59 protein-coding genes and 1 pseudogene (2 of these 60 running past the window's edge) are annotated in these 54,691 nt (G+C 61.3%); 49 read left to right on the top strand and 11 right to left on the bottom strand.

What is annotated here, in order from left to right; all coding sequences use genetic code 11:
* The 3 genes from PAN31108_RS19085 to PAN31108_RS19075 all read right to left on the bottom strand — a co-directional run.
* On the bottom strand, positions 1-63 hold the 5' end (the start) of the coding sequence (locus PAN31108_RS19085) for an HAD family hydrolase (RefSeq protein ID WP_150670358.1). It extends 660 nt beyond the left edge of the window; only the first 63 of its 723 coding nucleotides appear in the window; it begins with the start codon at positions 61-63; the stop codon falls past the left edge of the window.
* A 230-nt stretch (positions 64-293) separates the two neighbouring features.
* On the bottom strand, positions 294-1,565 hold the full coding sequence (locus PAN31108_RS19080) for a hypothetical protein (RefSeq protein WP_150670357.1): 1,272 nt from the start codon (positions 1,563-1,565) through the stop codon (positions 294-296).
* 237 nt (positions 1,566-1,802) lie between these two features.
* On the bottom strand, positions 1,803-3,197 hold the full coding sequence (locus tag PAN31108_RS19075) for an aminotransferase-like domain-containing protein (RefSeq protein ID WP_306440161.1): 1,395 nt from the start codon (positions 3,195-3,197) through the stop codon (positions 1,803-1,805).
* 377 nt (positions 3,198-3,574) lie between these two features.
* Here PAN31108_RS19075 and rpsL point away from each other — a divergent pair, with 377 nt between their 5' ends.
* The 35 genes from rpsL (at position 3,575) to dsbD (ending at position 25,270) form a co-directional block, all read left to right on the top strand.
* The gene (gene rpsL, locus PAN31108_RS19070; protein ID WP_010804142.1) at positions 3,575-3,949 is read left to right on the top strand and encodes a 30S ribosomal protein S12; all 375 of its coding nucleotides are present in this window, start codon (positions 3,575-3,577) and stop codon (positions 3,947-3,949) included.
* A 126-nt stretch (positions 3,950-4,075) separates the two neighbouring features.
* Entirely contained in the window at positions 4,076-4,546 is a 471-nt protein-coding gene (gene rpsG, locus PAN31108_RS19065) for a 30S ribosomal protein S7 (protein WP_010804141.1), read from the top strand.
* A 117-nt stretch (positions 4,547-4,663) separates the two neighbouring features.
* Positions 4,664-6,766, top strand: coding sequence for an elongation factor G (gene fusA / locus PAN31108_RS19060; RefSeq protein ID WP_150670356.1), 2,103 nt, complete (start codon positions 4,664-4,666; stop codon positions 6,764-6,766).
* 81 nt (positions 6,767-6,847) lie between these two features.
* Complete coding sequence (gene tuf / locus PAN31108_RS19055) at positions 6,848-8,056, top strand: elongation factor Tu (protein ID WP_150670355.1); 1,209 nt, start codon at positions 6,848-6,850, stop codon at positions 8,054-8,056.
* Positions 8,057-8,175: 119 nt separating this feature from the next.
* Positions 8,176-8,487, top strand: a complete 312-nt coding sequence (gene rpsJ, locus PAN31108_RS19050) for a 30S ribosomal protein S10 (protein WP_010804138.1) — start codon at positions 8,176-8,178, stop codon at positions 8,485-8,487.
* A 206-nt stretch (positions 8,488-8,693) separates the two neighbouring features.
* Positions 8,694-9,350: a 50S ribosomal protein L3 gene (gene rplC / locus PAN31108_RS19045; RefSeq protein WP_174995051.1), complete on the top strand. Its 657-nt coding sequence runs from the start codon at positions 8,694-8,696 to the stop codon at positions 9,348-9,350.
* Positions 9,351-9,352: 2 nt separating this feature from the next.
* On the top strand, positions 9,353-9,973 hold the full coding sequence (rplD, locus tag PAN31108_RS19040) for a 50S ribosomal protein L4 (RefSeq protein ID WP_010804136.1): 621 nt from the start codon (positions 9,353-9,355) through the stop codon (positions 9,971-9,973).
* Positions 9,970-10,284, top strand: a complete 315-nt coding sequence (gene rplW, locus PAN31108_RS19035; protein ID WP_010804135.1) for a 50S ribosomal protein L23 — start codon at positions 9,970-9,972, stop codon at positions 10,282-10,284. Before rplD ends, rplW begins: the two co-directional genes overlap by 4 nt.
* Positions 10,285-10,286: 2 nt before the next feature.
* Positions 10,287-11,114, top strand: a complete 828-nt coding sequence (gene rplB / locus PAN31108_RS19030) for a 50S ribosomal protein L2 (RefSeq protein ID WP_044457326.1) — start codon at positions 10,287-10,289, stop codon at positions 11,112-11,114.
* 13 nt (positions 11,115-11,127) lie between these two features.
* Entirely contained in the window at positions 11,128-11,403 is a 276-nt protein-coding gene (gene rpsS, locus PAN31108_RS19025) for a 30S ribosomal protein S19 (RefSeq protein WP_010804133.1), read from the top strand.
* 10 nt (positions 11,404-11,413) lie between these two features.
* Complete coding sequence (gene rplV, locus PAN31108_RS19020; protein ID WP_023593826.1) at positions 11,414-11,743, top strand: 50S ribosomal protein L22; 330 nt, start codon at positions 11,414-11,416, stop codon at positions 11,741-11,743.
* Between the two features lie 9 nt (positions 11,744-11,752).
* A complete protein-coding gene (gene rpsC / locus PAN31108_RS19015) occupies positions 11,753-12,556 on the top strand; it encodes a 30S ribosomal protein S3 (RefSeq protein WP_039393724.1) in 804 nt (267 codons plus the stop codon).
* Positions 12,557-12,558: 2 nt separating this feature from the next.
* On the top strand, positions 12,559-12,975 hold the full coding sequence (gene rplP / locus PAN31108_RS19010) for a 50S ribosomal protein L16 (RefSeq protein ID WP_010804130.1): 417 nt from the start codon (positions 12,559-12,561) through the stop codon (positions 12,973-12,975).
* Between the two features lie 14 nt (positions 12,976-12,989).
* Complete coding sequence (gene rpmC, locus PAN31108_RS19005) at positions 12,990-13,184, top strand: 50S ribosomal protein L29 (RefSeq protein WP_010804129.1); 195 nt, start codon at positions 12,990-12,992, stop codon at positions 13,182-13,184.
* The gene (rpsQ, locus tag PAN31108_RS19000) at positions 13,181-13,453 is read left to right on the top strand and encodes a 30S ribosomal protein S17 (RefSeq protein WP_039393722.1); all 273 of its coding nucleotides are present in this window, start codon (positions 13,181-13,183) and stop codon (positions 13,451-13,453) included. The genes rpmC and rpsQ overlap by 4 nt, the downstream gene beginning before the upstream one ends.
* A 265-nt stretch (positions 13,454-13,718) precedes the next feature.
* Positions 13,719-14,087: a 50S ribosomal protein L14 gene (rplN, locus tag PAN31108_RS18995; RefSeq protein WP_010804127.1), complete on the top strand. Its 369-nt coding sequence runs from the start codon at positions 13,719-13,721 to the stop codon at positions 14,085-14,087.
* Between the two features lie 11 nt (positions 14,088-14,098).
* On the top strand, positions 14,099-14,407 hold the full coding sequence (rplX, locus tag PAN31108_RS18990; protein ID WP_023593828.1) for a 50S ribosomal protein L24: 309 nt from the start codon (positions 14,099-14,101) through the stop codon (positions 14,405-14,407).
* Positions 14,408-14,426: 19 nt separating this feature from the next.
* On the top strand, positions 14,427-14,966 hold the full coding sequence (gene rplE, locus PAN31108_RS18985) for a 50S ribosomal protein L5 (protein ID WP_023593829.1): 540 nt from the start codon (positions 14,427-14,429) through the stop codon (positions 14,964-14,966).
* Positions 14,967-14,973: 7 nt separating this feature from the next.
* Complete coding sequence (gene rpsN / locus PAN31108_RS18980; protein ID WP_039393717.1) at positions 14,974-15,279, top strand: 30S ribosomal protein S14; 306 nt, start codon at positions 14,974-14,976, stop codon at positions 15,277-15,279.
* 13 nt (positions 15,280-15,292) lie between these two features.
* Positions 15,293-15,688 carry a 30S ribosomal protein S8 gene (gene rpsH, locus PAN31108_RS18975; RefSeq protein ID WP_010804123.1) on the top strand — a complete coding sequence of 132 codons (396 nt, stop codon included), beginning with the start codon at positions 15,293-15,295 and terminating at the stop codon, positions 15,686-15,688.
* Positions 15,689-15,703: 15 nt separating this feature from the next.
* Positions 15,704-16,237, top strand: coding sequence for a 50S ribosomal protein L6 (gene rplF / locus PAN31108_RS18970; protein ID WP_069342362.1), 534 nt, complete (start codon positions 15,704-15,706; stop codon positions 16,235-16,237).
* A gap of 11 nt (positions 16,238-16,248) precedes the next feature.
* Entirely contained in the window at positions 16,249-16,614 is a 366-nt protein-coding gene (rplR, locus tag PAN31108_RS18965) for a 50S ribosomal protein L18 (protein ID WP_010804121.1), read from the top strand.
* A gap of 13 nt (positions 16,615-16,627) precedes the next feature.
* The gene (gene rpsE, locus PAN31108_RS18960) at positions 16,628-17,146 is read left to right on the top strand and encodes a 30S ribosomal protein S5 (protein ID WP_010804120.1); all 519 of its coding nucleotides are present in this window, start codon (positions 16,628-16,630) and stop codon (positions 17,144-17,146) included.
* A gap of 11 nt (positions 17,147-17,157) precedes the next feature.
* Positions 17,158-17,340, top strand: a complete 183-nt coding sequence (gene rpmD, locus PAN31108_RS18955; RefSeq protein WP_023593832.1) for a 50S ribosomal protein L30 — start codon at positions 17,158-17,160, stop codon at positions 17,338-17,340.
* 11 nt (positions 17,341-17,351) lie between these two features.
* Entirely contained in the window at positions 17,352-17,786 is a 435-nt protein-coding gene (rplO, locus tag PAN31108_RS18950; RefSeq protein WP_039406343.1) for a 50S ribosomal protein L15, read from the top strand.
* Between the two features lie 23 nt (positions 17,787-17,809).
* Complete coding sequence (secY, locus tag PAN31108_RS18945) at positions 17,810-19,147, top strand: preprotein translocase subunit SecY (RefSeq protein ID WP_010804117.1); 1,338 nt, start codon at positions 17,810-17,812, stop codon at positions 19,145-19,147.
* 9 nt (positions 19,148-19,156) lie between these two features.
* A complete protein-coding gene (infA, locus tag PAN31108_RS18940; protein ID WP_010804116.1) occupies positions 19,157-19,375 on the top strand; it encodes a translation initiation factor IF-1 in 219 nt (72 codons plus the stop codon).
* Positions 19,376-19,394: 19 nt separating this feature from the next.
* A complete protein-coding gene (gene rpmJ, locus PAN31108_RS18935) occupies positions 19,395-19,511 on the top strand; it encodes a 50S ribosomal protein L36 (protein ID WP_010804115.1) in 117 nt (38 codons plus the stop codon).
* 35 nt (positions 19,512-19,546) lie between these two features.
* Positions 19,547-19,912: a 30S ribosomal protein S13 gene (gene rpsM / locus PAN31108_RS18930; protein ID WP_150670353.1), complete on the top strand. Its 366-nt coding sequence runs from the start codon at positions 19,547-19,549 to the stop codon at positions 19,910-19,912.
* A gap of 17 nt (positions 19,913-19,929) precedes the next feature.
* Positions 19,930-20,334, top strand: a complete 405-nt coding sequence (gene rpsK / locus PAN31108_RS18925) for a 30S ribosomal protein S11 (RefSeq protein ID WP_010804113.1) — start codon at positions 19,930-19,932, stop codon at positions 20,332-20,334.
* Between the two features lie 152 nt (positions 20,335-20,486).
* Positions 20,487-21,110 (top strand): 30S ribosomal protein S4, encoded by a 624-nt coding sequence (gene rpsD / locus PAN31108_RS18920; protein WP_044457324.1) that lies wholly within the window; start codon positions 20,487-20,489, stop codon positions 21,108-21,110.
* A gap of 106 nt (positions 21,111-21,216) precedes the next feature.
* The gene (locus tag PAN31108_RS18915) at positions 21,217-22,194 is read left to right on the top strand and encodes a DNA-directed RNA polymerase subunit alpha (RefSeq protein WP_047906203.1); all 978 of its coding nucleotides are present in this window, start codon (positions 21,217-21,219) and stop codon (positions 22,192-22,194) included.
* 154 nt (positions 22,195-22,348) lie between these two features.
* Positions 22,349-22,741 carry a 50S ribosomal protein L17 gene (gene rplQ / locus PAN31108_RS18910; protein WP_039393695.1) on the top strand — a complete coding sequence of 131 codons (393 nt, stop codon included), beginning with the start codon at positions 22,349-22,351 and terminating at the stop codon, positions 22,739-22,741.
* A gap of 194 nt (positions 22,742-22,935) precedes the next feature.
* A complete protein-coding gene (gene cutA, locus PAN31108_RS18905; RefSeq protein ID WP_150670352.1) occupies positions 22,936-23,268 on the top strand; it encodes a divalent-cation tolerance protein CutA in 333 nt (110 codons plus the stop codon).
* Positions 23,261-25,270, top strand: coding sequence for a protein-disulfide reductase DsbD (dsbD, locus tag PAN31108_RS18900; protein ID WP_246184044.1), 2,010 nt, complete (start codon positions 23,261-23,263; stop codon positions 25,268-25,270). The genes cutA and dsbD overlap by 8 nt, the downstream gene beginning before the upstream one ends.
* A gap of 124 nt (positions 25,271-25,394) precedes the next feature.
* Here the strand turns inward: dsbD and hemB are convergent, their stop codons facing one another.
* Both hemB and yihA read right to left on the bottom strand, forming a co-directional pair.
* Positions 25,395-26,393 (bottom strand): porphobilinogen synthase, encoded by a 999-nt coding sequence (gene hemB, locus PAN31108_RS18895; RefSeq protein WP_150670351.1) that lies wholly within the window; start codon positions 26,391-26,393, stop codon positions 25,395-25,397.
* A gap of 664 nt (positions 26,394-27,057) precedes the next feature.
* The gene (gene yihA / locus PAN31108_RS18890; protein ID WP_150670350.1) at positions 27,058-27,726 is read right to left on the bottom strand and encodes a ribosome biogenesis GTP-binding protein YihA/YsxC; all 669 of its coding nucleotides are present in this window, start codon (positions 27,724-27,726) and stop codon (positions 27,058-27,060) included.
* A gap of 298 nt (positions 27,727-28,024) precedes the next feature.
* Here yihA and PAN31108_RS18885 point away from each other — a divergent pair, with 298 nt between their 5' ends.
* From PAN31108_RS18885 to msrQ, 5 genes are all read left to right on the top strand, one after another.
* Positions 28,025-28,681: a c-type cytochrome gene (locus tag PAN31108_RS18885; RefSeq protein ID WP_150670349.1), complete on the top strand. Its 657-nt coding sequence runs from the start codon at positions 28,025-28,027 to the stop codon at positions 28,679-28,681.
* Positions 28,682-28,856: 175 nt separating this feature from the next.
* Positions 28,857-30,992, top strand: coding sequence for a cytochrome c biogenesis protein ResB (locus tag PAN31108_RS18880; protein WP_246184043.1), 2,136 nt, complete (start codon positions 28,857-28,859; stop codon positions 30,990-30,992).
* Positions 30,993-31,003: 11 nt separating this feature from the next.
* On the top strand, positions 31,004-32,188 hold the full coding sequence (gene ccsB / locus PAN31108_RS18875; protein ID WP_150670348.1) for a c-type cytochrome biogenesis protein CcsB: 1,185 nt from the start codon (positions 31,004-31,006) through the stop codon (positions 32,186-32,188).
* Positions 32,189-32,378: 190 nt separating this feature from the next.
* Positions 32,379-33,374 (top strand): protein-methionine-sulfoxide reductase catalytic subunit MsrP, encoded by a 996-nt coding sequence (gene msrP / locus PAN31108_RS18870; protein ID WP_150670347.1) that lies wholly within the window; start codon positions 32,379-32,381, stop codon positions 33,372-33,374.
* Between the two features lie 20 nt (positions 33,375-33,394).
* A complete protein-coding gene (gene msrQ / locus PAN31108_RS18865; protein ID WP_174995050.1) occupies positions 33,395-34,123 on the top strand; it encodes a protein-methionine-sulfoxide reductase heme-binding subunit MsrQ in 729 nt (242 codons plus the stop codon).
* On the opposite strand, the gene lysA is transcribed toward msrQ, so the two are convergent.
* Both lysA and lptM read right to left on the bottom strand, forming a co-directional pair.
* Complete coding sequence (gene lysA, locus PAN31108_RS18860; protein WP_150670345.1) at positions 34,042-35,319, bottom strand: diaminopimelate decarboxylase; 1,278 nt, start codon at positions 35,317-35,319, stop codon at positions 34,042-34,044. The two genes, msrQ and lysA, sit on opposite strands and share 82 nt — an antisense overlap.
* A gap of 124 nt (positions 35,320-35,443) precedes the next feature.
* Positions 35,444-35,671, bottom strand: coding sequence for an LPS translocon maturation chaperone LptM (gene lptM, locus PAN31108_RS18855; RefSeq protein ID WP_150670344.1), 228 nt, complete (start codon positions 35,669-35,671; stop codon positions 35,444-35,446).
* A gap of 57 nt (positions 35,672-35,728) precedes the next feature.
* Between lptM and cyaY the strand changes: the two genes are divergently transcribed.
* Entirely contained in the window at positions 35,729-36,061 is a 333-nt protein-coding gene (gene cyaY, locus PAN31108_RS18850) for an iron donor protein CyaY (protein ID WP_150670343.1), read from the top strand.
* 68 nt (positions 36,062-36,129) lie between these two features.
* Here the strand turns inward: cyaY and PAN31108_RS18845 are convergent, their stop codons facing one another.
* Complete coding sequence (locus tag PAN31108_RS18845; protein ID WP_150670342.1) at positions 36,130-38,604, bottom strand: penicillin-binding protein 1A; 2,475 nt, start codon at positions 38,602-38,604, stop codon at positions 36,130-36,132.
* Between the two features lie 243 nt (positions 38,605-38,847).
* Between PAN31108_RS18845 and pilM the strand changes: the two genes are divergently transcribed.
* The 6 genes and pseudogenes from pilM to PAN31108_RS18815 all read left to right on the top strand — a co-directional run bounded on the left by pilM (position 38,848) and on the right by PAN31108_RS18815 (position 46,474).
* The gene (gene pilM / locus PAN31108_RS18840) at positions 38,848-39,939 is read left to right on the top strand and encodes a pilus assembly protein PilM (protein ID WP_150670341.1); all 1,092 of its coding nucleotides are present in this window, start codon (positions 38,848-38,850) and stop codon (positions 39,937-39,939) included.
* An 89-nt stretch (positions 39,940-40,028) separates the two neighbouring features.
* Positions 40,029-40,601 (top strand): PilN domain-containing protein, encoded by a 573-nt coding sequence (locus PAN31108_RS18835; RefSeq protein WP_150670340.1) that lies wholly within the window; start codon positions 40,029-40,031, stop codon positions 40,599-40,601.
* Positions 40,591-43,464, top strand: coding sequence for a type IV pilus secretin PilQ (locus tag PAN31108_RS18830; RefSeq protein WP_174995049.1), 2,874 nt, complete (start codon positions 40,591-40,593; stop codon positions 43,462-43,464). The genes PAN31108_RS18835 and PAN31108_RS18830 overlap by 11 nt, the downstream gene beginning before the upstream one ends.
* A pseudogene (locus PAN31108_RS18825) lies at positions 43,370-43,888 on the top strand (shikimate kinase); the annotation flags it as partial. The gene PAN31108_RS18830 and the pseudogene PAN31108_RS18825, both read left to right, overlap by 95 nt.
* Positions 43,889-44,244: 356 nt before the next feature.
* Positions 44,245-45,321, top strand: a complete 1,077-nt coding sequence (gene aroB, locus PAN31108_RS18820) for a 3-dehydroquinate synthase (protein ID WP_150670338.1) — start codon at positions 44,245-44,247, stop codon at positions 45,319-45,321.
* A gap of 16 nt (positions 45,322-45,337) precedes the next feature.
* Positions 45,338-46,474 carry a deoxyguanosinetriphosphate triphosphohydrolase gene (locus PAN31108_RS18815; protein ID WP_150670337.1) on the top strand — a complete coding sequence of 379 codons (1,137 nt, stop codon included), beginning with the start codon at positions 45,338-45,340 and terminating at the stop codon, positions 46,472-46,474.
* 127 nt (positions 46,475-46,601) lie between these two features.
* On the opposite strand, the gene PAN31108_RS18810 is transcribed toward PAN31108_RS18815, so the two are convergent.
* From PAN31108_RS18810 to PAN31108_RS18800, 3 genes are all read right to left on the bottom strand, one after another.
* A complete protein-coding gene (locus PAN31108_RS18810) occupies positions 46,602-46,979 on the bottom strand; it encodes an ElaB/YgaM/YqjD family protein (RefSeq protein ID WP_150670336.1) in 378 nt (125 codons plus the stop codon).
* A gap of 294 nt (positions 46,980-47,273) precedes the next feature.
* On the bottom strand, positions 47,274-48,023 hold the full coding sequence (locus tag PAN31108_RS18805; protein WP_150670335.1) for an OmpW/AlkL family protein: 750 nt from the start codon (positions 48,021-48,023) through the stop codon (positions 47,274-47,276).
* 281 nt (positions 48,024-48,304) lie between these two features.
* A complete protein-coding gene (locus PAN31108_RS18800) occupies positions 48,305-49,153 on the bottom strand; it encodes an OmpW/AlkL family protein (RefSeq protein ID WP_150670334.1) in 849 nt (282 codons plus the stop codon).
* Positions 49,154-49,350: 197 nt separating this feature from the next.
* On the opposite strand from PAN31108_RS18800, the gene PAN31108_RS18795 reads away from it, so the two are divergent.
* A complete protein-coding gene (locus tag PAN31108_RS18795; protein WP_150670333.1) occupies positions 49,351-50,052 on the top strand; it encodes a transposase in 702 nt (233 codons plus the stop codon).
* 392 nt (positions 50,053-50,444) lie between these two features.
* On the top strand, positions 50,445-54,691 hold the 5' portion of the coding sequence (locus PAN31108_RS18790; protein WP_370819694.1) for a glutamate synthase-related protein. 487 nt of this gene lie beyond the right edge of the window; only the first 4,247 of its 4,734 coding nucleotides appear in the window; its start codon is at positions 50,445-50,447; its stop codon lies beyond the right edge, outside the window.

The following is a 54,691-nucleotide window of genomic DNA, read 5'->3' as shown; positions in this document are numbered from 1 at the left end:
ATCGGTCAGCGTGCCGTCGACGTCGAGCACCAGAATACTGTCTTTCTCAAAACTTGCCTGCATGGCGAATGGGGACTTTTGTCGGGACTCGTGTCAGCGCGGGCGGCGCAAACGCGGCCGCCGAAATGTGGGAGTGTACGAATTCGTCGCGGTAAGTAAAACGTGGCGAGTGACAGTGGCTACGCGCGAGGCGACAGAAATGCCTGCGGGATTTGATAGCTTGACGTCCGGCGTGCGCTGCGCGGGAGGGGGCTTGCCGCGCGGTGCGCCATGGCCGGCGGAGTCGAGGGCCGTTATCTCCCGAAACGCGGGCGCGCCTGCGACTTGTACTGCTTGTCGAGCCTCTCGAGTTCGGCAATCGCCTGCGCCAACGCTTCCACCGAAAGCTTGTGCTGACGCGACAGCCGACGGCGGCGCGGCGCATCGGGGGCGGCGGGCGCGTTTTGCGCTGCGGACGCCGCCGTATCGGCATCGTTCGCCGCCGTGCTCTGCGGTGCCGGTGATTGCGCAGCCGTCGGCGCGGGCGACGGGCAAATTGGCTGCCGGACGTGCGCGTGCGACGTCGGGGCGAGCGCCTCGCGAGACGCGCCATACGCGAATTCGCCATAGCGCCGGTGCCCGTCGTGCAAATGTTCGGCGAGCGCGCGTGCAATGTCGCCGTCGTGCGCGAGGCGGCGCATTTTCAGATTCGTCGTCTGCAAATGCGCAGGGATGTCGCCGAACATCAGGTGCCGCTGCTCGCGAACGTGCGCACTCGGCGTCTGCCGGATCCACTCGATCGTGAGCGGGGACATCGGCGACACGAGCAACGTGTGCGTCTCGCCGTCGAGCGGAATCCGGACGTAGGCGCCGAGCATGGCGTCGTGCACGCTCGGCTCGCCCGAGGGAATGTGAAGCACCCGGTCGGTGAACGGGACCTGGATGCCGTGTCGACGGGCTTCCTGTGGGGTGGTGATGGTCCGCAGAAAGGTGAGTTGCGGGACTTCGATGTACGCGTCGGTGTGGTTCAGCAAGCGGAGCATGCCGGGGGCCATCTGGTTGAAGCGTTTGGTCAGACGACGCTCCAGCGTCGGAATGGCGTACGGTCCCCGGGACTCGGCGGCGCGCGCGTTCGCGAAGGCGCGGTCCAGCGCGCGGGCGCTGCGTCCTTCCTCCTCGAGAGACATGCGCAAATCGATGGGGAGCGACGCCTCGCAGCCCGCCAGCATGATGTGGCTCGCGCTGACGTCGAGGTGTACCCCGGGCGGAAGATCGAGCAGGCAATTCTCGCGGTCGTCGTGACGACCCACCACACACACCGGTCGCACGTCGGTCAGCCGCTCTGCGAACACCCGGGCGCGCGTGATGGGCGTGTGCGCAGCGTCGACGGACGAGGTGGCCGGCGTGGCCGATTGCATCGGACCGGACAGCGCTGCGGGGCTTGTACTGAAGGGGATCGGCGCGGCGGTTGCCCGCGTGAGCGTCGCGGGCAACTCATGGACGTGAGTCTGCTGAGACGACAATCCGTTCCATCCGTGGGTCAGGGCGAGTGCGCCTGTCACCCATTCGCCGAAAGCATAGAGCATCGTGGTAACTCCGGTTGAGGTCACGGGACCGTTCCCGTCCTGGCCGGAGTATTGCCGCTGCGCGGATTCGGGTTGTCGCGTCGGGACGCGTGCGTTTGCAATCCCGACGTCTGGCAGTGCCGACGATCGCGGTGACGACGATCATGCCGCCCTGCCGGCGGACGTGGTTGGAGGTGGCGGGACGTTGGCGCACATTAGCGCACGTTGTCCGGCGCCGCCGGAGGCGACCGGATCCTGTCAGACGATGGCGGCGCGCAGACTCGGCGGCGCTTCGCGCAACAACGACCGCAGGCGCTTGAGCGCGCTGGCGAGGCGCTCCGGATCGCGCACGCCGCCGAGCGAAACGCGGATGGCGTTGGGGGCGTCGGGCGTCAGGCAGAACGCATCCGCAGGCGTGACGGCCAGCCCTTCGGCGCGGGCGGCGATCGTCAGTTCGCGGGCCGTCCAGGGCGAAGGCAGTGCGTGCCACAGGTGGATGCCCGGCACCGGTGTCGTTTGACCGTCGCCCAGAATGTCGGCCGCGATGGCCTGACGTTGCGCGGCGGCTCGCTTGACGCCGTCCATGATGCGGTCCGCCGTGCCGTCGTGGATCCATTGTGTCGCCAGCCCCGCCATCAACGGAGGCGCCATCAGCGCGAAGGAGTGAAGCGTGCTCAGGAAGACGTCGCGCTGACGCCCGTCCGCCAGCCGGACATAGGCGGTGCGCAAACCCGGCGTGAGGCACTTCGAGAGCGTGGAGATATAGTGCACGCGATGCGGGGCCAGTCGCGCGAGCGGCGGGGGGGCGTCCGGCGTGAGGCGCCAGTACGGATCGTCTTCGATCAACGTCAGGTCGAGCGTGTCGGCGACCGCGATCAGCTCGCGGCGGCGGCGCTCCGGCATGGTGCGGGTCGTCGGATTCTGGAGTGTTGGATTCAGGTAGACGAGGCGTGCGCCGTGCTGGCGGGCCGCAGCCGCCAGCGCGTCGGGCAGCATGCCGTCGTCGTCCACGTCGACGCTCGCCAGCTGACGACCGAGCGAGCGCGTCGCGCTGCGCACCCCAGGGTAGATGATCGGTTCGCACAGGATAGTCTCGTCGCGGGCCGAGTCCATCAGCAGCAGCGCGGCGAGCGTGGCTTGCGCGCCGGGGCAGACGAGCACCTCCGCCGGATCGAGCTGACCGAGCATCGGGGCGAGCCAGAGCGCACCGGCCTGACGGTCCGCAACACCGCCGTCACCCAACTGGTATGCCATGAGCATCGAGGCGTCGGTGTGCCGCAGCACCTCGTCGACTCCCTTTTGCAGCAATTCGCCGAGAAACAGGCCTGCCGGCGCGGGCGGAATATTCATCCCCAGATCCAGCACCTGATCGAGCGCCACGCGCGGCGTGCTCACGAAGGTGCCGAGCGGGCCGCGGCCCTCGATGGCATGGCGATCGCGCGCCCGGTTGTAAGCCCGCGTGACCGTCGTGAAATCGATGCCCAGCCACGAGGCGAGTTCGCGTTGCGCAGGCAGCCGGTCGCCGGGACGCAGACGACCGTCGGAGACGGATTGCTCGATAAAGCTGGCCAAACGCAGATATCGCGGGCCCTTGCCCACGGTCAGAGCGGGTTTCCAGAACGTGGCGCGCAGCGTGTCGTGGGACATTTCCATAGCGATGTCGGGATTATGTATGGATATCTGAGTGAAAAAACACGGTGTATGCAGTGTAGTTTGCATACATATGCGTCGCAAGTCTTGAATTTGAGGGGGGCGCCGCATCTTGGGCGGGTGCCTGAATCGATGTTCAGACGTTAACAATCAACGACTTACGCGGGAAATTTGCGCGCAACCACGTTGACACTTGCGTAGGGTGCAGGTATAGTCGCAGGCTCCGGTTTTTCCGGCGGTATGCCCGTGCCTAATGCAAAATGCTTATGCATCAAGCGTTTAGATGCGGAGAATCCGCAAGGTCTGCTGGAGAGTACGCAGTAAAGTCGCATGTCGGCCCGCCTTGGCTTTCATGCTTTTGACACGTTTAGGAAATCACAATGCCAACGATTAACCAATTGGTCCGCAAGCCGCGCACCTCTGCTCAAATCAAGAGCAAGAGCCCGGCACTGCAGGACTGCCCGCAGCGTCGCGGCGTGTGCACCCGTGTGTACACCACGACGCCGAAGAAGCCGAACTCCGCTCTGCGTAAGGTTGCCAAGGTGCGCCTGACGAACGGTTTCGAAGTCATTTCGTACATCGGCGGTGAAGGCCACAACCTGCAGGAACACTCGGTCGTGCTGATTCGCGGCGGTCGTGTGAAGGACTTGCCGGGTGTGCGTTACCACATGGTGCGCGGTAGCCTCGACACGCAAGGCGTCAAGGACCGTAAGCAAGCCCGTTCGAAGTACGGCGCGAAGCGTCCGAAGGCCTAAGCGGCTTAGCGGATATACGTTCGGTGATGGTGGTACATCGTCACTGAGTAAGTGGTCACTCGGCCGAAAATCGGCTAGTAGGTGGCCTGGAGCCAGGCTCCGACTGAATTTATTAAGGAAGAAATCATGCCGCGTCGTCGCGAAGTCCCCAAGCGCGAAGTGTTGCCCGATCCGAAGTTCGGCAACGTTGATGTCGCTAAATTCATGAACGTGCTCATGCTTGCCGGCAAGAAGTCGGTGGCAGAGCGCATCGTTTATGGTGCTTTCGAGCAGATCCAAACCAAGGCGGGCAAGGATCCGCTGGAAGTCTTCAACACCGCTCTCGGTAACGTGAAGCCGGTGGTGGAAGTCAAGAGCCGCCGTGTTGGCGGTGCAAACTATCAGGTTCCGGTCGAAGTGCGTCCGTCGCGTCGTATGGCATTGGCGATGCGTTGGTTGCGTGAGGCCGCGAAAAAGCGTAGCGAGAAGTCGATGGCCCTGCGCCTCGCAGGCGAGCTGATCGAAGCCTCGGAAGGCCGTGGCGGCGCCATGAAGAAGCGTGACGAAGTTCACCGCATGGCCGAAGCCAACAAGGCATTCTCGCACTTCCGCTTCTGACGCTGGCAAGCAGTACCTAGAGCAGAAACCGGGGCGGGTGCGCATGAGAAATTGCGCCTCGCCCGTTTGTGTTAGTAGCCCCCTCAAAAATGGCGGCTACATTGAAAGAGGCTTAAAGTGGCTCGTACAACCCCTATCGAGCGCTACCGCAACATCGGTATTAGCGCTCACATCGACGCAGGTAAAACCACGACGACCGAGCGCATTTTGTTCTACACCGGTGTGAACCACAAAATCGGTGAAGTGCACGATGGCGCGGCGACGATGGACTGGATGGAGCAGGAACAAGAGCGTGGCATTACGATTACGTCGGCTGCCACGACCTGCTTCTGGTCCGGCATGGCGAACAACTATCAAAAGCACCGCATCAACATCATCGATACCCCGGGTCACGTCGACTTCACGATTGAAGTCGAGCGCTCGATGCGTGTTCTCGATGGCGCCTGCATGGTGTATTGCGCCGTGGGTGGCGTGCAGCCCCAGTCGGAAACCGTTTGGCGTCAGGCCAACAAGTACGGCGTGCCGCGTCTGGCGTTCGTCAACAAGATGGACCGTACCGGCGCGAACTTCTTCAAGGTCTACGACCAGCTGAAGACTCGCCTGAAGGCAAACCCGGTGCCGGTGGTGGTGCCGATCGGCGCCGAAGAAAACTTCAAGGGCGTGGTCGACCTCATCAAGATGAAGGCGATCATTTGGGACGAAGCTTCGCAAGGCATGAAGTTCGACTACGTCGACATTCCGGCCGAGCTGCAAGAAGAAGCCAAGAAGTGGCGCGAAGGCATGGTCGAGGCCGCTGCCGAGTCGAGCGAAGAGATGATGAACAAGTACCTGGAAGAGGGCGACCTCTCCGAGGCTGACATCATCGAAGGCATTCGCCTGCGTACCATCGCTTGCGAAATCCAGCCGATGCTGTGCGGTACCGCGTTCAAGAACAAGGGTGTGCAGCGTATGCTGGACGCCGTGATCGACTTCCTGCCGTCGCCGGTCGACATTCCGCCGGTCAAGGGTACGGACGAGAAGGAACAGCCGGCCGAGCGTAAGGCTTCGGACGACGAGAAGTTCTCGTCGCTGGCGTTCAAGATCATGACGGACCCGTTCGTCGGTCAGCTGATCTTCTTCCGCGTCTATTCGGGCGTCGTGAACAAGGGCGACACGCTGCTGAACTCGGTCAAGGGCAAGAAGGAACGCCTGGGCCGTATCGTGCAGATGCACGCGAACCAGCGTGAAGAAATCGAGGAAGTGCGCGCTGGTGACATCGCCGCTGCCGTCGGTCTGAAGGACGCCACCACGGGCGACACGCTGTGCGATCCGTCGGCACCGATCGTGCTCGAGCGCATGGTGTTCCCGGAGCCGGTGATTTCGCAGGCTGTCGAGCCGAAGACCAAGGCCGACCAGGAAAAGATGGGCCTCGCCCTGAACCGCCTGGCGCAGGAAGATCCGTCGTTCCGCGTGCATACCGATGAAGAATCGGGTCAGACCATCATTTCGGGTATGGGCGAGCTCCACCTCGAAATTCTGGTGGACCGTATGAAGCGCGAATTCGGCGTGGAAGCCAACATCGGCGCACCGCAGGTTGCCTACCGCGAAACCATTCGCAAGTCGGCAGCGGACGTCGAAGGCAAGTTCGTCAAGCAGTCGGGCGGTCGCGGCCAGTTCGGTCACGCTGTCATTACGCTTGAGCCGAGCGAGCAGGGCGCTGGCTACAAGTTCCTGGACGAGATCAAGGGTGGTGTGATTCCGCGTGAATTCATCCCGGCCGTCGACAAGGGTATTCAAGACACCCTCAAGAGCGGTGTTCTCGCCGGCTTCCCGGTGGTCGACGTCACGGTTCACCTGACGTTCGGTTCGTACCACGATGTGGACTCGAACGAAAACGCGTTCCGCATGGCCGGTTCGATGGCTTTCAAGGAAGCCATGCGCCGCGCAAGCCCGGTCATTCTCGAGCCGATGATGGCCGTGGAAGTGGAAACGCCGGAAGACTACATGGGTAACGTGATGGGCGACTTGTCGAGCCGTCGCGGTATCGTGCAGGGCATGGACGACATGGTCGGCGGCGGCAAGATCGTGCGCGCTGAAGTTCCGCTGTCGGAAATGTTCGGCTACTCGACGTCGCTGCGTTCGCTGACGCAAGGTCGCGCCACGTACTCGATGGAGTTCAAGCACTACGCTGAAGCTCCGAAGAACGTGAGCGAAGCCATCATCAGCAGCAAGAGCAAGTAATTGATTTGAAAGGTGCCGCATCGTTCGGTGCGGCGCCTAACTCACTGTTTAATCGTCTATTCAGTATCTGAGGATTCGGAAATGGCAAAGGAAAAATTCGAGCGGACCAAGCCGCACGTGAACGTCGGCACCATCGGTCACGTTGACCATGGCAAGACCACCCTGACGGCTGCTATCGCAACGGTTCTGTCGTCGAAGTTCGGCGGCGAAGCGAAGAAGTACGACGAAATCGACGCAGCGCCGGAAGAAAAGGCACGCGGTATTACCATCAACACCGCGCACATCGAGTACGAAACGGCAAACCGCCACTACGCACACGTTGACTGCCCGGGCCACGCCGACTACGTCAAGAACATGATTACCGGTGCTGCCCAGATGGACGGCGCGATTCTGGTTTGCTCGGCAGCCGACGGCCCGATGCCGCAAACGCGTGAGCACATCCTGCTGGCGCGTCAGGTCGGTGTGCCGTACATCATCGTGTTCCTGAACAAGTGCGACATGGTCGATGACGCCGAGCTGCTCGAGCTGGTCGAAATGGAAGTTCGCGAACTCCTGTCGAAGTACGACTTCCCGGGCGACGATCTGCCGATCGTCAAGGGTTCGGCCAAGCTGGCGCTGGAAGGCGACAAGGGCGAACTCGGCGAAGTGGCCATCATGGCCCTGGCTGAAGCCCTCGACACGTACATCCCGACGCCGGAGCGCGCCATCGACAAGCCGTTCCTGATGCCGGTCGAAGACGTGTTCTCGATCTCGGGCCGCGGTACGGTGGTGACGGGTCGCGTTGAATCGGGCGTGATCAAGGTCGGCGAAGAAATCGAAATCGTCGGTATCGCCATGGACGGCGACAAGCCGAAGATCGACAAGACGACCTGCACGGGCGTCGAAATGTTCCGCAAGCTGCTCGACCAGGGTCAGGCTGGCGACAACGTCGGTATTCTGCTGCGCGGCACGAAGCGTGAAGACGTTCAGCGTGGTCAGGTTCTGGCCAAGCCGGGCTCGATCAAGCCGCACCGCAAGTTCACGGGCGAAGTGTACGTGCTGTCGAAGGATGAAGGTGGTCGTCACACCCCGTTCTTCAACAACTACCGTCCGCAGTTCTACTTCCGTACGACGGACGTGACGGGCTCGATCAAGCTGCCGGCCGACAAGGAAATGGTCATGCCGGGCGACAACGTCTCGATCGAAGTCGAACTGATCCAGCCGATCGCTATGGATGACGGTCTGCGTTTCGCAATCCGCGAAGGTGGCCGTACCGTCGGCGCCGGCGTGGTTGCCAAGATCCTCGACTAATCGAGGATTCGACGAAACGGGATGCCGGTTCGCCGGCGCCCGTTTCCGACAGGTTTTTTCGCTCTTTGTGATTTACCCGGCGCCCGAACGAGGGTTGCCACGCTCTTTGGAGAATTTCCATGCAAAACCAAAAGATTCGCATCCGCCTGAAGGCTTTCGACTATCGCCTGATCGACCAGTCGGCAGCCGAAATCGTCGAAACCGCCAAGCGCACCGGCGCAATCGTCAAGGGCCCGGTGCCCCTGCCGACGCGCATCGAGCGTTTCGACATCCTGCGTTCGCCGCACGTGAACAAGACGTCGCGCGACCAGCTCGAAATCCGTACGCACCAGCGCCTGATGGACATCGTCGATCCGACGGACAAGACCGTCGACGCGCTGATGAAGCTGGACCTGCCGGCCGGCGTCGACGTTGAAATCAAGCTGCAGTAAGGCTTGCGAGCGGTTTCGCTCTCGAAAGCCCCGCCAATGCTGGACCCGGCGGGGCTTTTGTTATGTGATTTAGCAACACTTGTCAAGCGATAAAAGTCCGCCTATAATGGCGGGCTCAAGTGTAGTTTTGAAAAGATGGCCCACGTCCGTGGACCATCCTTTTGTCATTTAGCCCCGGCCAATCGCAGTCGGGAATGGAGAAAATCATGAGCCTTGGCCTTGTCGGTCGCAAGGTTGGCATGACGCGTATTTTCACGGATGACGGTGATTCGATTCCCGTCACCGTGCTCGACGTGTCTAACAACCGTGTGACGCAAATCAAGACGGATGAAACGGACGGCTACACCGCCGTTCAAGTCACTTTCGGCAATCGCCGCGCCACGCGCGTGGTCAAAGCCGCCGCCGGTCACTTCGCGAAAGCGGGTGTCGAAGCCGGTGAAATCCTCAAGGAATTCCGCGTTGACGCTGCTAAAGCTGCTGAACTGCAGCCGGGCGCAGTCGTTGGCGTCGATCTGTTCCAAGTGGGCCAGAAGGTCGACGTGCAAGGCATCTCGATCGGTAAGGGCTACGCCGGTACCATCAAGCGTTACAACTTCGCTTCGGGCCGCGCATCGCACGGTAACTCGCGTTCGCACAACGTGCCGGGTTCGATCGGTATGGCGCAGGATCCGGGCCGTGTGTTCCCGGGTAAGCGCATGACGGGTCACCTGGGTGATGTCACCACGACGGTGCAGAATCTCGAAATCGCGCGCATTGACGCTGAACGTGGCCTGATCTTCGTGAAGGGCGCCGTTCCGGGCGCTAACGAAGGCAAGGTTTTCGTGACCTCGGCCGTCAAAGCCAAACTCGCGAAGGGAGCGTAACAATGGAACTGAAGCTCCTGAATGAGCAAGGTCAGGAAGGCGCTGCTGTCAACGCGTCGGACGTCGTGTTCGGCCGTGACTACAACGAAGCGCTGATCCATCAGGTCGTGGTGGCTTATCAAGCCAACGCCCGCAGCGGCAACCGTGCGCAGAAGGACCGTGAACAGGTCAAGCACACGACGAAGAAGCCGTGGCGTCAGAAGGGTACGGGCCGCGCTCGTGCCGGTATGTCGTCGAGCCCGCTGTGGCGCGGCGGTGGCCGTATCTTCCCGAATTCGCCGGAAGAGAACTTCACCCACAAGGTCAACAAGAAGATGTACCGCGCCGGTGTGTGCTCGATTCTGTCGCAGCTCGCCCGTGAAGGTCGTCTGTCGGTCGTCGAAGACATCAAGCTTGATGCCCCGAAGACCAAACTGCTCGCTGAAAAGATCAAGGCCATGGGTCTTGAGTCGGTGCTGCTGATCACGGATAGCGTGGACGAGAACCTGTTCCTGGCCTCGCGCAATCTGGCTCACGTCGCCGTCACCGAGCCGCGTTTCGCCGACCCGCTGTCGCTCATCTACTTCAAGAAGGTGCTGCTGACGAAGGGCGCGATCGCCAAGATTGAGGAGATGCTGTCATGAGCGACGTGCGTAAAAACGACCATCGTCTGTACCAGGTCTTGCTCGCGCCGGTGATCTCTGAGAAGGCGACGCTGGTGGCTGACAAGAATGAACAAGTGGTGTTCCAAGTTGCACGCGACGCGAACAAGCAAGAAGTGAAGGCTGCGGTTGAGCTTCTCTTCAAGGTTGAAGTCGAGTCGGTGCAAATCCTGAACCGTAAGGGCAAGCAAAAGCGCTTTGGCCGCTTCATGGGTCGTCGCGACCACGAGAAGAAGGCTTACGTGAGCTTGAAGCCGGGTCAGGAAATCAATTTTGAAGCGGAGGCCAAGTAATCATGGCACTCGTCAAAACGAAACCGACGTCGCCGGGCCGCCGTTCGCTGGTCAAGGTCGTCAACAAGGATCTGCATAAGGGCAAGCCGTTCGCCCCGTTGCTCGATACCAAGAGCAAGACCGCTGGCCGTAACAACAACGGTCACATCACCACCCGTCACATGGGTGGCGGTCACAAGCAGCACTACCGTATCGTCGATTTCCGTCGTAACAAGGACGGCATCACGGCGAAGGTCGAGCGTCTTGAGTATGACCCGAACCGCAGCGCGAACATCGCCCTGCTGTGCTACGCCGACGGCGAGCGTCGTTACATCCTTGCACCGAAGGGCATGACCGTCGGCCAGCAAGTGGTGAGCGGCTCGGAAGCTCCGATCAAGGCTGGCAACACGCTGCCGATCCGTAACATTCCGGTCGGTACGACGATCCACGGCATCGAACTGCTGCCGGGCAAGGGCGCGCAAATCGCCCGCGCCGCCGGTACGTCGGCAATGCTGCTGGCACGCGAAGGCACGTACGCTCAAGTGCGTCTGCGTTCGGGTGAAGTGCGTCGTGTGCACATCGAGTGCCGCGCGACCATCGGTGAAGTCGGTAACGAAGAGCACAGCCTGCGCCAACTGGGCAAGGCCGGTGCGAAGCGTTGGCGCGGTATTCGCCCGACCGTTCGCGGTGTGGCGATGAACCCGGTGGATCACCCGCACGGTGGTGGTGAAGGTCGTACGGCTGCTGGTCGTCATCCGGTCAGCCCGTGGGGTCAGCATACCAAGGGTAAGCGTACCCGCTCGACCAAGCGCACCGACAGCATGATCGTTCAGCGTCGCAAGAAGCGTTAATTGGAGCTAGCAAATGACTCGTTCTGTTAAAAAAGGTCCGTTTTGCGACGCTCATCTGCTGAAGAAGGTGGAAGCAGCAGCCGCATCGCGTGACAAGAAGCCGATCAAGACCTGGTCGCGTCGTTCGACCGTCCTGCCCGATTTCATCGGCCTGACGATCGCCGTACACAATGGCCGTCAACACGTGCCGGTGTACGTGACGGAAAACATGGTCGGCCACAAGCTGGGTGAGTTCGCACTTACCCGTACCTTCAAGGGCCATGCGGCCGACAAGAAGGCGAAGAAATAAGGGGCCGATCATGGAAGTGAAAGCAATTCATCGCGGTGCTCGCATCTCGGCGCAAAAGACGCGTCTGGTCGCTGACCAGATCCGCGGCCTGCCGCTGGAGCGTGCACTCAATGTTCTGACCTTCTCGCCGAAGAAGGCCGCGGTCATCATCAAGAAGGTGCTCGAGTCGGCTATCGCCAACGCCGAGCACAACGAAGGTGCTGACATCGACGAGCTGCGCGTTAAGGGCATCTACGTTGACAAGGCGACCTCGCTCAAGCGTTTCACCGCGCGCGCCAAGGGCCGTGGTAACCGCATCGAGAAGCAAACCTGTCACATCACTGTGACGCTGGGCAACTAAGGGGTCACGATGGGACAGAAAATTCATCCGACTGGCTTCCGTCTGGCTGTCAGCCGTAACTGGGCTTCGCGTTGGTACGCGAACAACCAGGATTTCGCGAAAATGCTGCAGGAAGATATCGGCGTTCGCGATTACCTGAAGAAGAAGCTGAAGAACGCTTCGGTTGGCCGTGTGGTCATCGAGCGTCCGGCCAAGAATGCCCGTATCACGATTTTCAGCTCGCGTCCGGGCGTTGTGATCGGCAAGAAGGGCGAGGACATCGAAATCCTCAAGGCTGAGCTGCAAAAGCGCATGGGCGTGCCCGTGCACGTGAACATCGAAGAAATCCGCAAGCCGGAAACCGATGCGCAGCTGATCGCCGACTCGATCGCTCAGCAGCTCGAGCGCCGTATCATGTTCCGTCGCGCAATGAAGCGCGCGATGCAGAACGCGATGCGTCTGGGTGCCCAGGGCATCAAGATCATGAGCGCTGGCCGTCTGAACGGCATCGAAATCGCTCGTACCGAGTGGTACCGTGAAGGTCGTGTGCCTCTGCACACCCTGCGCGCTGACATCGACTACGCAACCTCGGAAGCGAAGACGACGTACGGCATCATCGGTATCAAGGTGTGGGTGTACAAGGGTGACACGCTGGGCCGCAACGACGCACCGGTGGCTGAAGAGCCGGCCGAAGAAAAGCGTCCGCGCCGCAACGCGCGTCCGGGCGACCGTCGCCCCCGTCGTGACGATGCTGGCGACAAGGCCGGTGCGAAGCGCGGTGGTGCACGCCGTCCGGCTGGCAAGCCTGAAGGCGACGCCAAGACTGGAGAATAATCATGCTGCAACCGAAACGCAGAAAGTATCGCAAAGAGCAGAAGGGCCGTAACACTGGCGTCGCCACCCGTGGCAACGAAGTGTCGTTCGGCGAATTCGGCCTGAAGGCGGTCGGTCGTGGTCGTCTGACGGCTCGTCAAATCGAAGCTGCTCGTCGTGCCATGACTCGCCACATCAAGCGTGGCGGCCGTATCTGGATCCGTATCTTCCCGGACAAGCCGATCTCGCAAAAGCCGGCAGAAGTGCGTATGGGTAACGGTAAGGGTAACCCGGAGTACTACGTCGCCGAGATTCAGCCGGGCAAGATGCTGTACGAAATGGACGGTGTGGATGAAGCGCTGGCGCGCGAGGCGTTCCGCCTGGCCGCAGCCAAGCTGCCGATTCAGACGACGTTCTTCGTACGTCGCCTTGGCGCCTGAAGGGAGAATTTGAAATGAAAGCATCCGAACTTCGTGCCAAGGATGTCGACGGCCTGAACAAGGAACTGTCGGATCTGTTGAAGGCCCAATTCGGTCTTCGCATGCAAGCGGGCACCCAACAGCTGAGCAACACCAGCCAGCTGAAGAAGGTGCGCAAGGACATCGCGCGTGTGCGTACCGTGTTGACTGAGAAGGCGAGCCAGAAATGAACGATACCGCTAAGACTTCGCTGAAGCGTACCCTCGTTGGTCGCGTCGTCAGCGATAAGATGGACAAGACGGTTACCGTGCTGATCGAGCGTCAAATGAAGCACCCGCTCTACGGCAAGTACATCGTGCGCTCGAAGAAGTATCACGCGCACGACGAAACCAACCAGTACAAGGAAGGCGACCTGGTCGAGATTCAAGAATCCCGTCCGCTGTCGAAGACCAAGGCCTGGACGGTTGCCCGTCTCGTGGAAGCTGCCCGTATCATCTAAGGCAGTCTGAAGCGAAGGCTTGACTTGCAAGTCCGGAATTATCATTGTATAATTCCGGACTTTCCGCTTCTTTCGCCAAAACCGGTCTTTGGTTTCGCAAGGGAGTGGATGGCTTCCGAAGCCGATTCGTATCCTCTACGGGTCTGGACGAGGTAGCAAGGTTGTCCACTTTTGAACGACTCAACCCAAACGGCACTATTCGGTGCTGACGGGGACCAAGACTGACCGACGCTTATGTGTCGGATTAAGTTGGGAAGATAACACCATGATTCAAACTGAAACCCGGCTCGAAGTAGCCGACAACACCGGTGCGCGCGAAGTGATGTGCATCAAGGTGCTGGGCGGCTCCAAGCGTCGCTACGCCGGCATTGGCGACATCATCAAGGTCAGCGTGAAGGATGCTGCCCCGCGTGGTCGCGTCAAGAAGGGCGAAATCTACAACGCAGTGGTCGTGCGCACCGCCAAGGGCGTGCGTCGCCAGGACGGCTCGCTGGTCAAATTCGACGGCAACGCCGCCGTGCTGCTTAACACCAAGCTCGAGCCGATCGGCACCCGTATCTTCGGGCCGGTTACGCGTGAACTGCGTACCGAACGCTTCATGAAGATCGTGTCGCTGGCCCCGGAAGTGCTGTAAGGAGCCGACACATGAACAAGATTCGCAAGGGTGACCAAGTCATCGTTCTGACGGGTAAGGACAAGGCCAAGCGTGGCACGGTTCTGGCCGTTGATGGTGACAAGCTGGTCGTCGAGGGCGTGAACGTTGCCAAGAAGCACGTGAAGCCGAACCCGATGAAGGGCACGCAAGGTGGCGTGGTCGACAAGACGATGCCGATCCACGTTTCGAACGTGGCGCTGGTGGATGCCAATGGCAAGCCGTCGCGCGTGGGCATCAAGGTCGAAGACGGCAAGAAGGTCCGCTTCCTCAAGACGACCGGTGCGGTCGTCGGTGCCTAAGTCGCAGGGAGTATAGATAATGGCCCGTTTGCAAGAATTCTATAAGGACAAGATTGTCGCCGAGCTCACGAAGCAGTTCGGTTACAAGTCCGTCATGGAAGTGCCGCGCATCACCAAGATCACCCTGAACATGGGCCTTGGTCAAGCCGTCGCTGACAAGAAGATCATTGAGCACGCCGTTGGCGACCTGACGAAGATCGCCGGCCAGAAGCCGGTGGTGACGAAGGCTCGCAAGGCTATCGCCGGTTTCAAGATCCGCGAAGGTTACCCGATCGGTACGATGGTGACGCTGCGCGGCGAGCGTATGTTCGAATTCCTGGATCGTTTCATCACCGTGGCTCTGCCGCGCGTGCGTGACTTCCGTGGTATTTCGGGTCGTGCGTTCGACGGTCGTGGCAACTACAACATCGGTGTGAAGGAACAGATCATCTTCCCCGAAATCGAGTACGACAAAATCGACGCACTGCGTGGTCTGAACATCAGCATCACCACGACTGCGAAGACTGACGAAGAAGCCAAGGCTCTTCTGTCGGCGTTCAAATTCCCGTTCCGTAACTGAGGTAATCGTGGCTAAACTGGCACTTATCGAACGCGAAAAGAAGCGCGCCCGTCTGGCGGCGAAGTACGCTGGCAAGCGTGCTGACCTCAAAGCGATCATCGAAGACACCAGCAAGTCGGAAGACGAGCGTTATGAAGCACGCCTGGCGCTGCAACAGCTGCCGCGTAACGCCAATCCGACGCGTCAACGCAATCGTTGCGAGCTGACCGGTCGTCCGCGCGGTACCTTCCGCAAATTCGGCCTGGCCCGTAACAAGATCCGTGAAATCGCCTTCCGTGGCGAAATCCCGGGCGTGACCAAAGCAAGCTGGTAATAGGAGAAGCACCATGAGCATGAGCGATCCTATCGCCGATATGCTGACTCGCATCCGCAACGCTCAGATGGTTGAGAAGGCATCGGTGAAGATGCCCTCGTCCAAGCTGAAGGTCTCGATCGCCAAGGTCCTGAAGGACGAAGGCTACATCGAAGATTTCGCGGTTGAAGCAGAAGAAACCAAGCCGGTGCTGAACATCGCACTGAAGTACTACGCTGGCCGTCCGGTGATCGAGCGCCTTGAGCGCGTCTCGCGCCCGGGTCTGCGTGTGTACAAGAGCCGCAACGACATCCCGCAGGTCATGAACGGCCTGGGCGTTGCAATCGTCTCGACCCCGAAGGGCGTGATGACGGATCGCAAGGCACGCGCCACCGGCGTGGGCGGCGAAGTCATCTGCTACGTGGCCTAACCGAGGAGAGTTGAAATGTCTCGAGTAGGTAAGAGTCCCATTGCACTGCCGAAGGGCGTTGAAGCAACGCTGGCTGGCAATGTGCTGACGATCAAGGGTGCCCTGGGTTCGCTGACCCGCGGCGTGAACGCCCTCGTGAACGTCAAGATCGAAGACGGCACCATCACCTTCGCCCCGGCTGACGAAAGCCGTGAAGCGAACGCGCTGTATGGTACGGAACGTGCACTGGTCAACAACATGGTGACCGGTGTGAGCAAGGGTTTCGAAAAGAAGCTGCAACTCGTTGGCGTGGGTTACCGTGCCAAGGCTGAAGGTAACAACCTGAAGCTCGAGCTGGGTTTCTCGCACGATGTCGTGCATGCCATGCCGGAAGGCGTGAAGGCAGAGACCCCGACGCAGACGGAGATCATCATCAAGGGCGTTGATAAGCAACGCATCGGACAAGTGGCTGCGGAAGTTCGCGGTTACCGTCCGCCCGAGCCCTACAAGGGCAAGGGCGTCCGCTATGCGGACGAGGTGGTGATCCTCAAGGAAACCAAGAAGAAGTAAGGGTGCGAAACATGGACAAGAAACAATCTCGTGTGCGCCGCGCTCGCCAGACTCGTATCAAGCTGGCAGCTCAAAAGGTGCATCGCCTTTCCGTGCATCGCACCAACGTGCACATTTACGCGCAAGTTTTCTCGGAAGACGGCACGCAAGTGTTGGCCAGCGCTTCGACGCTGGAAGCCGAAGTGCGCAAGGAACTGGGCGACAAGGAAGGCAAGGGTGGCAACGCCGCCGCTGCTGCGTTGATCGGTCGTCGTATCGCCGAAAAGGCGAAGGCTGCCGGCATCGAAAGCGTGGCTTTCGACCGCTCGGGCTTCCGCTATCACGGTCGCGTCAAGGCTCTGGCCGACGCTGCCCGTGAAGCCGGCCTCAAGTTCTAAGTAAGGATCCGTCATGGCAAAGATGCAAGCGAAAGTTCAGGCTGACGAACGCGACGACGGCCTTCGCGAGAAGATGATCGCGGTCAACCGTGTCACGAAGGTTGTGAAGGGTGGCCGTATTCTCGGTTTTGCCGCGTTGACCGTGGTTGGTGACGGCGATGGCCGCATCGGCATGGGCAAGGGCAAGGCGAAGGAAGTCCCGGTTGCCGTTCAAAAGGCAATGGAACAAGCCCGCCGCAACATGTTCAAGGTGCCCCTGAAGAACGGCACCCTGCAACACAACGTTCTCGGCCAGCATGGCGCCTCGCGCGTCCTGATGTCGCCGGCGAAGGACGGTACTGGCGTGATCGCCGGTGGCCCGATGCGCGCGGTGTTCGAGGTGATGGGCGTGACCAACGTGGTGACGAAGAGCCTTGGCTCGACGAACCCGTACAACCTGGTCCGCGCCACGCTCGACGGCCTGAAGAAACAATCGACTCCTGCTGACATCGCCGCGAAGCGTGGCAAGTCGGTGGAAGAGATCCTCGGCTAAGGGTGATCAATATGTCGCAGCAAACTGTGAAAGTTAAGCTGGTCAAGAGCCTGATCGGTACGCGTGAAGACCATCGCGCGACCGTCAAGGGTCTGGGCCTGCGTCGCCTCAATTCGGTCAGCGAGTTGCAGGATACGCCCGCTGTGCGGGGCATGATCAACAAGGTCTCGTACCTTGTGAAGATCGTCGACTGAGCGAGGGCAAAATGGAATTGAATTCGATTAAGCCGGCAGAAGGCGCCAAGCACGCCAAGCGCCGCGTTGGCCGTGGCATCGGTTCGGGTCTGGGTAAAACCGCCGGCCGTGGTCACAAGGGTCAAAAGTCGCGTTCGGGCGGCTTCCACAAGGTGGGCTTCGAAGGCGGTCAAATGCCGCTGCAACGTCGTCTGCCGAAGCGTGGCTTCAAGTCGCTGACGCGTCGTTTCGTGGGCGAAGTTCGTCTGTCCGATCTGAACAGCCTGCCGGTCGACGAGATCGATCTGCTGGTGCTGAAGCAGGCCGGTCTGGTGAGCGAGCTGTCGCTGTCGGCCAAGATCATCGCCTCGGGCGAGATCACCCGCAAGGTCGTTGTGAAGGGTCTGGGCGTCACCAAGGGTGCGCTCACGGCAATTCAGGCGGCTGGCGGTTCGGTCGCTGAGTAAGTTAGGACACCCCGGAGCCAGCATTGGCCAAGTCTCCTAATCTCGCTAAGCCTGGTACGCAGGGCCCGAAGTATGCGGATCTGCGCCGGCGGCTGGTTTTCCTGCTGCTGGCGTTGATCGTCTACCGTATTGGTGCGCATATCCCGGTGCCGGGCATCGACCCCGATCAGCTGGCGCAGTTGTTCCAGCGCCAGTCGGGCGGGATTCTGGGCATGTTCAACATGTTCTCTGGCGGAGCGTTGTCGCGGTTTACGATCTTCGCGCTGGGGATCATGCCGTACATTTCGGCGTCGATCATCATGCAGTTGCTGGCGATGGTTTCGCCGCAATTGGAAGCATTGCGTAAGGAAGGCCAGGCCGGACAGCGCAAGATCACGCAGTACACCCGGTATTTCACGGTGGTACTCGCGCTCTTCCAGGCAGCTGCAATCGCGGTGACGTTGGAGAGCGAGCCGGGGCTCGTCGTCGATCCGGGCATGCTGTTCCGCCTGACGACGGTGATCACGCTCGTGACCGGCACGATGTTCCTGATGTGGCTTGGTGAGCAGATCACCGAACGCGGCCTCGGTAACGGCATCTCGATCATCATCTTCGGTGGTATTGCGGCCGGTTTGCCGAACGCTGTGGGTGGTTTGTTCGAGCTCGTCGGTACCGGTTCGATCGGTCCGTTCTCGGCGATCGTGATCTGTGCCCTCGTGGTACTCGTGACGTTCTTCGTCGTGTTCGTCGAACGTGGTCAGCGCAAGATCCTTGTGAATTACGCCAAGCGTCAGGTCGGCAACAAGGTGTACGGTGGTCAGGCTTCGCACCTGCCGCTCAAGCTGAACATGGCAGGCGTGATTCCGCCGATCTTCGCATCGTCGATCATCCTGTTCCCGGCAACGATCGCGAACTGGTTCGGCGCAGGTGATAACGCGCGCTGGCTCAAGGACATCGCGGCGAAGCTGTCGCCGGGTCAGCCGATCTACGTGATGCTCTACGCACTGGCGATCGTGTTCTTCTGCTTCTTCTACACCGCTCTGGTGTTCAACAGCAAGGAGACCGCCGAGAACCTGAAGAAGAGCGGAGCGTTTGTCCCGGGGATTCGTCCGGGCGACCAGACGGCGCGGTATATCGACAAGATCCTGACGCGCCTGACACTGGCCGGCGCAGCTTACGTCACCCTGGTGTGTCTGCTGCCTGAGTTTCTGGTGTTGCGTTGGAATGTCCCGTTCTACTTCGGTGGAACCTCACTGCTGATTATCGTGGTGGTGACGATGGACTTCATGGCGCAAGTGCAGTCGTATGTGATGTCGCAACAGTATGAGTCGCTGCTCCGCAAGGCGAATTTCAAGGGCGGCAATAACATGACGCTTCGCTGATCCGGGATCATGTCGAAAGACGACGTTATTCAAATGCAGGGTGAGGTCCTTGAAAACCTCCCCAATGCCACCTTCCGGGTAAAGCTGGAAAATGGCCATGTAGTACTCGGACATATTTCCGGCAAGATGCGGATGCATTACATCCGCATCCTTCCTGGGGATAAGGTGACGGTAGAGTTGACGCCCTACGATCTGTCGCGTGCGCGGATCGTCTTCCGGGCGAAGTGATTAGAGAGAGGGAATTGTCATGAAAGTTTTGGCATCTGTTAAGTGCATCTGCCGCAATTGCAAGTTTGTGAAGCGCAAAGGCGTGCTGCGCGTGATCTGCAGCTCGGATCCGCGCCACAAGCAACGTCAGGGCTAATCGGCCTTTAACGCTATTTAGTTGGGGAATTACGAATGGCTCGTATCGCAGGGGTTAACATCCCGAACCACCAGCACACCGCTATCGGCCTGACGGCTATTTACGGTGTCGGTCGCACGCGCGCTCGTCAGATTTGCGACGCCGCAGGCGTGGCGTACTCGAAGAAGGTCAAGGACCTCGACGACGCCGATCTCGAAAAGCTGCGTGACCAGGTTGGTCAATTCACGGTCGAAGGCGACCTGCGTCGTGAAGTGACCATGAGCATCAAGCGCCTGATGGATCTGGGCTGCTATCGCGGTATGCGTCACCGCAAGGGCCTGCCGCTCCGCGGTCAGCGCACCCGTACCAATGCGCGTACCCGTAAGGGCCCGCGTAAGGCCGGCGTCTCGCTGAAGAAGTAACCAGAGGATAGGAACTCATGGCTAAGCAACAGAACAACGCCGCTTCGCAGCGCGTTCGCAAGAAGGTCAAGAAGAGCGTTGCCGAAGGCGTCGTGCACGTCCACGCTTCGTTCAACAACACCATCATCACGATCACCGATCGTCAGGGCAATGCGCTGGCATGGGCGACGTCGGGTGGCCAGGGCTTTAAGGGTTCGCGTAAGTCGACCCCGTTTGCTGCCCAGGTTGCTGCTGAGTCGGCTGGCCGCGTGGCACTGGAATACGGCGTCAAGAACCTCGAAGTTCGCATCAAGGGCCCGGGCCCGGGTCGCGAATCGGCGGTTCGTGCGCTGAATGCGCTGGGCATCAAGATCACGGCCATCTCGGACGTGACGCCGGTCCCGCACAACGGCTGCCGCCCGCCGAAGCGTCGTCGTATCTAAGACGCTTCAGAAAATCCTGCTATAATCGCGGGTTCGCGCACGGTCTCGGCCGTGCGCGTAGTAATTTCTAAGACCACCGTCCGGTACATTGGTACCGGACTTGCGTAGTGGACAAGGTCCGCTACGTCAAATTTTGAGATAAAGGAACAACCGTGGCACGTTATATCGGCCCGAAGGCCAAACTCTCCCGTCGTGAAGGTACTGACCTTTTCCTGAAGAGCGCACGTCGCTCGCTCGCCGACAAGTGCAAGCTGGATAGCAAGCCGGGTCAGCATGGCCGCACGTCGGGTGCTCGTACGTCGGACTACGGCAACCAGCTGCGCGAAAAGCAGAAGGTCAAGCGTATTTACGGCGTGCTTGAGCGTCAGTTCCGTCGTTATTTCGCGGAAGCCGACCGCGTCAAGGGCAACACGGGTGAGAACCTGCTGCAATTGCTCGAGTCGCGCCTGGACAACGTCGTGTACCGCATGGGCTTCGGCTCGACGCGCGCTGAAGCGCGCCAACTCGTTGGCCACAAGGCAATCGTGGTGAACGGTGTCGTGTCGAACATCCCGTCGATCAAGGTCAAGGCCGGCGACGTGATCGCCGTGCGTGAAAAGGCCAAGAAGCAAGTGCGTATTCAAGAAGCACTGACGCTGGCTGAGCAAGTCGGTTTCCCGATCTGGGTTTCGGTTGACGCCAAGAAGATGGAAGGCACTTTCAAGGCACTGCCGGAACGTAGCGATATCGCGGGCGACATCAACGAAAGCCTGATCGTCGAATTGTATTCGCGTTAATCCGTATGATGCTTGACGCGCCTCACGGCGCGTTTTGCGTTCCGTGCAGGTTGTCACCCATCAGCCTTATCGGTGTAACGAGCCGAGGGTATTGAAAAGGAAACCTATGCAAACCAGTTTGTTGAAGCCCAAGATCATTGCGGTTGAGCCGGTCGGTGAGCATCACGCCAAAGTCGTGATGGAGCCGTTCGAACGTGGCTACGGCCACACCTTGGGCAACGCGCTTCGCCGCGTGCTGTTGTCGTCGATGGTGGGTTATGCCCCGACCGAAGTGACGATCGCCGGCGTTGTGCATGAATATTCCACCATCGATGGTGTCCAGGAAGATGTCGTCAACTTCCTGTTGAACCTCAAGGGTGTGGTGTTCAAGCTGCATAACCGTGACGAAGTCACCGTTACGCTGCGCAAGGATGGTGAAGGTGTGGTGCGCGCTTCGGATATCGAAGTGCCGCACGATGTGGAACTGATCAACCCCGATCACGTGATCGCGCATCTGGCCAAGGGCGGCAAGCTCGACGTTCAGATCAAGATCGAAAAGGGTCGTGGTTATGTCCCGGGTAACGTGCGCCGTTACGGCGATGAATCGGCCAAGGTGATCGGTCGTATCGTCCTCGACGCGTCGTTCTCGCCGGTCAAGCGTGTGAGCTATGCGGTCGAATCGGCCCGTGTGGAACAGCGTACGGACCTGGACAAGCTCGTGATGAACATCGAAACCAACGGTGTGGTGTCGCCGGAAGAAGCGATCCGTCAATCGGCTCGCATCCTCGTCGACCAGCTGTCGGTGTTCGCTGCGCTGGAAGGCACGGAAGCCACCAGCGAAGCGCCGTCGCGTGCGCCGCAGATCGATCCGATCCTGCTGCGTCCGGTGGACGATCTCGAGCTGACGGTGCGTTCGGCCAACTGCTTGAAGGCCGAAAACATCTACTACATCGGCGATCTGATCCAGCGTACCGAGAACGAATTGCTCAAGACCCCGAACCTGGGTCGCAAGTCGCTCAACGAGATCAAGGAAGTGCTTGCCTCGCGTGGTCTCACGCTCGGCATGAAGCTCGAAAACTGGCCGCCGGCTGGTCTCGAGAAGTAAAGTGTAATGACATGGCCGCCCTCGGGCGGCCGTGTTGCTACGTAAGTGCGGCGCGTCGGTAAATCCGATACGGCCGAATGCGAAGGTACCGGCCCGCGGTGTTCGTCACCGATAGAAGAGCTTGGTCGAAAACTCTGTTTAAAGGAAAGTTGAAATGCGTCACCGTCATGGTTTGCGTAAACTGAATCGTACCAGCAGCCACCGTCTGGCTATGCTGCGTAACATGTCGAACTCGCTGCTCCAGCACGAAGCCATCAAGACCACGCTGCCGAAGGCCAAGGAACTGCGTAAGGTCGTGGAGCCCCTCATCACGCTGGGCAAGAAGGACTCCGTGGCTAACCGTCGTCTGGCTTTCAACCGCCTGCGCGATCGCGAAATGGTCACGAAGCTGTTCAACGAACTCGGCCCGCGTTTTGCCAACCGTCCGGGTGGCTACCTGCGTATCCTGAAGATGGGTTTCCGCGTGGGTGACAATGCGCCGATGGCTTTCGTCGAACTGCTGGATCGTCCGGAAGTTGACACGGAAGCGCCCGAAGTCGCTGAATAAGCGATTCACGCAACGGCCTGTTCAAGGTCGTCAGCCGTAAAGAGAAGCCAGGTCATCGACCTGGCTTTTTTCGTTTTCGAGGTGTTGTCCGAAGGAAGGATCGGACGCTTCCGTAAATCATGGGGCAAGCACACACGTTTCGCAGTGTCGGTGTACAGTGAACAACCTTACGCCTGAACGGTCTACCGCACATCATGGATGCCCTTCTTATCGTCATGACGACCTTCCCCGATGAAGCCAGCGCAGAAGCCGCCACCGATGGCATGCTGGCCGGACGACTGGCGGCGTGTGTGCAGCAGTTGGCGCCAGTGCGCTCAAGTTACCGCTGGCAAGGTCGGCGAGAGACGAGTATCGAGGTGCCGCTCATGATCAAGACAACTGCTGCGCGTTACGGCGCGTTGGAACAGTTCATCAAGGAACATCATCCCTACGACGTGCCGGAAATCGTCGCGTGGCCGGCGAGTGCGGCGTTGCCCGCCTACGTGCGCTGGGTCGAGGGAGAGACACGGGGGGAACTGCATGTTTGACATGAAGACGGTGGAAGCGCCGGGGATCGCGCGAGTCCATAGCGTTGCCGGTGAGACGATGGGACGTCGCGCTCTGCGGCTGTGGTCCCTGATGCTCATCGGACTGGCGATTACGCTGACGCTCGGGTTTGGGCGTGCAAATGCCGCTAATGATTTTCTGGATCCGGACGTCGCCTTCAAGGTGTCGAAGACGGAACAACCGGGTGCGGTACTGCTCCATTTCGAAGTGGCAAAGGGCTATTACCTGTATCGCGAGCGATTTGCGTTTGCTGCGGATAATCCTGCGGTAACGCTTGGTGCACCGGAATTTCCGAAAGGCGAAATCAAGCACGACGAAACCTTCGGGAAGGATATGGAGGTGTACCGCGCGCCCATCGACGTGCGTATTCCGGTCAGCAAGGCAAGCGGCCCGTTCGTGTTGAACGTCACGATGCAGGGCTGCGCGGATAAAGGGCTGTGTTATCCGCCCATGGACAAACCGCTGAAGATCTCGGCGGCGGTCGGTGGTGCAGGAGGTGCCAGCATGGTGCTGGGTGCGGGCGCCGCGACTCAGGCGTTGTTGGGCGGTAACCCGCAAGCGGCGAAGGGCACGAATCTAACGAATGGTGCGAATGATGGTGCGAATGGCGTAACGGCGGCTGTGCCGGCAGCGCCGTCCAACCCGTCAGGCGGATGGTTATCGGCCCGCGACGATTACAGCGAGGCGGAACGCATTCTTTCCGGAGGCAGCTTCGCGCTGGCGTTGGGCATCTTTTTTGCGCTCGGCGTCGGGCTGGCCTTTACCCCTTGTGTCTTGCCGATGGTGCCGATTCTGTTGTCGATTGTGGCCGGGCAAGAGGCCAGTCGAGGCAAGGCGGTGCGTCTGGCCGTCGCCTACGTGCTCGGTATGGCCATGGTGAACACCGCCATTGGGGTGGCGGCTGGCTTGCTGGGCCAGGGTCTCATTGCGTTCCTGCAAGCGCCGTGGGTCCTCGCGATGTTTGCGTTGCTGATGGTAGTTCTCTCGCTGTCGATGTTCGGCATGTATGAAATTCAGTTGCCTGCCGCATTGCGCGAGCGCATCGATAACGCCGCGCGTCAGCAAAAATCCGGTCAGTGGCTCGGCGCTGCGATGATGGGTGTGCTCTCGGGGCTGATCGTCAGTCCATGCGTGACGGCACCGCTGGCGGCTGCGCTGGCTTTCATCGCCAAGACCGGAGATGCCTTCTTCGGCGGCGCGACGCTCTTCGCGCTGTCCTTGGGCATGGGGCTGCCACTCGTGATTCTTGCTGGCGGTGGCGGTGCGTTGCTGCCGCGCGCGGGGGCATGGATGGAGGGGGTGAAGCGCTTTTTCGGCTTCCTGCTTCTCGGCGTGGCGCTGTGGATCATTCGTCCGCTGCTGACGACGCCCGTGCTGTTGCTCAGTTGGGGCGTACTTTTGCTGGTCGCAGCAACGTTCCTGCGCGTCTTCGACAGCTTGCCCGACGGCGTGAGCGGTACCCGTCGCCTGCTCAAGGGCCTGGGCGTTGCTGTGGCCCTATTGGGTGCTGTGGCGCTCGTCGGTGCTGCGGCCGGCGCGCGAGATCCGCTTGCGCCGTTGGCCGGTTTGTCGACGGCAGCGTCCGGAAATGCCAGTGCGGGCGCGACGGCCGTCGAGGGCGTCAAGTTCCAGCGCGTGCGCAGCTTGGCGGAGTTGGATCAGGCGGTTGCTACGGCAGGGCGTCCGGTCATGTTCGACTTCTATGCGGACTGGTGTATCAGTTGCAAGGAGATGGAACGCTTCGTCTTTACCGACCCTCGGGTGAAGGCGCGTCTGGATCAGATGGTGCTCCTGCAAGCCGACGTGACGGCAAACAATGCCGACGATCAGGCCTTGCTCAAACGCTTTGGATTGTTTGGGCCGCCGGGCATCATCTTCTTCGATGGAAGCGGCACGGAAGTCGCCGGGACACGGGTCATTGGCGCCCAGTCGGCTGATCAGTTTCTTCGCAGCCTCGACAAAGCATTCGGCCCTGCCGCCTGACGCGCTCAACCCCGAGGTTTGACCGTTCGAGGCAGGATGACGGCGTTCTTTTATCGCCTGCGGTGCGGGCACGCGCGTCATCCGCGTCGCGCGCTACCCGCTAACCGCATTGTCGGTCTCGCGCTCAGGCCTGCGACCGAATCAGACGTGCTGCGTCCAGTGCAAAGTACGTAAGAATGCCATCGGCACCTGCACGCTTGAATGCGAGCAGCGATTCCATCATGACTTTGTCGTGATCGAGCCAGCCGTTCTGCGCTGCGGCCTTGAGCATCGCGTATTCGCCGCTCACCTGATAGGCATACGTGGGGAAGCGGAACTCGTCTTTCACGCGACGCACGATGTCGAGATACGGCATGCCCGGTTTCACCATCACCATATCGGCGCCCTCTTCGATATCGAGCGCGACTTCGCGCAGCGCTTCGTCCGAATTGGCCGGATCCATCTGATAGGTCATCTTGTTGCTCTTGCCGAGATTCGCTGCCGAACCGACAGCGTCGCGAAACGGGCCGTAGAAGGCCGACGCGTACTTGGCCGCATACGCCATGATGCGCGTGTGGATGTGGCCACCGGCTTCGAGCGCCTCGCGGATCGCACCGATCCGCCCGTCCATCATGTCGGAAGGGGCGACGATGTCCACGCCGGCTTCGGCCTGAGTCAGCGCTTGCTGCACGAGAATTCGCGTCGTCACATCGTTGATGACATAGCCGTTCTCGTCGAGCACGCCGTCCTGGCCGTGGCTCGTGTATGGGTCGAGCGCAACGTCGGTGAGCACGCCGAGTTCGGGGAAGTTGCGCTTGAGTTCGCGAACGGCACGGGGGACCAGCCCGTCCGGGTTGGTCGCTTCGATACCATCGGGGGTCTTGAGCGAGGCTTCGATGTTCGGGAACAAGGCGATGACCGGCACGCCGAGCGTGACGCACGTATCGGCGACGCGCAGCAATTCGTCGACGGAGACGCGCTCGACGCCAGGCATCGAATCGACGGCCTCGCGGCGTTTCTCACCGTCGAGCACGAACACCGGATAGATGAGGTCGTCGCAGGTCAGGTGGTTTTCTCGCATCAGACGGCGCGAGAAGTCGTCGCGTCGCATGCGGCGCGGGCGAAGCAGAGGATAGGAACTCATGCGATCGGTCCTTTGGACGAAGAATGGCGCGTCGGAAATTCCCGCGGATCGGTCGTTTTGACGTGTCCCGAAAACGGCGATGTCGTTGCGGTTGGCTCAACGATTCCGTAAGAGGGAAGGCGCGCAAAAAAGGGCGCTTGCCGGGAAACTTTCGAACGCATGGTATATCATACCAACCGGATGTTCGCACTGCGTGCGACGTCCCCCGCTTCTCCTCCCTGAGCGGGCGCCTGTCGTTCTACGATAAGGCTTATTTAAACCCGCCGTGCCTACACGGCGGTTTTTTTATGGGCGCTCGAATTGCGGCTCGTCATTCCGCAATCACCCGGCAACCTCCCCGATCATCCCGTGTTTTGGCGGGTTTGCGACGCCATCATCCATTTGGCCGATGGGCGATCGCCGGTCAACCCGAACCCTTCGTCCCCTTCATCCCCCTTCGAATGATTTGATCGACGGCGCCGTTCGCCGCGACGATTTGTCGCGCACAATCGGTTCGTCGAACGGCTACCTTAGGAGGCTGGCGTGCCGGACGTAAAGCGCGTTTAAAACGCTTCGTAGGATGCTTCGACCTGTGCGCCGCCAAGGCCGAACGAGGGCACTAGGGCACTAGGGCAGGACGAGGGCAAGCCGTGCGCCGGACAGGCCATGCGCAACGAGGGCTGCGTTATTTTTTCGCCGAGTCTCGTGCCGGAATGGCGAGCCAGTCTTCGAGTACGCGCTGCGCGGCGTCGACACCGGTACGCTTGAGAGACGAGAACAGTTGTGCCGTGAATTGCGGCGGTATCGCGGGATTGTCGGACGGCAGGCCATCGGTGCGCGGCAACGCGGCCAGCCGCTTCTGCGTCTCCCGAAGCACGTTGGTGGATTCCTGGCGCGTGAGCTTGTCGGCTTTGGTCAACAGCGCGTGGATCGGGCGCCCTGTCGGCATGAACCAGTCGATGAGCTCGCAATCGAGGTCCGTGAACGGCCGGCGCGAGTCCATCACCAGCACGAGGCCGCGCAACTGCGGGCGCTGCACCAGATAGTCTCCGAGAAGCTGCTGCCAGTGCACTTTCACGCCACCGCCCACTTCGGCATAGCCGTAACCCGGCAAGTCGACGAGGTAGCCGTAAAGATGCTCGAGGTGAGCGATCTCGAAATAGTTGATGTGCTGCGTACGGCCCGGCGTCTTGCTCGAGAAGGCCAGACGCTTCTGATTGCACAGGATGTTGAGCGCGCTGGATTTGCCCGCGTTCGAGCGGCCCGCGAAAGCGACCTCGGGCACTGCCGTGGGCGGCAGGTCGCGCAAATGATTGACGGTCGTAAAGAAGCGGGCTTGATGAAGTAGGGACATGACGGAAACCGGGGAGCGCCGCAACCTCCGGAATCGGGCTGCAACGCGGGCGCAGGCACGCAAATACGGCAGGTTCGATGCCTACCGGCGACAGGCCGGGAAGCCCCGTTCTGCGGCCTTCTACATGGAAATCCCCTAAAGCCGGGGAAAGTCTTTATTGTACAATATGAAAGTTAACCTTGGCCTTGCCAGGGCTTGCCCGAACGTCTCGCGCGCCGTGAGGTTGGAGGAGAAACACGGCGTCGGACGGTGAGTTCGAACGACCGATTTCCCGACAAAACAGATATAAGGTGTGCGAATGAACCGAGGAGTGTGGAAGTCTCTCGCTGCAACACCGTTGGCGCTGGCATGCCTTCTTCTGAGCGGTGCAGGACAAGCCGCCGAAGCTCAGGCGCCCGCCAAACCCGATCTGGCCCGGGGGCAGGCCATCGCCAGTCAGGTCTGCGCCGCCTGCCATGCTGCGGATGGCAATAGCACCGGTGGGGCTTATCCGAAGTTGGCCGGTCAGCATTCCGAATATCTCTACAAGCAGCTCGTCGACTTCAAGGCGCAGCCCGGTAAAACCCCAGCGCGTAACAATCCCATCATGGCCGGCATGGTCGCCGCATTGTCCGATCAGGATATGCGCAATGTGTCGGCGTATTTCGCGTCGCAGACGATCAAGCCAGGGGTAGCGCGCAACAAAGACACCGTGCCGCTCGGCGAAAAGATCTACCGGGGCGGCATTGCCGAGAAGGGCGTGCCTGCCTGCGCGTCGTGTCACGGCCCGACAGGGGCCGGCATGCCGTCGCAGTACCCGCGTCTGTCGGGGCAGTGGGCGGAATACACCGCAGCCCAGCTCGTGGCATTCCGCGATGAGACGCGTAGCAACAACGCGCCGATGCACACGATCGGCGGGCGTTTGTCTGACAAGGAAATCAAAGCCGTCGCGGATTACATTGCCGGTCTGCGCTGAGCGTGATGATCGGGAGCCCTGCCCTGACACCATGTGAACGTCAGGGTATATTCGCTGACTTATAACGAAACCAGTCACGGCGCCGCAGAGCGACCGGATCGAACTGGTTTAGCATACACAGGGTGGCGGGCGCGTGAGATACGCGTCCCCGCCCTTTTTTGTTGTCGGAAACAGGATGAGCATCAGTACCTCCGGAATGCAGATCAAGGGAGCGCAACGATGGGTGCGCGATGGCGTCGAGCTCGTCAGCTCGATGCGCTTCGCCATCAGTCTGCTCACCGTGCTCGCGATTGCCAGCATCGTCGGCACCGTGCTCAAGCAGGGCGACCCTTACCCCAATTACGTCAATCAGTTCGGCCCGTTCTGGGCCGACGTCTTCCGCTCGCTCGGCCTGTACACGGTGTACAGCTCGTGGTGGTTCCTGCTGATCCTCTTCTTCCTGATGGCGTCGACAACGTTGTGCATCGTGCGCAACGCACCGAAGATGATCGCGGACATCCGGAGCTGGCGCGATCACGTGCGCGAGGGCAGTCTGCGTGCCTTTGGCCATAAGGCCGAGTACATCGGCCCGTTGTCGCGTGGCGATCTGATCGAGCGTCTGACGGGCTACCTCGGGCATCGCGGCTACCGTTTCGTCGTGCGCGAGCGCGACGGAGCAACGCTCGTGGCCGCGAAGGCCGGAGCCATCAACAAGATCGGCTATATCTTCGCCCACAGTGCGATCGTGATCATTTGTCTGGGCGGTCTGGTGGACAGCGATCTGCTGATTCGCGTACAGATGGCGCTGTTCGGCAAATCGCCGCTGCAAGGCAATGCCGTGATTGCGCAGATTCCCGAGGCGCACCGTCTCTCGCCGAATAACCCCGCGTTTCGCGGTTACGCATTTGTGCCGGAAGGCGGTAAGTCGACTACGGCGATTCTGAATTTTCAGGATGGGTCGGTCGTGCAGGATCTGCCGTTTTCCATCGAACTGAAAAAATTCCACGTCGATTACTACTCGACGGGCATGCCCAAGCTGTTCGCCAGCGACATTGTGGTGACCGACCCCGAGACCGGCAAAACGATGAGCGCGACCGTGAAGGTCAACGAGCCGTTCATCTACAAGGGCGTGGCGGTCTACCAGTCGAGTTTCGAGGACGGCGGCAGCAAACTGAAGCTCACCGGTTTCCCCATGCGAGGTGCAACGGATCGCGCTTTCGCGTTCTCGGGCGATGTCGGCGGTTCGACGCAACTGCGCGGCGGGGCCGCAGGCAAGGACGAGTACACGGTCGAATTCAGCGACTTCCGCGCCATCAACGTCGAGAACATCAGCAACGGCAGCGGCGAGCGTGACGTGCGCGGCGTTGCCCGTAAGTCGTTGCGCGACGATCTGAGCGCACAACTCGGTTCCGGCGTGCGGACCGATCTGGGCAAAGACCTGCGCAATGTCGGTCCGTCGGTGCAGTACAAGGTGCGCGACCGCAGTGGTCAGGCCAAGGAGTATCGCAATTACATGCTGCCGATTCTGGTGGAAGACGGCGAGCGCGTGTTCATGACGGGCGTGCGCGACACGCCCGACGGCCCGTTCCAGTATCTGCGCATTCCGGCGGACGCCGACGGCTCCGTCAAGCAATGGATGTTGTTGCGCGCCGCCCTTCAGGACGATGGCGCGCGTGCCGAGGCGGCCCGCCGCTTCGCGGCGCAGTCGCTGCCGTTGCAAACGTCGGCCGAACTGCGCGGTCAGTTGCAGGAGAGCGCCAAGCGCGAACTCGACCTGTTTGCCGGCGCGATCCCGGCCAGCAAGAACGGTCATGCGACCGGTGGCTTGCAGGCGATCGCGGAGTTCGTGAGCGAGAAGGTTCCGTCCGACCAGCAGTCGAGTGCGGCGGACATGTTCCGGCGAATTCTGGACGGCACGATCTGGCAACTTTGGCAGGTTGCGCGCGAGCAAGCGGGGCAACCGGCGGTGGCATCGTCGCCCGAGACCGAGCGCTTCGTGCATACGGCCACAAACGCGCTGTCCGACAATTTCCTGTACGACGCCCCCGTCTTCCTGCAACTCGATTCCTTCGAGCAGATTCAGGCCAGCGTCTTCCAGCTCACGCGTTCTCCGGGCAAAAAGATCGTGTATCTTGGCAGCTTGCTGCTGGTGCTAGGCATCTTCTCGATGTTCTATGTGCGTGAGCGGCGTTTGTGGCTGTGGGTCAAGGACACGCCGGAGGGAGGCAGTTCGGTGTTGATGGCGGTGTCGACGACGCGTCGCACACTGGACTTCGAAAAAGAATTCGCCCGCACGAAGGCGGAGATGGACGAGATCGTCACAAAACGATGAAGGTGAGGCAGATGGAGTTATCCCAAGGCTATTCAGAGGTCTCATGGCTGCGCCGACGCAGTATCGGCGACTGGCTGTTCGCGCTTGCGCTCGCGATCGGTGCGGGCTTCGCGCTCAACCGCTACGGCCACTACATGGACTACTACGAGCACACGATTCTGGTGCTCGCGGTGCCGACCTTCGCGTTGCTCGGCTGGCACTGGCGCGCGGTGCGCTGGTTGATGGCGGGCATCGCGATTCTCGCGCTCTCGGGCATCGGTCTCTATCACCATGATCTGGCGCGTGCCGATCAGGCATTCTTTCTCAAGTACTTTCTGTCGAGTCAGTCCGCCATTCTGTGGATGAGCGCGCTGTTCTTCCTGTCGACGCTCTTCTACTGGGGGGGCTTGCTCGCCCGTTCGTCGTTCGGCGCGAGCGTGGGGTCGTCGTTGTGCTGGGCCGCGGTGCTGCTCGGCTTCACCGGCATGATGGTGCGCTGGTACGAGTCCTATCTCGTGGGTGCCGATGTCGGTCATATCCCGATCTCGAATCTGTACGAAGTGTTCGTGCTGTTCTGTCTGATCACAGCGCTGTTTTACCTCTATTACGAGCAACGTTACGAAACGCGGTCGCTCGGCCCGTTCGTGTTGCTGGTGATCAGTGCTGCCGTCAGTTTCAACCTCTGGTACAGCGTGGCCCGCAGCGCTTATGAGATTCAACCGTTGGTGCCGGCGCTGCAAAGCTGGTGGATGAAGATCCACGTGCCGGCGAATTTCATCGGTTACGGCACGTTTGCGCTAGCCGCGATGGTCGCGATCGCGTATCTGCTCAAGTCGGGCGAGAACAAGCGTCTGGCTGCAGCAGGCAAGCCGCTCGACAGTGGGTTCTTCTCGTCGCGTCTGCCATCGCTCGAATTGCTCGACGACGTGATGTACAAGGCGATTGCCGTCGGTTTTGCGTTCTTCACGATTGCCACGATTCTCGGCGCGCTATGGGCGGCGGATGCCTGGGGCGGTTACTGGAGTTGGGATCCTAAGGAGACGTGGGCGTTGATCGTCTGGCTGAACTACGCCGCGTGGTTGCACATGCGTCTCATGAAGGGGTTGCGTGGCGTGGTCGCCGCATGGTGGTCGCTGACGGGCTTGCTGATCACCACGTTCGCATTCCTCGGGGTGAATATGTTCCTGTCGGGATTGCATAGTTACGGCCAGCTTTGACGTCGATCGCTCCCGCCGAGACCGGCCGATAAGGCCTGAAGAGCCGCCGCACCGTGGTGCCGGCGGCTTTTTTTATCGTGACGTATGATTCCCGCACTGTGCCCAGGGGAACGACGTCTGTCGAGTGTCGGTCTCACGGTGCATCGGGAATATCGGCACATCGGCAAAGCAGGCCGGTCTGGAGGGCATCATGAGTAAGCACAAGTCGGTTCTGCGTGGGGCGGACATTCCCGCCAGCCAAATCACGCCACGGGACCTGGCGATCGGACGGCGACGCTTCCTGCAGGCGTCCGGCATCGGTCTGACGGGACTGGGTGGCGCGGCACTGGGTATCTTGCCGTCGAGTGCCTTCGCGGCGGAGAGCCCGGGCACCGGATTGGCCAAACTGGCAGCGACACGCAATACGCGTTACGTCGTGACCGATAAGCCGACTGACATCAAGGATGTCACGACTTACAACAATTTCTACGAATTCGGCACCGATAAGGCCGATCCGGCGCGGCGTGCGGGCACGCTCAAGCCGCACCCGTGGCAGGTTGCCATCGAGGGTGAGGTGAAGCAGCCGAAGGTCTACGACCTCGATGCGCTACTCAAACTCGCGCCGCTCGAAGAACGCGTCTATCGCCTTCGATGTGTGGAGGGCTGGTCGATGGTCATCCCGTGGATCGGCTATTCGCTGTCTGAACTCATCAAGCAGGTGCAGCCGACGGGCAACGCGAAGTACGTGGAATTCGTGACACTGGCGGATCCGAAGCAGATGCCGGGGCTGTCGTATCCGGTGCTGAGCTGGCCGTATGTGGAGGGCCTGCGAATGGATGAGGCGATGCATCCGCTTTCGCTGCTGACGTTCGGTCTGTACGGTGAGGTGCTGCCGAACCAGAATGGCGCGCCGGTGCGTATGGTGGTGCCCTGGAAATACGGCTTCAAGAGCGCCAAGTCCATCGTGAAGATTCGCTTCGTCGAGAAAATGCCGCTGACGAGCTGGAATCGCGCGGCATCGAATGAGTATGGTTTCTACTCGAATGTGAACCCGGACATCGATCATCCGCGATGGAGTCAGGCGACGGAGCGTCGCATCGGTGACGGTGGCATTTTCACGCCCAAGCGCAAGACGCTGATGTTCAACGGTTATGGCGAGCAGGTCGCGAGCCTGTATCAGGGCATGGATCTGCGTAAATTCTTCTGAGCTTCCCGAGCGAATCCGCCGTGCCGAAATCTCTTTCTCCTGCGTCCGGGCGGGAACCCCGACGCCCTGCACAACGCTGGCTGCCATGGGCCAAGGTGGCCGTTTTCCTGCTGGCGCTCGCGCCGGTGCTGCGACTTGCCGTCTACGGGGCCATGGATCAGTTGGGGGCGAATCCGGTCGAGTTCATCACACGCTCGACGGGGACCTGGACGCTGGTGATGCTGTGCATCACGCTCGCCATCACCCCGGTGCGTCGTGTGACCGGCATGGCGTGGCTGTTGCGATTCAGGCGCATGCTCGGCCTTTTCGCATTCTTCTACGGCGCGTTGCATTTCGCGACGTACTTCTGGCTGGATCAGTGGTTCGACTGGACGGGGATCTTGCGCGACGTGACCGGCAAACGGCCGTTCATCACGGTAGGGTTTGTGGCGTTCGTGCTGATGGTGCCTTTGGCACTGACGTCGCCGCACGCGGTGGTGAGACGCCTGGGAGGGCGGCGCTGGCAACAACTGCATCGCGCGATTTACGCGATCACGGTGCTGGCGATCCTGCATTACTGGTGGATGAAGGCGGGCAAGAACGACTTTGCCCAGCCGGCGATCTACGCGATCATCGTTGCGGCCCTGCTGGGCGCCCGGGTGATCTGGGCGCTGCGCAGGGCAGGGACTCAGCCGTTAGCAGGCGCGGCGGGCAGCAGTCGTTCGCCGGCAAACAGCGACTCGACCGTCTCGCGTTCGCGCACGAGATAGGCGTCGTTGCCATCGACCATGACTTCTGCGGCACGCGGACGCGTGTTGTAGTTCGAACTCATCGCGAAGCCATAGGCACCGGCCGAGCGAATCGCAAGCAGGTCGCCCGGTTCGAGCGTCAGGGCGCGCTCACGACCGAGCCAGTCGCCGCTCTCGCACACGGGACCGACGATGTCATAAAGGGTCGCCTCGCCAGCGCGGCGGGCGACCGGATCGATACCGTGATACGCCTCGTACATGGCCGGACGCGCCAGATCGTTCATCGCAGCGTCGACGATGGCAAAATTCTTCGTCTCGCCAGGCTTGAGGAATTCGACGCGTGTGAGCAGCACGCCGGCATTGCCGACAAGCGAGCGGCCCGGCTCGAACAGCACCTGGCGGTGGCCATGGCCGCGCTTGGCAATGTGATCGAGCAGCGTGGTGGCGAATGCCGTGATGTCCGGCGGTGTTTCGTCGGTGTACGTGATGCCCAGGCCACCGCCTACGTCGATATGATGCAGGGAGATGCCTGCAGCCTCGAGCTTTTCGACGAGGTCCAGCACTTTGTCGGTCGCGTCGAGATAAGGCGAAATTTCGGTGATTTGCGAGCCGATATGGCAATCGATGCCGACGACGTCGAGGTTCGGCATGGCCGCCGCCGCGAGATAGGCATCGAACGCTTCTTCATAAGCCACACCGAACTTGTTGCCGCGCAGGCCCGTGGAGATGTACGGATGCGTCTTGGCGTCGACGTTCGGATTCACACGCAATGAGACGCGCGCACGCTTACCCATCTGCCCCGCCACTTGATTGAGCCGGTCGAGTTCCGGGCGCGATTCGACGTTAAAGCAGAGCACATCGTTTTCGAGCGCGTAACGCATCTCGTCCGCATGTTTGCCGACGCCTGAAAACACGGTGCGCTTAGGATCGCCACCCGCGGCAATGACGCGGGCGAGTTCGCCGGCCGACACGATGTCGAAGCCGGCGCCCAATTTCGCGAAAACGCCGAGGACCGCGAGGTTCGAGTTGGCCTTGGCAGCGTAGTGCACCGCGGCGTTGCGACCTGCGCATGCCTTGGCATAGGCCTGATAGGCATTCGCCAGCGCGGCCTTCGAATAGACGTACAGCGGGGTGCCGAAACGCTCGGCAAGCACCGGCAGGGCGACGCCCTCGGCGTGGAGTACGTCGTTGCGGTAAGAGAAAATGGCGTCGGACATCGCAAAACTCGGTAATCAACTGGGCATCTGGGGGCGCCGTTCACACCGGAGCATCCCCCGGCATGCTGTGGCCGATTTCTGAATGATGTCGGCCAACGTCGGCTAATTTTCGCTTATTCCATGCTCATTCCGGCTTGGCCGGCGGCAGCGCGGTTGCCGGCGGCACTTCGACCGACGGTCCGCGTTGCGGTTCGGGCACGCGCGGCGGCGGCGGCACCGGCGCACCCGGCGGCGGGGTCGGTTTCGTGGGGCGCGCCGGCAGGTAAAGCGGGCCGGCCTGGCCACAACCGGCCAATACGCTCAAAAGGGCAATCGACGCTACAATCGCGCAGGTTCGAATAGGTGCAGTCATGGGGGTATCGCCGCGTGGTGCGGCATGCAAACGATGACGCAAACCGTGGAGTTTAGCATGACGGAAAGTGAATTCCTGGCGCTGGCAGAGGCCGTGCTGGCGCAGGTTGAGGCGGCTGTCGAAGCCGTGGTCGACGACAGCGATGTGGATATCGATTGCGAGCGTACGGGCAACGTGCTGACGCTCGAATTCGACGATGGCAGCAAGATCATCGTCAACGTGCAAACGCCGATGAGCGAGATCTGGATCGCCGCGCGTTCGGGCGGTTTCCACTTCCGCCTGAAGGGCGACAAATGGCGCGATACGCGCGACGACTCCGAATTGTTCGAGGCGCTGTCGCGCTTTGCGTCGCAGCAAGCCGGCGAGACCGTAACGCTTCAGGCCAACTGAGCCGTAGCCGGCCAAGCGGCCGACTCGCCTAATTCGGCTCGGCCGCCTGACACCCCCCCCTGTGCGCCTCAGGGCTTGCTGTTGAACATGTCGAGAATGCGCTGACGCTCCTGACGATCGACCGGCCCGGGGACCGGCGCATGCGAGGACCCCGGTGCGGGCGCCGCACCCGGTTGTGCCGGCATCTGGCCGGGCAACCCACCCGACGGGCCGGGCGACGCCGAGCCGTCCGGCGCCGTATCGGCGCTCAGACCGACCGTGCTGACCGCGCGTCCCGGCGGATAGTCGTCGTAGAAATAGTCGCCGTTGGCCTGAATGACACCCGGCGGTACGGCGCGCGTGGCTTCCGGCACGCCGCGCAACGCCTTGGACATGTAGTCGATCCAGATCGGCAGCGCCAGACCGCCCCCGGTTTCCCGATCGCCCAGATTGCGCGGCTGATCGAATCCAATCCACGCAACCCCCACCAATTGCGACTGATAGCCGGCGAACCACGCATCATGCGAATCGTTCGTCGTGCCCGTCTTGCCGGCGAGATCGCTGCGCTTGAGCACGTTCGTCTTGGCTGCGGTACCGCGTGTCGCGACGTCGTGGAGCATCGAATTCATGATGAACGCGTTGCGCGCCGGAATGGCTCGAATCGATTCGTCGCCGGCCTGGGTCGGCTTCTCCTCCATGATCACGTTGCCTTTCGAATCGGTGATGCGTGCGACGATGAACGGATTTACCCGGAAGCCCCCGTTCGCAAACACGGCGTAGCCGCTGGCCATTTGTAGCGGTGTGACCATCCCGGCGCCCAGCGCCATTGGCAAATAGGCGGGATGTTTGTCCGCTTCGAAGCCGAACCGGCCGATGAACTTCTGTGCATATGCAGGCGTAATGCTTTGCAGAATGCGGATCGACACGAGGTTGCGCGAGCGCATGAGCGCCACGCGCATCGGTTCCGGTCCGTCGAAACCGCCGCCGTAGTTTTTCGGCTCCCACGGCTGTCCGCCGGTTTGCGCCGCCGTGAAATACAGCGGGCCGTCGTTGATGATGGTCGCCGGAGCAAATCCCTTCTCGAGCGCTGCCGAGTAGATGAACGGCTTGAAGCTCGACCCCGGCTGACGCCATGCCTGCGTCACGTGATTGAATTTGTTGCGGTTGAAGTCGAAGCCCCCGACCAGCGAGCGGATCGCGCCGTTTTGCGGATCGAGCGACACGAACGCGGCTTCGATATCCGGCATCTGCACGATACGCCAGTTGTCCTTCGCATCCTTTGTGACACGGATCACCGAACCGGGGCGAATCTTCTGCTTCGGCTGTGCCTTGGCGCTCAAGCCCGCGGCGGCAAATCGCAGTCCGTCTCCCGTTACGGTGACATCGTCGCCGTTGAGCAGGACAGCCTTGACCTGCTGCGGACTCGCCGACAGCACCACCGCTGCGACCATGTCGCCGCTATCCGGATGTTCGACCAGTGTGTCGTCGATCAACTGTTCGCGCTCGTCCTTGCCGTCCGGCAAATCGATATTGGCTTCGGGGCCGCGATAGCCGTGACGCAATTCGTACGCCATGACGCCCGAGCGTAGCGCCTCGTAAGCGGCTTCCTGGTCGGCTGAATTGATCGTCGTGTAGACGTTGAACCCACGCGTATAAATCTCGTCCTTGAACTGCGCGTAGAGCAGTTGACGCACCATTTCCGCGACGTAGCCGGCATGCACGCTGAATTCGCTGCCCAGTCCGCGCACCACCAGTTCCTGCGCGATGGCCTGATCGTATTCCGCCTTCGACGCATACCCCAGGTCATACATCCGTTTCAGAATGTATTCCTGACGCACGCGAGCGCGCTTGTAGTTGACGATGGGGTTGTACGCCGACGGCGCTTTCGGCAGCCCGGCGAGCATCGCGGCCTCGGCCAGGGTGATGTCCTTGAGATCCTTGCCGAAATACACGCGCGCAGCACTGGCGAAACCGTACGCGCGCTCGCCGAGATAGATCTGATTCATGTACAGCTCGAGAATCTGATCCTTGGACAGGCGCGATTCGATCTTGTAGGCAAGCAGCGCCTCGTAGATCTTGCGCGTGTACGTCTTCTCGCTCGACAGGAAGAAGTTGCGCGCGACCTGCATCGTGATCGTGCTGGCCCCCTGCGATGAACCGCCGCGCGTGAAGTTCGCGACGCCTGCACGGAAGATCCCGATGAAATCGACACCGCCGTGCTGATAGAAGCGGTCGTCCTCGATGGCGAGCACGGCCTTCTTCATGACGTCGGGGATGTCCGAGAATCGCACGAGATTGCGGCGTTCTTCGCCGAATTCGCCGATCTGGATCTCATCCGCCGTATAGATGCGCAACGGGATCTTCGGCCGGTAATCGACGATGGTGTCGAGCGACGGCAACTGCGGCGTCATCACCACCAGGATATACCCCGCGAGCAACGCGCCACATACGAACATCGCGGCGATAAGGCCTACGAACCAAAGTGCGATGCGCAGCCAGATGGAGCGGCGCGGTTTGGGCGGGCGCTTGTCGCGGGGTGTCTCGGTTTGGGGTGTGCTTGCCATGGGAGAACCGGAAAAAACGATGGGCCGATTATAACGAACGACCCGTGATCCCCCTCGACAGACCCCCGAAATCGGAGTTTGGGCCTATGGGGACTAGGAATTCGCCGAGCGAAAAACGGCGCGAATTCCGAAAGCGCATTTTTTTGCCGCGCCATCGTTGGGATTCGGAATCGTCCGATTGGACGGCTGCCCTTCGCTCGATAGCATCGATCGCATCGATATGGCGAGAAACGGGAGGACATCATGGTCGCGGCGATGCTGCGTGGCGTGCGTCACATGGGCAATCCATTAGCGGCGATGCTGCCGCGCAGGGGCGGTAGCGGTTGCGGTATTCACTTTGACGCCGGTGGTGTGCAATTCGTTCGAATCACACGCGCCTCCGGGCGTTCAGCCTTGACGGTGGATGCCTGCGGGAGCGCCGTCATCGACGACGGCATGTTGAGTGGTTCGCACATTGCCAAACCGGAGGCCGTGGCGCGCAGGATAGACGAGTTGCTTGAGCGGTTGGAGATGAGCGCCCGGGAACTGCAGCGCGACACGATCGTATTGGCGTTGCCGTCAGGGGCGCTCAAGACGCAAGTCATCGACTATCCCTCGACATTGCCGCCGCGAGCCCTGCGTGCATGGGGGGAGCGGCGCGCAGCGCTGCTATTGCCAGGCGACGGCGATCCCGACCTGAGAAGCCGCGTAGGCGTGACGTGGGCCGAACCCGGCAGCCATCGTCTTCGGTTGTACGCATGTGAGGCCCCCTTGGCCGACGACCGGGTTGCCGTGCTGGAAATGGCGGGTTTGCGCGTCCACGCGATCGATGCCGCGCATCAAGCGGGCCGTCGGGCCTTTCGATGGACACGGACGCAAACGTACGGCGCATCGCAGCCGGAACCTGCGTTGATGTCGGCGCCGGCTCCGGTGCCGACGACACGCCGCGCAGCCTCGCCGCAGGCCCTGTTGCAGATCGACGCCAGGGAGGTCGATATCGCAGTGTTCGACGGCCAGACCTGCATCGCCAGCGTTCATGAGCGGTTCGATGGCGTGAACGGTCATGTCGAGGCCCTGGCAAGCATGATCCAGGCAGTGTCGGGCAGATTGCCGGTTGCGCTTTCCGCCCTTCATATTGCCGCGCGTGAGGCAAGCCCGGGCGAACTTGCGGCGATTCGCGAAGCCGTCGCAACGACGTGCGGTGTCGAGGTCCAACCGTTCGATCCATTGGATCACCTGCCGCGCACCCAGCCGGCCGGGCCGCGTTTTCATGCACAGGCCCAGTGCACGGCGTTTGCCGTGCCTTTCGGTCTGGCGCTGCGCGCCGTGTCGATGCAGGGGGCGGCATGCGCATGAGCGTCGAATTACCTCCCCTCGATTTCCTTCCCACGTTGGCACAGCGGCGGCAACGGGACTTTCGCTGCCAATGGCGTATCTGGCTTTACATGGCGGTCGGCGGCGCGTTGGTATCGCTTTTGCCGATCGCCTGGGATGTGCATCAACGGCGCGAGGCGCAGAGGCAAAGCATCGCGTTGCAAACCGCGAGCAAAAAATTGAGCGCAGACGTGAAAGCGTTCGACGCCACGGTACGCAAGCTCGCGGAGATGGAGGCCCATCGCCGGGCAACGGTGGCGCTCGTCGAGCGCAGGCAACCCGCTGCGCAACGCCTGCTGGACGTCATGAAAGCCTGTGCCGATGGCGTTCGGTTGATGTCGGTGAAAACCGTTGAGGAACATCTGCGGATTGAGGGGTACGCGACGACGCAGTCGCGTGTGCGTGAGACGCAAAAGCGATTGCGCGCGTTGCCTTGGGTGCGCAAGGTCGCAGAGGTGGAGTCGAGCGTGGTGCCTGAAAGCGTCAGGCGACTATGGGCCACCGAGCAAGCGTCGGCTGCGATGCCCAACATTCGTCGCTTCACTTTACGTATTGAACTCAAACAGCCCCCGGCACCGACCGTGTTGGCAGCGATTGCCGACATGGATGGAGCGGCGATGGAGGAAGTGCCCGATGTACGGTGACAAGCACCCGCCAGACGACGTACGAGACATTTTTCACGACCTGAAGACGCGTTGGCGAACAACGTGGAACCGGTGGGCCGCCGTCTCGCCGACAGAATGGACGCTGCCGGTGCAATGCGGGGTGGCAGTCTTCGTCGGCGTAGTGGGGTTGGTCCTGGCGTGGTCGACATGGTGGCTGGTCGGGTTGCCTGTGTGGGCGACATTGACGAATGATCTCGACGTCGAACGGCAGGCGTTGGCGCGAGCCAGCGAGGCCGCGCGTCGACTGCCCGAACTCTCGATCCGGCTGCGAGACGCGCAGGCGGAGACGATTGCCTGGCATCGATTGTTGCCGGTCGCTGCACCGACAGCAAAGGACGACATCGCGGCATCGACGCATGTTTCCCGCAATGCACTTGTGGAGGCCGGGGCGGAAGCGGTTTCGGTCGAGGCGCCCGGCGCGCTCGGCGATGAAGCGCCGAGCAATGCGATCGACGACACACAAAGCGCATGGCGTACCGATCTGGAGCAGCACGTGGCCCGCGCGAACTTGATACTGGAGTTTGCAAGGCCCGGGCCGTCTGAGACATCGGGTGAGTTCGAGATCGAGCGGGCGGAGATGCGTGTGCGAGGGCCTGTTGCAAACCTGCTTGGCTGGCTTGGCGAGATCGATGCGATGCCGCGTCATCTCGCGGTCGAGCGACTTTCGCTGCAGGGGCCGCGTATGGTGCATATGGCGCATATGGCGCGCGGTGCCGCAATGCCAGGAACGGCAGGAATATCCGGAACATCCCATACGGCCTCAGGGTCTGGCGCCAACGTCGTCCATCCCGATACCGTTGAAGCAACGCTCACGGTCATGGTGTCCGCCTATCGCTGGCGGCGTCCGGCCGGGACCCAGCGTCAGGTTGGCGTATTGGCTGCGCTGGCGGACCGTCCGTGGCCTGCATTGCCTGAGCCACCCGCGCGATGGCAGATGCCGGCGGATACGATCGACGTCTTCCGCACGCCGCTCACACGCCGTGCTGCGCAGGACGCCGTCACCATCGCCGCTTCGGCCACGTCGAGTGGTGCGGCATCGGTCGACGATATGACGCCCATCGGCTCGATGCGCTCGGGTTCGCGCTATCTTTCGCTGCGGCGTTCCGGACCCACGGGACTCACCGCGACATGGCGCGATGACGCGTCGCTTGCCGGCAAGGCGCGTTCGGAACGGGGGGATGCCACTGTCGACGTAACGCTCCATGGGGTGGAGGCCGCAGACGCACTGCGCGCGTTTGCTCGCCTGACGGGCCGCAGTGTGGTGATCGGTGAGCGAGTTACCGGACGTCTCGATATGGAAGTGCTTGGCGTATCCGCTGCGACGGCATTCGACGTCATGATTCGCAGCGCGGGCCTCGGCGTGCAATCGGTGAGCGGCGTTGACTGGATCGCGCCGCGAGCCGATTTGCTGGCCGACGAGCAGACCCAACTGGAGGCCGCTGCGAAACGGGAGGCGTTGCTGCCGTTGTCGGCGCGTCGCTTCACACTGAACTATCCGCGGGCTCAAGCGTTGCGGGAAATCATCCTGGGTGATAAAGACAGCAAGGGCCAGCGGTTATTGTCCGCGCGTGGCAGCCTGATTGCAGATCCGCGTACGAATCAGTTGTTCGTCACCGATCTGCCGGAAAAGCTCGACGCCCTGGCATCTTTCATCGCACGCATCGATGTCCCCGTCCGGCAGGTCCTGATCGAGGCTCGTATCGTCGAAGCGGACGACAGGTTCAGCGAATCGCTGGGTGTCCGGCTGGCGGGGCGTCAGGGCGGCGCTGGCGCAAGCGAAGGGCGACCGCCCACGGTGCCCGACGCGGGCGAGTTTCGGTTGGCGCCCGCGGCCACGCGTGCAATAGGTGGCGCAGGCCTGCCCGACGAGCATCGCGGTGATGCGAAGGCGCCGGGAAGTGCGATAGACGTAGGCTTGCCTGCGGCGGCGCTGGCGGGGGTGGTGCCACCAAGCCTTGCGATTACGCTTTTCGGCCGATCCGCCAGCCGCTTTCTGCAACTGGAACTCTCGGCGCTGGAGACCAGCGGGCGCGGGCGGGTCGTTTCTCGACCGCGCGTCGTCACGGCGGATAAAGTGCAGGCGCTCATCGAGCAAGGCACGGAATTGCCTTATCAGACGCGCAGCGGGCCTCGCGGCGCGACGTCCGTCCAGTTTCGCAAAGCAACGTTGCGTTTGGAAGTCACACCCCTGATTACGCCGGATGGGCAGGTGATTCTCGATGTCGATGTGCGAAAGGACAGTGTTGGGCAGTCCGTGGCCGAGGGCTTTGCCGTCGATACCCGGCGTGTCCGAACACAGGTGCAGGTCGAGAATGGCGGAACGGTTGCGATCGGCGGGATTTATCAGGAGGTGCGGCGAGACAGCCGGGCGGCCGTGCCGTGGTTGGGCGAGGTGCCGGTGCTGGGCGCGCTTTTCCGTAACCGCGCCAATGAAGACCGTCGGACGGAATTGCTGGTATTCCTCACCCCAAGTGTGGTGCCGGAAGGCAATACGGGGATCGACGCAGCAGACGGCGCTGGCAGCCTCGAATCCGGCGCGCCGGCCAGGGACGGGCCGGCGCCCGATCCGTCGCGGCTTCCGGGGGCCATGGCGGCGGAGACTCCCGACACGGGTTCGAGGCCGCATCCGGACGACTTGCCGCGCGCCCATCCCCGCCTCATCGGGGTGTTCCCCGAGGCGACGCGTTCCGCACGCCCGACGCAGATCCCGGTATCATCAGGGATTGGAACCCAAATATCAGCGATTTATGCTGGAAAACGTAATACTTGTCGGACTGATGGGGGCGGGCAAGACCACGGTTGGACGCGCAGTCGCAAGACGCCTCGGACGGCAGTTCTATGACTCCGACCACGAGATCGAGGCGCGAACCGGCGTGCGCATTCCGGTTATCTTCGAGCACGAAGGCGAGGAAGGCTTTCGTCAGCGCGAGACCCAGACCATCGACGAACTCACCCAACGCAGCGGAATCGTCCTCGCCACCGGCGGGGGCGCGGTGTTGCGCGCGGAAAACCGCGAGTACATCAAATCGCGGGGCACGGTGGTGTATCTGCGCGCCAACCCGCATGATCTCTGGTTGCGCACGCGCCGCGACAAGAACCGCCCGTTGTTGCAAACTGCGGACCCGCGCGCGCGCCTCGAACAGTTGTATCAGGAGCGCGACGCGCTCTATCGCGAATGCGCGACATTCATCATCGAAACCGGGCGGCCGAGCGTCAATGCGCTCGTCAACATGGTGCTGATGCAGTTGGAAGTCGCAGGCATCGTCCCCAGCGCGTCGGATGTTGCCGCTTTGGAAGCCTTGGAGATGCCGGAAGGCATGCCAGACGATGTGTCATCGCCGCATGCCTCGGTGGGCGCCCACGACGCTGCTGATGCGGGGAGCGCCGATGACGTGAAGGACGACGGCAATGACGACGATGCGCCCCGCGCGGCGGTGAGCGCTTCCGATGCCGGGCATGAGCGGGGCGTCGGCGTCGTCGACCTACCGACGGCGAGTGCGGGCGGTTCGGCGTTGCCGGAGCCTCCGTCACCCGGACGTGATAACGTTTCCCGCTGATATCGGACGACGTCGGCCGATATCGCTGAACACCACAACAAGCCAACAAGTGGCATGAAAGCGGCATGATTACCCTGAAACTGGACCTTGGCGAGCGCGCCTACCCCATTCACATCGGCACCGAACTGCTGAAGCAGGACGCGCTGTTTGCGCCGCACGTGCGTGGCACGCACGCGGTGATCGTCACGAATACGACGGTTGCGCCGCTCTATGCCGAACAGGTTGCGCAAACGTTGCAACGTCTTGGCAAACGTGTCGTTACCGCTGTGCTGCCCGACGGTGAGGCGCACAAGAACTGGCAGACGCTCAACCTGATCTTCGACGAACTGCTTGGTGCTCAGGCGGATCGCAAAGCCACGCTGATCGCACTGGGCGGCGGTGTGGTGGGCGATATGACCGGCTTTGCCGCCGCCTGCTACATGCGGGGCGTGCCGTTCGTTCAGGTGCCGACGACGCTGCTCTCGCAGGTCGATTCGTCCGTGGGCGGCAAGACGGGCATCAATCACCCGCTGGGCAAGAACATGATCGGCGCGTTTTGGCAGCCGAGCAGCGTGCTGATCGATATCGGCACGCTGTCCACGCTGCCCGATCGCGAATTGGCGGCCGGGATGGCGGAAGTCATCAAGCACGGCGCGATTGCCGACCCGCAGTATTTCGACTGGATCGAAGCGAATATCGACGCGCTGAATGGCCGCGATACGGCGGCGCTCACGTATGCCGTGCAGCGCTCCTGTGAGATCAAGGCGGCGGTCGTCGCCAGCGACGAGCGTGAACAGGGCCTGCGCGCCACGCTGAACTTCGGCCACACGTTCGGCCATGCCATCGAAGCCGGGCTCGGCTATGGCGAATGGCTGCATGGCGAGGCGGTGGGCTGCGGCATGGTGATGGCCGCCGATCTTTCGGCTCGTCTGGGGTTCATCGACGAGGCGATGGTGCCGCGCATCAAGGCGTTGGTCGCGGCAGCCAAGCTGCCGGTGGTCGGCCCGGACCTCGGCGAAGACCGCTACATCGATCTGATGCGTGTGGACAAGAAGGCCGAGGGCGGGGATATCCGCTTCGTGTTGCTTAACCGGCTGGGGCAGGCGTTCATGACGAGCGTGCCCGATGCCGAACTCCGCGCTACGCTGCGCGCCAACGTTTGAGGCTGGAGGGCTGGCGATGATCGATTACGAAGCGTCGCTTGCCCCTTACGCGGCGCGCTCCAACGCGTCGCGTGGACGCCGGTTCGCGGAAGCTGCCTCCTCGACGCGCACCGAATTTCAGCGTGACCGAGATCGCATCATTCACTCGACGGCTTTTCGGCGTCTCGAATACAAGACGCAGGTCTTCGTTAATCATGAAGGCGACCTGTTCCGCACGCGTCTGACACACAGTCTCGAAGTCGCACAGATCGGTCGCTCGATCGCGCGCAACCTCAGGGTGAACGAAGACCTCGTCGAAGCCGTGGCCCTGGCGCATGACCTCGGGCATACGCCTTTCGGTCACGCCGGGCAAGACGCGTTGAATGCCTGCATGCAGGACTACGGCGGGTTCGAGCACAACCTTCAGAGTCTGATCGTGGTCGACGAACTCGAAGAGCATTACGGCGGCTTCAACGGCCTGAACCTTTGTTTCGAGACGCGTGAGGGCATTCTCAAGCACTGTTCACGCGCGAACGCGCGTGGCCTTGGTGAACTGGGTGAGCGCTTTCTCAAAGGGCGTCAGCCCGGCATCGAAGCGCAGATCGCCAATCTGGCGGACGAAATCGCGTACAACAATCACGATATCGACGACGGTGTGCGCTCGGGTTTGCTGGTGCTCGAACAACTGGACGACGTGCCGCTCTGGAAACGTTACTGCACCGAGGCAAGGCAAGCGTGGCCCGATATCTCGGGCCGACGGCTGGTGCATGAAACGACGCGTCGCATCATCAATGCGCTGATCGTCGACCTGATTGCGACCACGCGTCAGCGCGTGGCGGATGCGTCGCCATTCTCCATGGACGACGTGCGCGCCGCCGGGCCGCTGGTGGCGTTCAGCCCGGAAATGCGTGAACAGGCGGGAAGCCTCAAGCGGTTCCTGTTCGATAATCTTTACCGCCACTATCTCGTGATGCGCATGGCCGCCAAGGCACAGCGCATCGTGCAGGAATTGTTCGATGCGTTCCTCGCAGACCCACGACTGCTACCGCCAAATTACCGTCCCGAGAATCCGGAAGACCAGCCTCGCTGGATCGCCCATTACGTTGCGGGCATGACGGATCGCTACGCAATCAAGGAGTACCGGAGGCTATTTGCCGTCGAGCCGACGCTCTGAGCAGCGTTGAGAGCGGGGTAGCGTCAACCCAAAAAGAAGCAGCCGGCAATTGCCGGCTGTTCTCCTTTATACCGTGACGAGGATGCGACGCGACTTGATGCGGTGTCGCGAATCGCTCCGTGACAAGTTAGCTGCGTCCCGCGATAAAGCCGAGGATCAGGGCGACCGCCGCGACGGTCCCTACGGTCTGCCACGGACGTTCGTGCACATAGCCGTCCGCTTCTTCCCAGACTTCGTTGGCACGGCGGCGCAGATTGGCGCGCGCGTCGCCAAACTCGCTGCGTGCCTGACGCAGCTTGTCGCCGATCTCGGCGCGCAACGCTTCGACGTCGGACGCCGATTTGGCGTTAGACAGCGCGTGATCCAGATCGTCGAGCAGATCTCGTACACGCGAAGACACATCGCCGCTCGCGAGCCGTGCTGCGCGCGCCGTACGCCGTCCGGCGAAACGTGCGTCTTCCAGGCTGCTATTGAGTGCCGTTTCCGCTTTCGAGGCAATTCCCATTTTCAGACTCCCAAGAGGTGGTATTGAAATGCGGCGTCCGGTGAATCCGCGTGGAGACCGACGCCGGTGGAACCCTGAGGCGAGCGGCCATTATGGCGCGACCCGCTTGCGTGCGTACACCTTGAGAGACAGTTTGCGAAAAAAGAAAGTTGCAGCCGATTGGCTGAAGATGGTGTCGGAATGCGCTGACTTGGCATCGACAGGCGGGACGACGAAGCACCGAAAACGCAAAAACGCCGCACGAGGCGGCGTTTTCGGTACAACTTGACGCGACTTTCGTCGAGTCGCAGCGACTTAGAAGCGGTAGCCCAGCGACAGGAACGTCACCACCGGGTTCAGCTTCACCTTGGCTTCGCTCGTCGTCGTGATCGGACCACGCGTCGTCGTCAGCTTGGCCGTCGTGCTCACCGGGATGTAAGACACGGAGAAAGCGAGCGTCCAATGCTTGTCGACGTTCCAGTTCAGACCGGCGTTGAACACCGGTGCCCAGGAGTTCGTCAGCGAGGCCGTCGTGTTTCCGCCCGGACCGCCGGTCAGTGCGTTGCTGGCGAGCGACTGGAAGCCCGGCGTCAGGTCGATGTTCGAGTAGAAGAAGTAACTCGCACCGATACCGACGAACGGACGCCACGTGTCGTTTGCCTGACCGAAGTAATACTTCAGCAACAGGGCGGGGCTCCACTGCTTGGCCGACGCCAGCGATCCACCACCCGGCAATGCCAGATTGCCCTTGCCGTAGAGACGGAACTTCGGCGGAATACCGAACACGCCTTCGACAGCGATGTTGTCGGTGAAGAAGTGCGTCAGCGTAAGGCCCAGCGTATCTGCGTCGTCGACATCCGCGCCCGTGTTGCCCAGTCGACTGTTCGCTAGCCCTTGCAGACCCGGAACGTTCGAACCGGTCACACGCAACGGATCGCTCGAAACCTGGGGCGAGAGATGGAACCAACCGAGGTTGATAACGTTATCCCCGGCTTGCTGTGCGAAGGCGGTCCCCGATGCCGTCAGCATAGCCGCGGCAGCAATCGTCAAATGCTTCAACTTCATCGATTCGTCTCCTGCTCAAGATTCTTTATTGTCGAGAATTTCGTTAAATGAAATTCAGGGCCATTATGCCGACCGAGCAAAGTGGCGGATAGCAAGAGTCTGGAGGTCACGCTCTAATGGTGTTGTATTCACGCATCGACCTATGGAATGCCCCTAGGAAAAAGCGCTGGACGAAAGAAAAACGCGCCTTTATATGTCAGGCACGCTTTAGGAATTCACTGCGGAGTCCGATATTCCTGGCCGCAACAAGCGGAACGCAATCGGCGTCCCGCCTGCTGGGTTTAGAACTTGTAGCCGAGCGATACGAACGTCACAATCGGATTTAGCTTGATTTCGGCGTCGGACGACGAGAGCACCGTGCCGTCCTGTGCCTTGATTTTGATGTTCGCGGTGGTTTTGAGCGGCAGGTAGGAGACCGATGCGCTTGCGACCCAATGCTTGTCGAATGCATAAGAAACGCCGGCATTGAAAACCGGTTGCCACGACGCCGACGATTTGGCTTCGACCGTCGTGGGGCCGTTATGTCCGGAAGTAAAAGCGAGCACACTGCCGAAATTCTGATTCAGCGCCGCTTCAAAATTCGGATTGAGATTGACGTTCGTAAAGAACGTATAACTTACGCCGACCCCAAGAAACGGACGCCATGTCGAATTGGCCTGTCCGAAGTAATACTGAAGTACGAGCGCCGGGCTCCACTGACGCACGCTTTGCACGATCGGGTTGTTTTGTGCCGCGCCGAGGTCGATACTCGTGAGCGCGCCGGCGAGTCCCGGCGGGGCGATCACGCCCTGACCGGTGAGCTTGAACTTGGCGGGAACGCCCGCCACCGTTTGCAGCGCGATGTTGTCGCTGAAGAAGTGCGTGATGACCAGGCCGAGCGTATCGGCATTGCTGACCTTCGCGCCGCTGCCGGGTGAAGTAAAGTTGGAGGGCACGAGGGCGGGGGTGAGCCCTTCCTGCGTGACGCGGGTGGTCATGGGTTTGCTGGAGTCCTGCGGGGCGATGTGAAACCAGCCGAGGTTGACGACGTTGTCGCCGGCCTGTTGTGCACTGGCGCTGGTGGACGCCAGGGAAATGCCGAGTCCGAGCGCGCGCAAGCACGCCGCGGACCGATAGGTCCGAGATGCCATTTGTCTTTCCTCCCAAGATTATTTATTTATTTTTCGATGCATTATGCGCTTGGGATTTCGCGGCGCAATCGTCGGATCTAGAACTTTTGTACGAATCAACGGGGTTTGGCTAGATATCAGTATTTAAAGAGATTTTTCATCGAAATCTCTCTCGCGAATCGTGATGTCGAGCGCTAAAGCATTACATTTGAATCAGCATGGCCCGATTACCGAGACTCTTTATTCCGCGTCAGCCGCAGCACGTGATTCTGCGCGGCAATAACCGACAGGCCATCTTCGTCGACGACGAAGACCGGCGCGTTTTCCACGATCGTCTGCGCGAGGCGGCGCGCGCCAATGGTCTGGCGATCCACGCCTGGTGCATGATGCCGAATCATCTGCATCTGGTGGCGACCCCCGCCGACGAGCGCAGTTTGCCAGCGACATTGCAAGCGGTCGGCCGCTATTACGTGCTCTATTTCAACCGGCGTCACCAACGCACCGGCACCTTATGGGAGGGCCGGTATCGCGCGACGGTGATCGAGGCGGAGCACTATTTGTTGCTCGCCAGTCGCTACGTCGAACTCAATCCCGTCCGTGCCGGTCTGGCCGATGCTCCGGGTAACTACCTGTGGTCCAGTTACAACCATCACGTCGGTCTGAGCGTCGACAGTCTCGTGACGGATCACGCGCTCTACTGGTCGCTCGGGAATACGCCATTCGAGCGTCAACGCGCTTACGCAGAGGGGTTCTCGATCCCGCTGCCGGCGCATGAGGTCGACGCATTGCGTACAGCGACGCAGAAGGGATGGCTGCTCGGCGGACCCGAGTATCAGGCGCGAATGTCGCTCGCGGCCAACCGCCGGGTGAGCCCGCTCACCCGGGGACGTCCTCGTAAATCACCGGCCAACGCCCTCTGACGCCGTTTTCCGGCAGGCCGGTTCCGGCCTGCCGAGCTTCCTCCCCTTACTCGACAACCTTTTGAAATCACTGATTTTTTCGTCAAATCTCCATCGCGAGAAATTAATCTGACCCCAATAAAAACAAGCCTTCTTTTGGTGCGGTTTTTAATTGGAATCCGACCCCATTAAATTCTTTTGTCATTGTGAATTTCATGGCGTATATTCCAACTTCGGCCGTTTGGTGCGATGCGGAAAACCGTGCGCGCTGAGTCGGCGCTCTGTGGCGACGCCCGAGAACCACCTTCGACGCGCGCGAAACCGCAGCCCTGGCCCGCCCGGCCAACCCCACTTAACCCGGTCGACCGCGACGAGCATGCGCGCGGCGGCCTCGCCAAGAGACGGTGTAACTCGTGGAAAAGAAACAGCAACCGATTGCGACGGCAGCAGCGCTGCCGGGTGAGGCGTACTTGGCGCCGGACGCACAGGGCATGTACGACCCGGCCAACGAACACGATGCCTGCGGCGTCGGCTTCGTGGCGCACATCAAGGGCGTGAAGAGTCACGCCATCGTCGAGCAGGGTCTGAAGATTCTCGAAAACCTCGATCACCGGGGCGCCGTCGGTGCCGACCCGCTGATGGGGGACGGCGCCGGTATCCTGCTCCAGATTCCCGACCAGTTCTATCGCGAAGAGATGGCCAAGCAGGGCGTGACCCTGCCGCCCGCCGGCGAATACGGCGTGGGCATGATCTTCCTGCCGAAGGAACATGCGTCGCGTCTGGCTTGCGAACAGGAACTCGAACGCACCGTGAAGGCGGAAGGCCAGGTCGTGCTGGGCTGGCGCGATGTCGCGATCGATCGCGACATGCCGATGTCGCCCAACGTGAAGGCCACCGAGCCGGTCATCCGCCAGATCTTCATCGGTCGCGGTCAGGACATCATGGTGACGGACGCCCTCGAGCGTAAGCTGTACGTCATCAGGAAGACGGCAAGCCACCGCATTCAGGCGCTCAAGCTCAAGCACGGCAAGGAATACTTCGTGCCGTCGATGTCGGCGCGCACGATCGTCTACAAGGGCCTGCTGCTGTGCGATCAGGTTGGCCGCTATTACCGCGATCTGGCCGACCCGCGCACGGTCTCGGCACTTGCGCTCGTTCACCAGCGTTTCTCGACGAACACGTTCCCCGCGTGGGAGCTGGCGCACCCGTACCGCATGGTCGCGCACAACGGTGAAATCAACACCGTGAAGGGCAACGTGAACTGGATCAACGCCCGCACCGGCGCGATCTCGTCGGCCGTGCTCGGCAACGATCTGCAAAAACTGTGGCCGCTGATCTATCCGGGCCAGTCGGACACGGCATCGTTCGACAACTGTCTCGAAATGCTCACGATGGCCGGCTACCCGCTCGCCCACGCCGTGATGATGATGATCCCGGAAGCCTGGGAACAGCACACGCTCATGGACGAGAACCGCCGCGCGTTCTACGAGTACCACGCCGCAATGATGGAGCCGTGGGACGGCCCCGCCGCCATCGCGTTCACCGACGGTCGTCAGATCGGCGCCACGCTCGATCGTAACGGCCTGCGTCCGGCACGCTTCGTCATCACCGACGACGACGTCGTCATTCTGGCCTCCGAGTCGGGCGTGCTGCCGATCCCCGAGTCGAAGATCGTCAAGAAGTGGCGCCTGCAACCGGGCAAGATGTTCCTGATCGACATGGATCAGGGCCGCATCATCGACGACAAGGAACTCAAGGACAACCTCGCGAACGCCAAGCCGTACAAGAGCTGGATCGATGCCGTGCGCATCAAGCTCGACGAGATCGAGCCGAAGGTCGAAGAAGCCGGCGTGCACCACGACACGGCCACGCCGCTGCTCGACTTGCAGCAGGCATTCGGCTACACGCAGGAAGAAGTGAAGGTGCTGATGACGCCGATGGCGATCAACGGCGAAGAGGCGGTGGGCTCGATGGGCAACGACAGCCCGCTCGCGGTCATGAGCAACAAGAACAAGACGCTCTATCACTACTTCCGCCAGCTGTTCGCGCAGGTGACGAACCCGCCGATCGACCCGATCCGCGAAAACATGGTGATGTCGCTGGTGTCGTTCATCGGCCCGAAGCCGAACCTGCTCGACACGAACAACATCAACCCGCCGATGCGCCTCGAAGTGTCGCAGCCGGTGCTGGACTTCAAGGAAATCTCGAAGATCCGCCACATCGACAAGTACACCGGCGGCAAATTCCGCTCGTACGAGTTGAACATCTGCTACCCGGTGGCCTGGGGCAAGGAAGGGATCGAAGCTCGCCTCGCGTCGCTGTGCGCCGAAGCCGTCGACGCGGTGAAGTCGGGCTACAACATCCTCATCGTTTCGGACCGTCTGACGAACCGCGAACAGGTCGCCATTCCGGCGCTGCTCGCCACGTCTGCCGTGCACCAGCATCTGGTTGCGCAAGGTCTGCGCACGAGCACGGGTCTGGTGGTGGAAACCGGTTCGGCACGTGAAGTGCACCACTTCGCATTGCTCGCGGGCTATGGCGCGGAAGCCGTTCACCCGTACCTGGCGATGGAAACGCTCGCGCAGATCGCGCGCAAGCAAGGCGGCGACCTGACGCCCGAGAAGGCGGTGAAGCACTTCGTGAAGGCCGTGGGCAAGGGCCTGCACAAGGTCATGTCGAAGATGGGCATCTCGACGTACATGTCGTACACGGGAGCGCAGATCTTCGAAGCGATCGGTTTGTCGCAGGAACTGATTCAGAAGTATTTCCAGGGCACGGCGTCGAACGTCGGCGGGATCGGCATCTTCGAGGTGGCCGAGGAAGCGGTGCGCCTGCATCGCGACGCCTTCGGCGACAACCCGGTGCTCTCGAACATGCTCGACGCCGGCGGCGAATACGCGTTCCGCATTCGTGGCGAAGACCACATGTGGACGCCGGACGCCATTGCGAAGCTCCAGCACTCGACCCGTTCGAATTCGTACCAGACGTACAAGGAGTACGCGAACCTCATCAACGACCAGAGCAAGCGCCACATGACGCTGCGCGGTCTGTTCGAGTTCCGCGTCGATCCGCAGCGTGCGATTCCGCTCGATCAGGTCGAGTCCGCCAAGGACATCGTGAAGCGCTTCGCCACGGGCGCCATGTCGCTCGGCTCGATCTCGACCGAAGCGCACGCCACGCTGGCCGTCGCCATGAACCGTATCGGCGGCAAGTCGAACACGGGGGAGGGTGGTGAGGATCCGCGTCGTTATCGCAACGAACTCAAGGGCATTCCGATCAAGAAGGGCGAATCGCTCGCCTCGATCGTGGGCCGCGACGTCATCGAGACCGACATCGAACTGCAAGACGGCGACTCGCTGCGCTCGAAGATCAAGCAGGTCGCGTCCGGCCGCTTCGGCGTAACGGCCGATTATCTGGTCTCCGCAGACCAGATCCAGATCAAGATGGCGCAGGGGGCAAAGCCGGGCGAAGGCGGTCAGTTGCCGGGTCACAAGGTGACGGAATACATCGGCAAGCTGCGTTACTCGGTGCCGGGCGTGGGCCTCATCTCGCCGCCGCCGCACCACGACATCTACTCGATCGAAGACCTGGCGCAGCTCATTCACGATCTGAAGAACGTGAATGCGTCGTCGTCGATCTCGGTGAAGCTCGTGTCGGAAGTCGGTGTGGGCACGGTGGCTGCCGGTGTCGCGAAAGCCAAGGCCGATCACGTGGTGATCGCCGGTCATGACGGCGGCACGGGGGCGTCGCCGCTCTCCTCGGTGAAGTACGCCGGCACGCCGTGGGAACTGGGCCTCGCGGAGACGCAGCAAACGCTGGTGCTCAACCGCCTGCGCGGTCGTATCCGCGTGCAGGCCGACGGTCAGATGAAGACCGGCCGCGACGTGGTGATCGGTGCACTGCTCGGCGCGGACGAATTCGGCTTCGCGACGGCGCCGCTCGTCGTCGAGGGCTGCATCATGATGCGTAAGTGCCATCTGAACACGTGCCCGGTCGGCGTAGCGACGCAAGATCCGGTGCTGCGCAAGAAATTCCAGGGCAAGCCGGAACACGTCGTCAATTACTTCTTCTTCGTGGCCGAGGAAGTGCGCGAGATCATGGCGCAACTGGGCATCGCGAAGTTCGACGATCTCATCGGCCGCGCCGATCTGCTCAACACCAAGGCCGGGGTGGAGCACTGGAAGGCGAAGGGGCTCGATTTCAGCCGCATCTTCCATCTGCCGGAAGTGGAAGCCGATGTGCCGCGTCTGCATGTCGAGACGCAGGACCACGGCCTGGCCGGTGCGCTCGATCACGCGCTGATCGAGAAGGCGCTGCCGGCGCTGGAAAAGGGGGAGCACGTCTCGTTCATCCAGCCGGTGCGCAACCGTAACCGTACGGTCGGCGCCATGCTCTCGGGCGAAGTGGCCAGGCGTTACGGTCACGACGGTCTGCCGCAAGACACCATCCACGTGCAGCTCAAGGGCACGGCGGGTCAGAGCTTCGGCGCGTTCCTCGCACGCGGCATCACGCTGGATCTGGTCGGCGACGGTAACGACTACGTTGGCAAGGGCCTGTCGGGCGGGCGCATCATCGTGCGTCCGACCAACGACTTCCGCGGCAACGCCGAAGACAACATCATCGTGGGCAACACCGTGATGATCGGCGCCATCGAGGGCGA

This window comes from Pandoraea anhela, from assembly GCF_902459655.1.
Taxonomy (GTDB): domain Bacteria; phylum Pseudomonadota; class Gammaproteobacteria; order Burkholderiales; family Burkholderiaceae; genus Pandoraea; species Pandoraea anhela.
The sequence above is the reverse complement of the archived record's forward strand: the minus strand, read 5'-3'. Positions and strand labels throughout refer to the sequence as shown.

What these genes read in the sequence shown, in the direction of transcription:
- rplO (WP_039406343.1), top strand. Translation starts at nt 17,352, where the DNA reads ATGGAATTGAATTCGATTAAGCCGGCAGAAGGCGCCAAGCACGCCAAG.
- rpsK (WP_010804113.1), top strand. Translation starts at nt 19,930, where the DNA reads ATGGCTAAGCAACAGAACAACGCCGCTTCGCAGCGCGTTCGCAAGAAG.
- PAN31108_RS18795 (WP_150670333.1), top strand. Translation starts at nt 49,351, where the DNA reads ATGGCCCGATTACCGAGACTCTTTATTCCGCGTCAGCCGCAGCACGTG.
- PAN31108_RS18835 (WP_150670340.1), top strand. Translation starts at nt 40,029, where the DNA reads ATGGCGGTCGGCGGCGCGTTGGTATCGCTTTTGCCGATCGCCTGGGAT.
- rpsJ (WP_010804138.1), top strand. Translation starts at nt 8,176, where the DNA reads ATGCAAAACCAAAAGATTCGCATCCGCCTGAAGGCTTTCGACTATCGC.
- ccsB (WP_150670348.1), top strand. Translation starts at nt 31,004, where the DNA reads ATGGAGTTATCCCAAGGCTATTCAGAGGTCTCATGGCTGCGCCGACGC.
- rplR (WP_010804121.1), top strand. Translation starts at nt 16,249, where the DNA reads ATGGACAAGAAACAATCTCGTGTGCGCCGCGCTCGCCAGACTCGTATC.
- rpsL (WP_010804142.1), top strand. Translation starts at nt 3,575, where the DNA reads ATGCCAACGATTAACCAATTGGTCCGCAAGCCGCGCACCTCTGCTCAA.
- rplD (WP_010804136.1), top strand. Translation starts at nt 9,353, where the DNA reads ATGGAACTGAAGCTCCTGAATGAGCAAGGTCAGGAAGGCGCTGCTGTC.
- cyaY (WP_150670343.1), top strand. Translation starts at nt 35,729, where the DNA reads ATGACGGAAAGTGAATTCCTGGCGCTGGCAGAGGCCGTGCTGGCGCAG.
- rpsH (WP_010804123.1), top strand. Translation starts at nt 15,293, where the DNA reads ATGAGCATGAGCGATCCTATCGCCGATATGCTGACTCGCATCCGCAAC.
- rplC (WP_174995051.1), top strand. Translation starts at nt 8,694, where the DNA reads ATGAGCCTTGGCCTTGTCGGTCGCAAGGTTGGCATGACGCGTATTTTC.
- tuf (WP_150670355.1), top strand. Translation starts at nt 6,848, where the DNA reads ATGGCAAAGGAAAAATTCGAGCGGACCAAGCCGCACGTGAACGTCGGC.
- yihA (WP_150670350.1), bottom strand. Translation starts at nt 27,726, where the DNA reads ATGTCCCTACTTCATCAAGCCCGCTTCTTTACGACCGTCAATCATTTG.
- rpmC (WP_010804129.1), top strand. Translation starts at nt 12,990, where the DNA reads ATGAAAGCATCCGAACTTCGTGCCAAGGATGTCGACGGCCTGAACAAG.
- aroB (WP_150670338.1), top strand. Translation starts at nt 44,245, where the DNA reads ATGATTACCCTGAAACTGGACCTTGGCGAGCGCGCCTACCCCATTCAC.
- rpsQ (WP_039393722.1), top strand. Translation starts at nt 13,181, where the DNA reads ATGAACGATACCGCTAAGACTTCGCTGAAGCGTACCCTCGTTGGTCGC.
- rplX (WP_023593828.1), top strand. Translation starts at nt 14,099, where the DNA reads ATGAACAAGATTCGCAAGGGTGACCAAGTCATCGTTCTGACGGGTAAG.
- rplV (WP_023593826.1), top strand. Translation starts at nt 11,414, where the DNA reads ATGGAAGTGAAAGCAATTCATCGCGGTGCTCGCATCTCGGCGCAAAAG.
- lysA (WP_150670345.1), bottom strand. Translation starts at nt 35,319, where the DNA reads ATGTCCGACGCCATTTTCTCTTACCGCAACGACGTACTCCACGCCGAG.
- rpsM (WP_150670353.1), top strand. Translation starts at nt 19,547, where the DNA reads ATGGCTCGTATCGCAGGGGTTAACATCCCGAACCACCAGCACACCGCT.
- PAN31108_RS18915 (WP_047906203.1), top strand. Translation starts at nt 21,217, where the DNA reads ATGCAAACCAGTTTGTTGAAGCCCAAGATCATTGCGGTTGAGCCGGTC.
- hemB (WP_150670351.1), bottom strand. Translation starts at nt 26,393, where the DNA reads ATGAGTTCCTATCCTCTGCTTCGCCCGCGCCGCATGCGACGCGACGAC.
- rpsC (WP_039393724.1), top strand. Translation starts at nt 11,753, where the DNA reads ATGGGACAGAAAATTCATCCGACTGGCTTCCGTCTGGCTGTCAGCCGT.
- rplQ (WP_039393695.1), top strand. Translation starts at nt 22,349, where the DNA reads ATGCGTCACCGTCATGGTTTGCGTAAACTGAATCGTACCAGCAGCCAC.
- rpmD (WP_023593832.1), top strand. Translation starts at nt 17,158, where the DNA reads ATGTCGCAGCAAACTGTGAAAGTTAAGCTGGTCAAGAGCCTGATCGGT.
- PAN31108_RS18810 (WP_150670336.1), bottom strand. Translation starts at nt 46,979, where the DNA reads ATGGGAATTGCCTCGAAAGCGGAAACGGCACTCAATAGCAGCCTGGAA.
- rplF (WP_069342362.1), top strand. Translation starts at nt 15,704, where the DNA reads ATGTCTCGAGTAGGTAAGAGTCCCATTGCACTGCCGAAGGGCGTTGAA.
- PAN31108_RS18815 (WP_150670337.1), top strand. Translation starts at nt 45,338, where the DNA reads ATGATCGATTACGAAGCGTCGCTTGCCCCTTACGCGGCGCGCTCCAAC.
- PAN31108_RS18830 (WP_174995049.1), top strand. Translation starts at nt 40,591, where the DNA reads ATGTACGGTGACAAGCACCCGCCAGACGACGTACGAGACATTTTTCAC.
- PAN31108_RS18845 (WP_150670342.1), bottom strand. Translation starts at nt 38,604, where the DNA reads ATGGCAAGCACACCCCAAACCGAGACACCCCGCGACAAGCGCCCGCCC.
- infA (WP_010804116.1), top strand. Translation starts at nt 19,157, where the DNA reads ATGTCGAAAGACGACGTTATTCAAATGCAGGGTGAGGTCCTTGAAAAC.
- PAN31108_RS18885 (WP_150670349.1), top strand. Translation starts at nt 28,025, where the DNA reads ATGAACCGAGGAGTGTGGAAGTCTCTCGCTGCAACACCGTTGGCGCTG.
- rpsE (WP_010804120.1), top strand. Translation starts at nt 16,628, where the DNA reads ATGGCAAAGATGCAAGCGAAAGTTCAGGCTGACGAACGCGACGACGGC.
- rplE (WP_023593829.1), top strand. Translation starts at nt 14,427, where the DNA reads ATGGCCCGTTTGCAAGAATTCTATAAGGACAAGATTGTCGCCGAGCTC.
- lptM (WP_150670344.1), bottom strand. Translation starts at nt 35,671, where the DNA reads ATGACTGCACCTATTCGAACCTGCGCGATTGTAGCGTCGATTGCCCTT.
- rpsS (WP_010804133.1), top strand. Translation starts at nt 11,128, where the DNA reads ATGACTCGTTCTGTTAAAAAAGGTCCGTTTTGCGACGCTCATCTGCTG.
- PAN31108_RS18880 (WP_246184043.1), top strand. Translation starts at nt 28,857, where the DNA reads ATGAGCATCAGTACCTCCGGAATGCAGATCAAGGGAGCGCAACGATGG.
- rpmJ (WP_010804115.1), top strand. Translation starts at nt 19,395, where the DNA reads ATGAAAGTTTTGGCATCTGTTAAGTGCATCTGCCGCAATTGCAAGTTT.
- rplN (WP_010804127.1), top strand. Translation starts at nt 13,719, where the DNA reads ATGATTCAAACTGAAACCCGGCTCGAAGTAGCCGACAACACCGGTGCG.
- rplP (WP_010804130.1), top strand. Translation starts at nt 12,559, where the DNA reads ATGCTGCAACCGAAACGCAGAAAGTATCGCAAAGAGCAGAAGGGCCGT.
- dsbD (WP_246184044.1), top strand. Translation starts at nt 23,261, where the DNA reads ATGTTTGACATGAAGACGGTGGAAGCGCCGGGGATCGCGCGAGTCCAT.
- rplB (WP_044457326.1), top strand. Translation starts at nt 10,287, where the DNA reads ATGGCACTCGTCAAAACGAAACCGACGTCGCCGGGCCGCCGTTCGCTG.
- rpsG (WP_010804141.1), top strand. Translation starts at nt 4,076, where the DNA reads ATGCCGCGTCGTCGCGAAGTCCCCAAGCGCGAAGTGTTGCCCGATCCG.
- PAN31108_RS18805 (WP_150670335.1), bottom strand. Translation starts at nt 48,023, where the DNA reads ATGAAGTTGAAGCATTTGACGATTGCTGCCGCGGCTATGCTGACGGCA.
- PAN31108_RS18800 (WP_150670334.1), bottom strand. Translation starts at nt 49,153, where the DNA reads ATGGCATCTCGGACCTATCGGTCCGCGGCGTGCTTGCGCGCGCTCGGA.
- rplW (WP_010804135.1), top strand. Translation starts at nt 9,970, where the DNA reads ATGAGCGACGTGCGTAAAAACGACCATCGTCTGTACCAGGTCTTGCTC.
- PAN31108_RS19075 (WP_306440161.1), bottom strand. Translation starts at nt 3,197, where the DNA reads ATGGAAATGTCCCACGACACGCTGCGCGCCACGTTCTGGAAACCCGCT.
- msrP (WP_150670347.1), top strand. Translation starts at nt 32,379, where the DNA reads ATGAGTAAGCACAAGTCGGTTCTGCGTGGGGCGGACATTCCCGCCAGC.
- pilM (WP_150670341.1), top strand. Translation starts at nt 38,848, where the DNA reads ATGGTCGCGGCGATGCTGCGTGGCGTGCGTCACATGGGCAATCCATTA.
- PAN31108_RS19080 (WP_150670357.1), bottom strand. Translation starts at nt 1,565, where the DNA reads ATGCTCTATGCTTTCGGCGAATGGGTGACAGGCGCACTCGCCCTGACC.
- cutA (WP_150670352.1), top strand. Translation starts at nt 22,936, where the DNA reads ATGGATGCCCTTCTTATCGTCATGACGACCTTCCCCGATGAAGCCAGC.